General features: G+C 71.6%; 53 protein-coding genes (1 of these 53 running past the window's edge). 45 read left to right on the top strand and 8 right to left on the bottom strand.

Annotation, left to right across the window (positions count from 1 at the left end):
- The 13 genes from VT50_RS14460 to VT50_RS14400 all read left to right on the top strand — a co-directional run.
- A protein-coding gene (locus VT50_RS14460) for a glycosyltransferase family 4 protein (RefSeq protein ID WP_046087691.1) crosses the window boundary here: on the top strand, nt 1–796 show its 3' portion. 365 nt of this gene lie to the left of the window's left edge; only the last 796 of its 1,161 coding nucleotides appear in the window; its start codon lies beyond the left edge, outside the window; it ends in the stop codon at nt 794–796.
- A gap of 275 nt (nt 797–1,071) precedes the next feature.
- Complete coding sequence (locus tag VT50_RS14455; RefSeq protein ID WP_046087692.1) at nt 1,072–1,629, top strand: hypothetical protein; 558 nt, start codon at nt 1,072–1,074, stop codon at nt 1,627–1,629.
- Nucleotides 1,630–1,862: 233 nt separating this feature from the next.
- Nucleotides 1,863–2,783, top strand: a complete 921-nt coding sequence (pdxS, locus tag VT50_RS14450) for a pyridoxal 5'-phosphate synthase lyase subunit PdxS (RefSeq protein WP_075200419.1) — start codon at nt 1,863–1,865, stop codon at nt 2,781–2,783.
- 96 nt (nt 2,784–2,879) lie between these two features.
- Nucleotides 2,880–3,503 carry a pyridoxal 5'-phosphate synthase glutaminase subunit PdxT gene (pdxT, locus tag VT50_RS14445; protein ID WP_046087693.1) on the top strand — a complete coding sequence of 208 codons (624 nt, stop codon included), beginning with the start codon at nt 2,880–2,882 and terminating at the stop codon, nt 3,501–3,503.
- A gap of 62 nt (nt 3,504–3,565) precedes the next feature.
- Nucleotides 3,566–4,318 (top strand): YebC/PmpR family DNA-binding transcriptional regulator, encoded by a 753-nt coding sequence (locus VT50_RS14440; RefSeq protein WP_046087694.1) that lies wholly within the window; start codon nt 3,566–3,568, stop codon nt 4,316–4,318.
- Between the two features lie 162 nt (nt 4,319–4,480).
- Entirely contained in the window at nt 4,481–5,140 is a 660-nt protein-coding gene (ruvC, locus tag VT50_RS14435; RefSeq protein WP_046087695.1) for a crossover junction endodeoxyribonuclease RuvC, read from the top strand.
- Nucleotides 5,137–5,757: a Holliday junction branch migration protein RuvA gene (gene ruvA / locus VT50_RS14430; protein WP_046087696.1), complete on the top strand. Its 621-nt coding sequence runs from the start codon at nt 5,137–5,139 to the stop codon at nt 5,755–5,757. Before ruvC ends, ruvA begins: the two co-directional genes overlap by 4 nt.
- 67 nt (nt 5,758–5,824) lie before the next feature.
- Entirely contained in the window at nt 5,825–6,913 is a 1,089-nt protein-coding gene (gene ruvB / locus VT50_RS14425; protein WP_046087697.1) for a Holliday junction branch migration DNA helicase RuvB, read from the top strand.
- A 204-nt stretch (nt 6,914–7,117) separates the two neighbouring features.
- Nucleotides 7,118–7,702: a preprotein translocase subunit YajC gene (gene yajC / locus VT50_RS14420; RefSeq protein ID WP_046087698.1), complete on the top strand. Its 585-nt coding sequence runs from the start codon at nt 7,118–7,120 to the stop codon at nt 7,700–7,702.
- Nucleotides 7,703–7,852: 150 nt separating this feature from the next.
- Complete coding sequence (gene secD, locus VT50_RS14415; RefSeq protein ID WP_046087699.1) at nt 7,853–9,649, top strand: protein translocase subunit SecD; 1,797 nt, start codon at nt 7,853–7,855, stop codon at nt 9,647–9,649.
- A 1-nt stretch (nt 9,650) separates the two neighbouring features.
- Complete coding sequence (gene secF, locus VT50_RS14410) at nt 9,651–10,769, top strand: protein translocase subunit SecF (RefSeq protein WP_046087700.1); 1,119 nt, start codon at nt 9,651–9,653, stop codon at nt 10,767–10,769.
- Nucleotides 10,770–10,785: 16 nt separating this feature from the next.
- Nucleotides 10,786–11,382 carry an adenine phosphoribosyltransferase gene (locus VT50_RS14405; RefSeq protein ID WP_240529172.1) on the top strand — a complete coding sequence of 199 codons (597 nt, stop codon included), beginning with the start codon at nt 10,786–10,788 and terminating at the stop codon, nt 11,380–11,382.
- A 193-nt stretch (nt 11,383–11,575) separates the two neighbouring features.
- Nucleotides 11,576–14,107 carry a RelA/SpoT family protein gene (locus VT50_RS14400; RefSeq protein WP_046087701.1) on the top strand — a complete coding sequence of 844 codons (2,532 nt, stop codon included), beginning with the start codon at nt 11,576–11,578 and terminating at the stop codon, nt 14,105–14,107.
- A gap of 93 nt (nt 14,108–14,200) precedes the next feature.
- Here VT50_RS14400 and VT50_RS14395 read toward each other — a convergent pair whose 3' ends face one another.
- Both VT50_RS14395 and VT50_RS14390 read right to left on the bottom strand, forming a co-directional pair.
- Nucleotides 14,201–15,430 (bottom strand): DUF349 domain-containing protein, encoded by a 1,230-nt coding sequence (locus tag VT50_RS14395; RefSeq protein ID WP_046087702.1) that lies wholly within the window; start codon nt 15,428–15,430, stop codon nt 14,201–14,203.
- A 209-nt stretch (nt 15,431–15,639) separates the two neighbouring features.
- Nucleotides 15,640–16,506, bottom strand: a complete 867-nt coding sequence (locus VT50_RS14390) for a peptidylprolyl isomerase (RefSeq protein ID WP_046087703.1) — start codon at nt 16,504–16,506, stop codon at nt 15,640–15,642.
- Nucleotides 16,507–16,680: 174 nt separating this feature from the next.
- Here VT50_RS14390 and VT50_RS14385 point away from each other — a divergent pair, with 174 nt between their 5' ends.
- Both VT50_RS14385 and hisS read left to right on the top strand, forming a co-directional pair.
- Complete coding sequence (locus tag VT50_RS14385; RefSeq protein WP_046087704.1) at nt 16,681–17,397, top strand: MBL fold metallo-hydrolase; 717 nt, start codon at nt 16,681–16,683, stop codon at nt 17,395–17,397.
- A gap of 13 nt (nt 17,398–17,410) precedes the next feature.
- Nucleotides 17,411–18,673 carry a histidine--tRNA ligase gene (hisS, locus tag VT50_RS14380; protein WP_046087705.1) on the top strand — a complete coding sequence of 421 codons (1,263 nt, stop codon included), beginning with the start codon at nt 17,411–17,413 and terminating at the stop codon, nt 18,671–18,673.
- 76 nt (nt 18,674–18,749) lie between these two features.
- Here the strand turns inward: hisS and VT50_RS14375 are convergent, their stop codons facing one another.
- The 4 genes from VT50_RS14375 to VT50_RS14360 are packed head-to-tail and all read right to left on the bottom strand — an operon-like array spanning nt 18,750 to nt 22,373.
- Nucleotides 18,750–19,370: a response regulator gene (locus VT50_RS14375; RefSeq protein WP_046087706.1), complete on the bottom strand. Its 621-nt coding sequence runs from the start codon at nt 19,368–19,370 to the stop codon at nt 18,750–18,752.
- A complete protein-coding gene (locus tag VT50_RS14370; RefSeq protein ID WP_046087707.1) occupies nt 19,367–20,686 on the bottom strand; it encodes a sensor histidine kinase in 1,320 nt (439 codons plus the stop codon). Before VT50_RS14370 ends, VT50_RS14375 begins: the two co-directional genes overlap by 4 nt.
- Entirely contained in the window at nt 20,644–21,504 is an 861-nt protein-coding gene (locus VT50_RS14365) for an ABC transporter permease (protein ID WP_046087708.1), read from the bottom strand. The genes VT50_RS14370 and VT50_RS14365 overlap by 43 nt, the downstream gene beginning before the upstream one ends.
- Nucleotides 21,501–22,373 (bottom strand): ABC transporter ATP-binding protein, encoded by an 873-nt coding sequence (locus VT50_RS14360; protein ID WP_046087709.1) that lies wholly within the window; start codon nt 22,371–22,373, stop codon nt 21,501–21,503. The genes VT50_RS14365 and VT50_RS14360 overlap by 4 nt, the downstream gene beginning before the upstream one ends.
- 200 nt (nt 22,374–22,573) lie before the next feature.
- On the opposite strand from VT50_RS14360, the gene VT50_RS14355 reads away from it, so the two are divergent.
- The gene (locus VT50_RS14355; RefSeq protein WP_046087710.1) at nt 22,574–23,206 is read left to right on the top strand and encodes a vitamin K epoxide reductase family protein; all 633 of its coding nucleotides are present in this window, start codon (nt 22,574–22,576) and stop codon (nt 23,204–23,206) included.
- 85 nt (nt 23,207–23,291) lie between these two features.
- Nucleotides 23,292–24,680, top strand: a complete 1,389-nt coding sequence (locus tag VT50_RS14350; protein ID WP_046087711.1) for a replication-associated recombination protein A — start codon at nt 23,292–23,294, stop codon at nt 24,678–24,680.
- Nucleotides 24,681–24,712: 32 nt separating this feature from the next.
- Here VT50_RS14350 and VT50_RS14345 read toward each other — a convergent pair whose 3' ends face one another.
- The gene (locus tag VT50_RS14345; protein ID WP_046087712.1) at nt 24,713–25,477 is read right to left on the bottom strand and encodes a DUF2470 domain-containing protein; all 765 of its coding nucleotides are present in this window, start codon (nt 25,475–25,477) and stop codon (nt 24,713–24,715) included.
- Between the two features lie 193 nt (nt 25,478–25,670).
- On the opposite strand from VT50_RS14345, the gene rpsD reads away from it, so the two are divergent.
- The 14 genes from rpsD (at nt 25,671) to nusB (ending at nt 39,770) form a co-directional block, all read left to right on the top strand.
- Nucleotides 25,671–26,282, top strand: a complete 612-nt coding sequence (gene rpsD / locus VT50_RS14340; protein WP_046087713.1) for a 30S ribosomal protein S4 — start codon at nt 25,671–25,673, stop codon at nt 26,280–26,282.
- Nucleotides 26,283–26,599: 317 nt separating this feature from the next.
- Nucleotides 26,600–27,046, top strand: a complete 447-nt coding sequence (locus VT50_RS14335; RefSeq protein WP_046087714.1) for a DUF948 domain-containing protein — start codon at nt 26,600–26,602, stop codon at nt 27,044–27,046.
- Between the two features lie 8 nt (nt 27,047–27,054).
- Nucleotides 27,055–27,387, top strand: a complete 333-nt coding sequence (locus tag VT50_RS14330) for a DUF6167 family protein (protein WP_046087715.1) — start codon at nt 27,055–27,057, stop codon at nt 27,385–27,387.
- Complete coding sequence (gene alaS / locus VT50_RS14325) at nt 27,387–30,059, top strand: alanine--tRNA ligase (protein ID WP_046087716.1); 2,673 nt, start codon at nt 27,387–27,389, stop codon at nt 30,057–30,059. The genes VT50_RS14330 and alaS overlap by 1 nt, the downstream gene beginning before the upstream one ends.
- Before the next feature lie 2 nt (nt 30,060–30,061).
- Entirely contained in the window at nt 30,062–30,526 is a 465-nt protein-coding gene (gene ruvX, locus VT50_RS14320) for a Holliday junction resolvase RuvX (RefSeq protein WP_046087717.1), read from the top strand.
- A 91-nt stretch (nt 30,527–30,617) separates the two neighbouring features.
- On the top strand, nt 30,618–32,420 hold the full coding sequence (mltG, locus tag VT50_RS14315) for an endolytic transglycosylase MltG (RefSeq protein WP_046087718.1): 1,803 nt from the start codon (nt 30,618–30,620) through the stop codon (nt 32,418–32,420).
- A gap of 24 nt (nt 32,421–32,444) precedes the next feature.
- Nucleotides 32,445–33,272: a shikimate dehydrogenase gene (locus VT50_RS14310; RefSeq protein WP_075200421.1), complete on the top strand. Its 828-nt coding sequence runs from the start codon at nt 32,445–32,447 to the stop codon at nt 33,270–33,272.
- A gap of 236 nt (nt 33,273–33,508) precedes the next feature.
- Nucleotides 33,509–34,693, top strand: a complete 1,185-nt coding sequence (gene aroC / locus VT50_RS14305) for a chorismate synthase (RefSeq protein WP_046087720.1) — start codon at nt 33,509–33,511, stop codon at nt 34,691–34,693.
- A complete protein-coding gene (locus VT50_RS14300) occupies nt 34,690–35,205 on the top strand; it encodes a shikimate kinase (RefSeq protein ID WP_046087721.1) in 516 nt (171 codons plus the stop codon). The genes aroC and VT50_RS14300 overlap by 4 nt, the downstream gene beginning before the upstream one ends.
- 8 nt (nt 35,206–35,213) lie before the next feature.
- The gene (gene aroB, locus VT50_RS14295) at nt 35,214–36,305 is read left to right on the top strand and encodes a 3-dehydroquinate synthase (RefSeq protein WP_046087722.1); all 1,092 of its coding nucleotides are present in this window, start codon (nt 35,214–35,216) and stop codon (nt 36,303–36,305) included.
- A 301-nt stretch (nt 36,306–36,606) separates the two neighbouring features.
- Nucleotides 36,607–37,488 carry a Pro-rich N-terminal domain-containing protein gene (locus VT50_RS14290; RefSeq protein WP_046087743.1) on the top strand — a complete coding sequence of 294 codons (882 nt, stop codon included), beginning with the start codon at nt 36,607–36,609 and terminating at the stop codon, nt 37,486–37,488.
- A gap of 83 nt (nt 37,489–37,571) precedes the next feature.
- Nucleotides 37,572–38,684, top strand: coding sequence for an aminopeptidase P family protein (locus VT50_RS14285; RefSeq protein ID WP_046087723.1), 1,113 nt, complete (start codon nt 37,572–37,574; stop codon nt 38,682–38,684).
- Between the two features lie 64 nt (nt 38,685–38,748).
- On the top strand, nt 38,749–39,315 hold the full coding sequence (efp, locus tag VT50_RS14280) for an elongation factor P (protein ID WP_046087724.1): 567 nt from the start codon (nt 38,749–38,751) through the stop codon (nt 39,313–39,315).
- A gap of 2 nt (nt 39,316–39,317) precedes the next feature.
- On the top strand, nt 39,318–39,770 hold the full coding sequence (gene nusB, locus VT50_RS14275) for a transcription antitermination factor NusB (RefSeq protein WP_046087725.1): 453 nt from the start codon (nt 39,318–39,320) through the stop codon (nt 39,768–39,770).
- Between the two features lie 113 nt (nt 39,771–39,883).
- On the opposite strand, the gene bldD is transcribed toward nusB, so the two are convergent.
- A complete protein-coding gene (gene bldD / locus VT50_RS14270; RefSeq protein ID WP_014056259.1) occupies nt 39,884–40,384 on the bottom strand; it encodes a transcriptional regulator BldD in 501 nt (166 codons plus the stop codon).
- A gap of 222 nt (nt 40,385–40,606) precedes the next feature.
- Between bldD and pyrR the strand changes: the two genes are divergently transcribed.
- The 14 genes from pyrR to VT50_RS14200 all read left to right on the top strand — a co-directional run bounded on the left by pyrR (nt 40,607) and on the right by VT50_RS14200 (nt 57,505).
- On the top strand, nt 40,607–41,188 hold the full coding sequence (gene pyrR, locus VT50_RS14265; protein WP_046087726.1) for a bifunctional pyr operon transcriptional regulator/uracil phosphoribosyltransferase PyrR: 582 nt from the start codon (nt 40,607–40,609) through the stop codon (nt 41,186–41,188).
- Nucleotides 41,189–41,327: 139 nt separating this feature from the next.
- Nucleotides 41,328–42,305 (top strand): aspartate carbamoyltransferase catalytic subunit, encoded by a 978-nt coding sequence (locus tag VT50_RS14260; RefSeq protein WP_046087727.1) that lies wholly within the window; start codon nt 41,328–41,330, stop codon nt 42,303–42,305.
- 2 nt (nt 42,306–42,307) lie between these two features.
- Nucleotides 42,308–43,603 (top strand): dihydroorotase, encoded by a 1,296-nt coding sequence (locus VT50_RS14255; RefSeq protein ID WP_046087728.1) that lies wholly within the window; start codon nt 42,308–42,310, stop codon nt 43,601–43,603.
- Nucleotides 43,600–44,196 carry a PH-like domain-containing protein gene (locus VT50_RS14250; RefSeq protein WP_206269409.1) on the top strand — a complete coding sequence of 199 codons (597 nt, stop codon included), beginning with the start codon at nt 43,600–43,602 and terminating at the stop codon, nt 44,194–44,196. Before VT50_RS14255 ends, VT50_RS14250 begins: the two co-directional genes overlap by 4 nt.
- Entirely contained in the window at nt 44,193–45,332 is a 1,140-nt protein-coding gene (carA, locus tag VT50_RS14245; protein WP_046087730.1) for a glutamine-hydrolyzing carbamoyl-phosphate synthase small subunit, read from the top strand. Before VT50_RS14250 ends, carA begins: the two co-directional genes overlap by 4 nt.
- On the top strand, nt 45,325–48,636 hold the full coding sequence (gene carB, locus VT50_RS14240) for a carbamoyl-phosphate synthase large subunit (RefSeq protein WP_046087731.1): 3,312 nt from the start codon (nt 45,325–45,327) through the stop codon (nt 48,634–48,636). The genes carA and carB overlap by 8 nt, the downstream gene beginning before the upstream one ends.
- A gap of 127 nt (nt 48,637–48,763) precedes the next feature.
- Nucleotides 48,764–49,861 (top strand): quinone-dependent dihydroorotate dehydrogenase, encoded by a 1,098-nt coding sequence (locus VT50_RS14235; RefSeq protein WP_046087732.1) that lies wholly within the window; start codon nt 48,764–48,766, stop codon nt 49,859–49,861.
- Between the two features lie 96 nt (nt 49,862–49,957).
- Nucleotides 49,958–50,821 (top strand): orotidine-5'-phosphate decarboxylase, encoded by an 864-nt coding sequence (pyrF, locus tag VT50_RS14230; RefSeq protein WP_046087733.1) that lies wholly within the window; start codon nt 49,958–49,960, stop codon nt 50,819–50,821.
- A gap of 203 nt (nt 50,822–51,024) precedes the next feature.
- Nucleotides 51,025–51,348, top strand: coding sequence for an integration host factor (locus VT50_RS14225; RefSeq protein ID WP_009713618.1), 324 nt, complete (start codon nt 51,025–51,027; stop codon nt 51,346–51,348).
- Nucleotides 51,349–51,396: 48 nt separating this feature from the next.
- Nucleotides 51,397–51,963: a guanylate kinase gene (gene gmk / locus VT50_RS14220; protein ID WP_063893232.1), complete on the top strand. Its 567-nt coding sequence runs from the start codon at nt 51,397–51,399 to the stop codon at nt 51,961–51,963.
- A gap of 77 nt (nt 51,964–52,040) precedes the next feature.
- Entirely contained in the window at nt 52,041–52,301 is a 261-nt protein-coding gene (gene rpoZ, locus VT50_RS14215) for a DNA-directed RNA polymerase subunit omega (protein WP_020867048.1), read from the top strand.
- 184 nt (nt 52,302–52,485) lie between these two features.
- Entirely contained in the window at nt 52,486–53,694 is a 1,209-nt protein-coding gene (gene coaBC / locus VT50_RS14210; protein WP_046087735.1) for a bifunctional phosphopantothenoylcysteine decarboxylase/phosphopantothenate--cysteine ligase CoaBC, read from the top strand.
- Nucleotides 53,695–54,027: 333 nt separating this feature from the next.
- Nucleotides 54,028–55,236, top strand: coding sequence for a methionine adenosyltransferase (metK, locus tag VT50_RS14205; RefSeq protein ID WP_046087736.1), 1,209 nt, complete (start codon nt 54,028–54,030; stop codon nt 55,234–55,236).
- Nucleotides 55,237–55,339: 103 nt separating this feature from the next.
- Nucleotides 55,340–57,505: a primosomal protein N' gene (locus tag VT50_RS14200; protein ID WP_079343832.1), complete on the top strand. Its 2,166-nt coding sequence runs from the start codon at nt 55,340–55,342 to the stop codon at nt 57,503–57,505.
- The last annotated feature ends 166 nt before the right edge of the window (nt 57,506–57,671 follow it).

Genomic DNA, 57,671 nt, shown 5'->3' with positions numbered 1-57,671 from the left:
GCGCTCCCGGGCCATGATCGCCGCGTATCCGATCCTGCAGCCCGCGCTGGAGAAGATCAGCGCGCGGATCGCGGTGAGCGAGTACGCGCGCCGGACGCTGGTGGAACACCTGGGCGGCGACGCGGTGGTCATCCCCAACGGCGTCGACGTGGACTTCTTCGCGGACGCCGAGCCGAAGGAGGAGTGGCGGGGGGAGACGATCGGCTTCATCGGCCGGATCGATGAGCCCCGTAAGGGGCTGCCGGTGCTGATGCGCGCCCTGCCGAAGATCCTCGAGGCCCGCCCCGGGGCGCGGCTGCTGATCGCCGGGCGCGGTGACGAGAAGGAGGCCGTGGCCGATCTTCCCGCTCCGCTGCGGGGGCGCGTGGAGTTCCTGGGGATGGTCAGCGACGAGGACAAGGCGCGGCTGCTGCGCAGCGTCGATGTCTACGTCGCGCCCAATACGGGCGGCGAGAGCTTCGGCATCATCCTGGTCGAGGCCCTGTCGGCGGGGGCCGCGGTCCTGGCCAGCGATCTGGACGCGTTCGCCCAGGTGCTGGACGGGGGAGCGGCGGGTGAGCTGTTCGCCAACGAGGACGCCGACGCCCTGGCGGCGGCCGCGGTGCGGCTGCTGGGGGACGGGAAGCGGCTGGCCGAGCTGCGGGAGCGGGGCAGCCGGCACGTACGGCGCTTCGACTGGTCGACGGTGGGGGCGGACATCCTCGCGGTCTACGAGACGGTGACGGACGGGGCGGCGTCGGTGGCCGCCGACGACCGCGCGCGGCTGTGGGCGCGGCTGGGGCTGGCGCGGGACTAGGCGCTCCGCTGGAAGTGTCGAGACGGGGCGTCTGGAAGTGTCGAGACGCGGCGTCGGTCGGCCGCGGCGCCGTCGTGGCCGGTCGCCCACGCGGCGGAGCCGCACACTGCCACAGCCCGCGCCCCCCTTCGGGGCGCGAACCGTAGCGACCCGTAGCGGGCTTCCTCCGGCCCGCCGAGGACCCGCCCTGAGGCGCCACACACCGTTGCGCGCGGCCGCCCCGGCTGAGGGCTGCCCCCGGACCCAGGGGGCGGCAGGCGGTAGCGTGGCGGGCCGTGAGCACCTTGATCTGGATCGCGGTCGCACTGGTCGTCATCGCCGTCTATCTGAGCTGGACCGCGGGGCGCCTCGACCGGCTGCACAGCCGTCTGGACGCGGCGCGGGCCGCGCTGGACGCGCAGCTGCTGCGGCGCGCCTCCGTGGCCCAGGAGCTGGCCACCGCCGGAGTGCTCGACCCCGCCGCCTCGATCGTGCTCTACCAGGCCGCGCACGCCGCGCGGCAGTCCGAGGAGGAGCACCGCGAGGTCGCCGAGAGCGAGCTGAGCCAGGCGCTGCGGGCCGTCTTCGAGGAGAGCGCACAGGCGGAGGCGGTACGGGAGGCACCGGGCGGCGAGGACGCGCTGGGGGAGCTCACGGAGACCGTCAGGCGGGTACCGATGGCCCGGCGGTTCCACAACGACGCGGTGCGCGCGGCGCGGGCGCTGCGCCGCCATCGCACGGTGCGCTGGTTCCGGCTGGCGGGCCACGCTCCGTTCCCGCTCGCCTTCGAGATGGACGACGAGCCGCCGGCGGCGCTCGGGCGGGTGCCGGGCGCCGAGGAAGCCGAGCGCTGAGGGGCGGACTTCTCCGCCGGGCGGTCGAGCTCCCTATTGCCTACCGAGGATTCACCGGTCACTTCGAGCCACCGGCCTTTGATTGGCCCTTGCCGATCCCGGCCCCGGCGCGGTTTTGTCATTGGTGTAGCACACACGCTCATGATCTGGACCAGATGGCCGGGTCATGTACCGGTATCGAACGGCCCTACGATGGGCTCATCGGACTTTTCATTATCGAGTGAGGTCAAACCGTGTCCATCACGCCCGCCAGCACGTCCAACTCCGACGCCCCCGCGACCGGCACCGCCCGCGTCAAGCGCGGTATGGCCGAGCAGCTCAAGGGTGGCGTGATCATGGACGTCGTCACCCCGGAGCAGGCCAAGGTCGCCGAGGACGCCGGTGCCGTCGCGGTCATGGCCCTCGAGCGGGTGCCCGCCGACATCCGTAAGGACGGCGGCGTGGCCCGGATGTCCGACCCGGACATGATCGAGGGCATCATCAACGCCGTCTCCATCCCGGTGATGGCCAAGTCGCGGATCGGTCACTTCGTCGAGGCCCAGGTGCTGCAGTCGCTCGGCGTCGACTACATCGACGAGTCCGAGGTGCTGACCCCGGCCGACGAGGTCAACCACAGCGACAAGTGGTCCTTCACCACTCCGTTCGTCTGCGGAGCCACCAACCTGGGCGAGGCGCTGCGCCGGATCGCCGAGGGCGCGGCCATGATCCGCTCCAAGGGCGAGGCCGGCACCGGCAATGTCGTCGAGGCCGTGCGCCACCTGCGTCAGATCAAGGGCGAGATCGCCCGGCTGCGCGGTCTGGACAACCATGAGCTCTACGCGGCCGCCAAGGAGATCCGCGCCCCGTACGAGCTGGTCGCCGAGATCGCGCAGACCGGCAAGCTGCCGGTCGTGCTGTTCTCCGCCGGTGGCGTCGCCACCCCGGCCGACGCCGCGCTGATGCGCCAGCTCGGCGCCGAGGGCGTGTTCGTGGGCTCCGGCATCTTCAAGTCGGGCGACCCGGCCAGGCGCGCCGCCGCGATCGTGAAGGCCACCACCTTCTACGACGACCCCAAGGTCATCGCGGAGGCGTCCCGGAACCTCGGCGAGGCCATGGTCGGCATCAACTGCGACACCCTCCCCGAGTCCGAGCGCTACGCCAGCCGCGGCTGGTAACCGGCGCCCGTACGGCAGCACCACATGGCACCACGTGCCCCGGTCCACCGGCCCGGCGCACGTGGTGCCCCTGACGTTCGAGAGGTCTTCGCTTCCGTGACTACGTCGTCCCTACCGACCGCGTCCACCGCCGACGCCCCCGTGATCGGTGTGCTCGCCCTCCAGGGCGATGTCCGCGAACATCTCGCCGCGCTCACCGCGGCCGGGGCCACGCCCCGGCAGATCCGCAGGCCCGAGGAGCTTGCCGAGGTCGCGGCCCTGGTGATCCCCGGGGGCGAGTCGACCACCATGTCAAAGCTGGCGATCGTCTTCGGGCTGCTGGAGCCGCTGCGCGAGCGGGTCCGGGCCGGGATGCCGGTGTACGGTACATGCGCGGGCATGATCATGCTCGCGGACAAGATCCTCGACGGCCGGGACGACCAGGAGACCATCGGCGGTATCGACATGATCGTGCGCCGTAACGCCTTCGGCCGTCAGAACGAGTCGTTCGAGGCCGAGGTCGACATCCAGGGCATCGAGGACGGCCCGGTCGAGGGGGTCTTCATCCGTGCGCCGTGGGTCGAGTCCGTGGGCGGCGGCGCCGAGGTGCTCGCGACGTTCGACGGGCACACCGTCGCCGTCCGGCAGGGCAACGTCCTGGCGACCTCGTTCCACCCCGAGCTGACCGGTGACCACCGGGTGCACAAGCTTTTTGTGGACTCGGTCCGCGCCGCGGGCTGAGGCTATCCCGGTAGGATCGCAGGCGTTCGTACAGCAATGGGTTACGCGAAGGAGACAGGCGGATGTCCGGCCACTCTAAATGGGCTACGACGAAGCACAAGAAGGCCGTGATCGATGCCAAGCGCGGCAAGCTCTTCGCGAAGCTGATCAAGAACATCGAGGTCGCGGCCCGGATGGGCGGTGCCGACCCGGAGGGCAATCCGACGCTCTTCGACGCCATCCAGAAGGCGAAGAAGCAGTCGGTCCCGAACAAGAACATCGACAGCGCGGTCAAGCGCGGTGCCGGTCTCGAGGCCGGTGGCGCCGAGTACGAGACGATCATGTACGAGGGCTACGGCCCCAACGGCGTGGCCGTCCTCATCGAGTGTCTGACCGACAACCGCAACCGCGCGGCCTCCGACGTCCGCGTCGCCATGACGCGCAATGGCGGCTCGATGGCCGACCCGGGCTCCGTGGCGTACCTGTTCAACCGTAAGGGCGTCGTCATCGTCCCCAAGGGCGAGCTCACCGAGGACGATGTGCTGGGCGCGGTGCTGGACGCGGGCGCCGAGGAGGTCAATGACCTCGGCGAGTCCTTCGAGGTCATCAGCGAGGCCACCGACCTGGTCGCGGTCCGCACCGCCCTCCAGGAGGCGGACATCGACTACGACTCGGCCGATGCCAACTTCGTGCCCACGATGCAGGTCCAGCTCGAGGAGGACGCCGCGCGCAAGATCTTCAAGCTGATCGACGCCCTCGAGGACAGCGACGACGTGCAGAACGTCTTCGCCAACTTCGACGTCTCCGACGAGGTCATGGCCAAGGTGGACGCCTGACGGCGGATCGGCACGGCGGTCGGGGACCACGGCGGTCGAGGACAGGGACGGGCCGGCGGGGCAGCACCCCACCGGCCCGTCGGCGTTGTCCGCGGGCGTTGTCGGCGGCAGCCGCTAACCTGCAGGAACAGATGACCGAAGCGCGGTGAGGGGAGGGGCGCGGTGCGTGTGCTTGGCGTGGACCCGGGGCTGACCCGGTGTGGCGTCGGCGTGGTCGAGGGGGTCGCGGGCCGCCCGCTGCGGATGCTCGGCGTCGGCGTCATACGGACCGGGGCGGGCGCTGTGACGGCCGACCGGCTCGTCCTCATCGAGCGCGGCATCGAGGAGTGGCTGGACGCCCACCGGCCCGAATTCGTGGCCGTGGAGCGGGTGTTCAGCCAGCACAATGTGCGCACCGTCATGGGCACCGCCCAGGCCAGCGCCGTCGCCATGCTGTGCGCGGCCCGCCGCGGGCTGCCCGTCGCGCTGCACACCCCCAGCGAGGTCAAGGCGGCCGTGACCGGATCGGGACGCGCGGACAAGGCGCAGGTCGGCTCGATGGTGACCCGGCTGCTGCGGCTGGACGCACCGCCCAAACCGGCCGATGCGGCCGATGCGCTGGCGCTCGCCATCTGCCACATCTGGCGGGCCCCCGCGACCAACCGCCTCCAGCAGGCCGTCGCCGCCCACCGCGCCACAAGCCCCGCCCGTACGCAGAGCCCCGCCCCTCCGCAGAGCCCCGCCCGTGCGCAGAACCCTGTCCGTACGCCGAGCACCCCCCGCCCGTCGAGCCCCGCCTCCGCCCCGAGCAGCGCGCGCACCACGAAAGGCCGTACCTCATGATCGCGTTCGTCTCCGGTCCGGTGGCGGCCGTCGCCCCGGACACCGCGGTGATCGAGGTCGGCGGGGTCGGGATGGCGGTCCAGTGCACCCCGGCCACCCTGGCCGGGCTGCGCGTCGGCCAGCAGGCCCGGCTGGCCACCTCCCTCGTCGTCCGCGAGGACTCGCTGACCCTTTACGGCTTCGCCGACGACGACGAGCGCCAGGTCTTCGAACTGCTGCAGACCGCCAGCGGGGTCGGCCCCCGGCTGGCCCAGGCCATGCTGGCCGTGCACCCCCCGGACGCGCTGCGGCTCGCGGTGTCCACCGGGGACGAGAAGGCGCTCACCGCCGTCCCCGGCATCGGCAAGAAGGGGGCGCAGCGGCTGCTGCTTGAGCTCAAGGACCGGCTCGGCGAGCCGCTTGGCTCCGCGGTGCCCGGCGCCCGCTCGGCGACCGCCCCCGGCTGGAGCGATCAGCTGCACACCGCGCTGGTCGGCCTCGGCTACGCCACCCGGGAGGCCGACGAGGCGGTGGCCGCCGTCACCCCGCGGGCCGAAGAGGCGCTGGCCGCGGGCGGTACGCCCCAGGTGGCCCAGCTGCTGCGGGCCGCCCTGCAGACCCTGAACCGCACACGGTGAGCCACCGCGGCCGCGGCAGGCCGCGACCGGCGGCACCCCCGAAGACGACATCGCGAGGCGAAACGCAGTGAACTGGGACGAGACCCCACCGGCCACCGCCGATGACGCCCCGTCCGGCGCGGGCGGCAGGCTGGTGGGCGCCGACGCCGACGGCGACGACCAGGCGGTGGAGGCCGCGCTGCGCCCCAAGGACCTCGGCGAGTTCGTCGGGCAGGAGCGGGTCCGCGAGCAGCTGGACCTGGTGCTCAAGGCGGCCCGGCAGCGCGGCGGCACCGCCGACCATGTGCTGCTCTCCGGCGCGCCCGGGCTGGGCAAGACCACCCTCTCCATGATCATCGCCGCCGAGATGGGCGCCCCGATCCGGATCACCTCAGGCCCCGCCATCCAGCACGCCGGGGACCTGGCCGCGATCCTCTCCTCCCTCGCCGAGGGCGAGGTGCTCTTCCTCGACGAGATCCACCGGATGTCCCGGCCCGCCGAGGAGATGCTCTACATGGCGATGGAGGACTTCCGTGTCGACGTCATCGTCGGCAAGGGGCCGGGGGCCACCGCCATCCCGCTGGAGCTGCCGCCGTTCACGCTGGTCGGCGCCACCACCCGGGCCGGGCTGCTGCCGCCCCCGCTGCGTGACCGCTTCGGCTTCACCGGCCACATGGAGTTCTACGCCCCGCCCGAGCTGGAGCGGGTCATCCACCGCTCCGCGGGGCTGCTCGATGTGACCATCGAGCCCGAGGGCGCGTCCGAGATCGCGGGCCGCTCCCGCGGCACCCCCCGGATCGCCAACCGTCTGCTGCGCAGGGTGCGCGACTACGCCCAGGTCAAGGCGGACGGCCTGATCACCCGGGAGATCGCGGCCAGCGCGCTGGCCGTCTACGACGTGGACGAGCGCGGTCTGGACCGGCTGGACCGGGCGGTGCTCAGCGCCCTGCTCAAGCTGTTCGGCGGCGGCCCGGTGGGCCTGTCCACCCTGGCGGTCGCGGTGGGGGAGGAGCGTGAGACGGTGGAGGAGGTCGCCGAGCCCTTCCTGGTCCGTGAGGGGCTGCTGGCCCGCACTCCCCGGGGGCGGATCGGCACCCCGGCGGCCTGGGCGCATATGGGACTCACCCCGCCGCCGCAGACCGCCGCCGGCGGCCAGGCGGGCCTCTTCGAGGCATAAGCGCTCGCTTACCCTGCATCATGGCGTAGAGGACCAATAATGGCGGGGTCAGGAACCCCGGTGCCGCGCCGGGCGTTGTTCCATAGGCGTGGGCTCGCTTAGACTCCGCCGATGCCGTCCGTATGCCGTCCGCTAAACCGTGCGGTATACCCATCCCCGTAGACCAGGCCGCTCCCCGCGGTCGTGTGAAGGAATTTCCGTCCCGTGAATATCGTGACTCTCCTGCCGTTCATCGTGCTTATCGGGGCCATGTTCCTGATGACGCGTTCGGCCAAGAACAAGCAGCGCCAGGCCCAGTCGATGCGCAATGAGATGCAGCCGGGCTCCGGCGTGCGGACCATCGGCGGCATGTACGCGACGGTCAAGGAGGTCCACGACGACACGGTCCTCCTCGAGGTGGCCCCCGGCGTGCACGCGATCTACGCGAAGAACGCGGTGGGAGCCGTCTTGCCGGACGACGAGTACAACCGCGTCGTGCACGGCATCGACCCCGACGAGGGCGACGCCGACACCCCTGTCGTGCCTGACGACGCCTCCTCGCTGACCGAGGCCGCCGACGCCGACGCGCCCGCCGCCAACCTCGACAAGTCCGCCGCGCTCGACAAGGCCGACACGGCCGACGGCGACGTTGCCGAGAAGGTCGACGCCGACGAGGACGAGGCGGACGACAAGGCCGGGAAGACGGACGTCAAGAAGATCGACTTCGGCAAGGACGATGCCAAGGACGACGCCACCGCGGCCAGCACCTCCGAGGACGACAAGCGGGACGGCGGCACCGACGCGAAGTAAGTCCGTCATCCGGGAACCGCGGCGCGCCCTCGATCGGTGCGCCGCGGTTCCCTGGACGGTCTAGGCTCCGGCGAGGGCTCGTCCCCACAAGACTTCGTGCCGCCCCGCGCGCACCCGATGCGGGGCGGTTGGACAGGGAGATACGAGAAGGTGGCAGCACCGAAGAAGGGCCGCAGGTCCTCCGGGTCACAGGGCAGGCCAGGGCGCCCCTTGGCCGTCATCCTGATCGCCATCGCGGCACTGACCGGAGGCATGTTCATCTCCGGTCACACCACGCCGCGGCTGGGCATCGATCTCGCGGGCGGCACCAGCTTCACGCTGGAGGCCAAGAACCAACCGGGCAAGCCCAACGCGATCAACACGGACAACATGAACACCGCCGTGGGGATCATCGAGCGGCGGGTCAACGGTCTGGGCGTGACCGAGTCCGAGGTCCAGACGCAGGGTGACAAGCACATCATCGTGAACATCCCCAAGGGGACGAACGCGAAGCAGGCCCGGCAGCAGGTCGGCACCACCGCCCAGCTCTACTTCCGGCCGGTGACCACGACCACCAGCGGCCAGAAGACCCCCGACCAGCCCAGCTCCACCCCCAGCCCGTCCGCGAGCGCCAGCGGCAAGGGACAGGACAAGGGCGATGACAAGGGCGGCAAGCCGTCCGGTACGCCGTCGGCCTCGTCATCGGCCTCCTCGTCCTCCTCCGCCAGCCCCAGCACCCAGGGCCGGGCCCTCTCCAAGGGCCTGAGGGCCGACGAGAAGCCCAGCGGAAGCCCCTCGCCGTCGAAGACCCCCAAGCCCGACCCGTCCAAGAGCCCGTCGGGCTCCAGCGGCCAGGAAGAGCTGGCCAAGCAGTTCGCGAAGCTGGACTGCACCACCAAGTCCGGGCGCGCCGCCGCGGCCGAGAAGGCGGCCAACGCCAAGCCGACCGACCCGGTGCTGGCCTGCAGCGAGAAGGGCGACTCCAAGTTCGTCCTCGGCCCCTCCGAGGTCGAGGGCACCGACGTGGATGACGCCTCGGCGGTCTTCGAGAGCCAGAACGGGGCGGGCTGGATCGTCCAGCTCGACTTCAACGGCAAGGGCTCCAAGAAGTTCGCCAAGACCACCGGTGAGCTCACCACCAAGCAGTCCCCGCAGAACCGCTTCGCGATCGTCCTGGACGGCGAGGTCGTCTCCGACCCCGAGGTCACCCAGGGCGCCATCACCGGCGGCCGGGCCACCATCTCCGGCGGCTTCACCCAGCAGAGCTCCGAGGACCTGGCCAACGTGTTGTCCTACGGTGCGCTGCCGCTGTCCTTCGACATCGCCGACGAGACCACTGTCTCCGCCGCGCTCGGCGGCGAGCAGCTGGACGCCGGCATGATCGCCGGTGCCATCGGCCTCGCGCTCGTCGTGATCTACCTGGTCGTCTACTACCGCGGTCTCGCCCTCGTGGCCATGGCCAGCCTCGGCGTCTCCGCGGTTCTGACGTACACGATCATGGTGCTGCTCGGCCCGGGCATCGGCTTCGCGCTGAACCTCCCGGCGGTCTGCGGCGCGATCGTGGCCATCGGTATCACCGCCGACTCGTTCATCGTCTACTTCGAACGGATCCGCGATGAGATCCGGGAGGGCCGCTCGCTGCGCCCCGCCGTCGAGCGCGGCTGGCCGCGGGCCCGGCGCACCATCCTGGTGTCCGACTTCGTGTCGTTCCTGGCCGCCGCGGTGCTCTACATCGTCACCGTCGGCAAGGTGCAGGGCTTCGCCTTCACCCTGGGCCTGACCACGCTGCTCGACGTCGCCGTGGTGTTCCTCTTCACCAAGCCGCTGATGACGATCCTCGCCCGCCGTCCGTTCTTCGGGAACGGCCACTCGTGGTCCGGACTTGACCCCAAGCGCCTCGGGGCCACTCCACCGCTGCGCCGCCGCCGTTCCGCCGCTCCCGGCCCCGCCGACACGAAGGAGGCGTGAGATGTCGCGACTCGGCACTCTCGGCGCCAGGCTCTACCGAGGCGAGGTCGGCTACGACTTCGTCGGCAAGCGGAAGATCTGGTACGGCATCTCGATACTGATCACCATCACGGCCATCGTGGGCCTGGCGGTGCGCGGCCTGAACATGGGCATCGAGTTCTCCGGCGGCGCGGTCTTCACGACCCCCAACACCAAGGTCTCCAGCGCCGATGTGCGCCAGACGGCCGAGGAGGCCGCCGACGGCCACACCGTCGTCGTCCAGGAGCTCGGCCGCGGCGGGATGCGGATCCAGATCAGCGAGCTGGGCACCAAGGAGGCGCTGCCGGTCCAGGAGGAGCTCGCCAAGGAGCTGGGCGTCGAGACCAGCAAGATCGACACCCAGCTGGTCGGACCGAGCTGGGGCGAGCAGATCGCCAGCAAGGCCTGGCAGGGTCTGGCGATCTTCATGGTGCTGGTGGTGATCTATCTCGCCATCGCCTTCGAGTGGCGGATGGCACTGGCCGCCCTGATCGCGCTCATCCATGACCTCACCATCACCGTGGGTGTCTACGCACTGGTCGGCTTCGAGGTCACCCCGGGCACCGTGATCGGTCTGCTGACCATCCTCGGCTATTCGCTCTACGACACCGTCGTGGTCTTCGACGGTCTCAAGGAGGCGTCGAAGGACATCACCAAGCAGACCCGCTTCACCTATAGCGAGATCGCCAACCGCAGCCTCAACTCGACCCTGGTGCGGTCCATCAACACCACGGTCGTGGCGCTGCTCCCGGTCGGCGCGCTGCTGTTCATCGGCGGCGGTCTGCTCGGCGCGGGCATGCTCAACGACATCTCCCTGGCGCTCTTCGTCGGCCTCGCCGCCGGTGCGTACTCCTCGATCTTCATCGCGACCCCGCTGGTCGCCGATCTGAAGGAGCGCGACCCGAGGATGAAGTCCCTGGCCAAGCGGGTGAAGGCCAAGCGGGCCGCGGCCGCCAAGGCCGAGGCGGCCGACTCGGCCTCCGAGGAGGACGACACTCCGGCCCTGGAGGACGCCGCCGCGGCCCCCGCCGGAGTCGTCGGCCAGCGTCGCCAGCCCTCCCGCAACCGGGGCCGCGGCCGGCCGTCGGGCAAGCGGCGCTGAACGGGGGGCCTGAGAGATGACCGAGACGACGGAGACCACGGCGGACAGCCCGGACGGCTTCGGCGGAGCCTCCGCCGAGGAGCTGCGCACGCTGCTGCTCAGCCGCATCCAGGACGTGCCGGACTACCCCAAGCCCGGCGTGATGTTCAAGGACATCACTCCGCTGCTCGCCGACGCCGCGGCCTTCGGCGCGCTCACCGAGGCGCTTGCCGAGCTGTGCCTCCGGCACCGGGCGGACAAGGTGGTGGGCCTGGAGGCGCGCGGCTTCATCCTCGCCGCCCCGGCCGCCGTCCGCGCCGGAATCGGCTTCGTACCGGTCCGCAAGGCCGGCAAGCTCCCCGGGGCGACGCTCGCCCAGGCGTACGAGCTGGAGTACGGCACGGCCGAGATCGAGATACACGCCGACGCGCTGGAGCCCGGCGACCGGGTGCTGGTGATCGACGACGTGCTGGCCACCGGCGGCACCGCCGAGGCGTCCCTCCAGCTCATCCGGCGGGCCGGGGCCCGGATCGCCGGGGTCGCCGTGCTGCTGGAGCTGGGCTTCCTGGACGGCCGCGACCGGCTGCTCGGCTCGCTCGACAGCGCCCCGCTGGAGGCCCTGATCACGGTCTGAGCCGGGATGGAGCCCGTGGAACGGGCCGGGAGTACCGCCGGAGGGCGGGGACGCGCAACCGCGGGTCCCCGCCCTCCGCCGTGCCGCCCCACGCCCCCGTCACGCCCGGCTTGGCGGTCGGGAGGCAAGCGGAGTGGCGGGATCGATACCATGGCAGCCCGACCTTTTCGGGTCCGGACCGCTAGGAGTGCTCTTGCCAGACGAGGCCCAGCCGCTCTCGCCCGAAGTCCGTCCGGGCGAAACCCCCTCCGCACAGCCGGACGCGCCCACCGCCGCCGAGCCGACGGCGGCCTCTGGCGTGCCCGGGAACAGCGGTGACGGCGCGGTCCGGCGCGGCCCCGAGCAGACCAGTCCGACCCCCGCCGCGAGCCGCGGCAGCAACCTGCCCGCCACCACGCCCCCCGCGCGCCCCGTACAGAGCCCCGCGCCCCGTTCGGGCTCGTCCAACCGCGTCCGGGCCCGGCTGGCGCGCCTCGGCGTCCAGCGCTCCAGCCCGTACAACCCGGTGCTTGAGCCGCTGCTGCGCATCGTGCGCGCCAATGACCCCAAGGCGGAGGCCTCGACCCTGCGCCAGATCGAGCGCGCGTACCAGGTGGCCGAGCGCTGGCACCGCGGCCAGAAGCGCAAGAGCGGCGATCCGTACATCACCCACCCCCTCGCGGTGACCACGATCCTGGCCGAGCTGGGTATGGATCCGGCCACTTTGATGGCCGGGCTGCTGCATGACACCGTCGAGGACACCGAGTACGGCCTGGACACCCTGCGCCGTGACTTCGGCGAGCAGGTCGCCCTGCTGGTCGACGGCGTCACCAAGCTGGACAAGGTCAAGTTCGGCGAGGCGGCCCAGGCCGAGACCGTGCGCAAGATGGTCGTCGCCATGGCCCGGGACCCCCGGGTGCTGGTGATCAAGCTGGCCGACCGGCTGCACAACATGCGCACCATGCGCTACCTCAAGCGGGAGAAGCAGGAGAAGAAGGCCCGCGAGACCCTGGAGATCTACGCCCCGCTCGCCCACCGCCTGGGCATGAACACCATCAAGTGGGAGCTGGAGGACCTCGCCTTCGCGATCCTCTACCCCAAGATGTACGACGAGATCGTGCGGCTGGTCGCCGAGCGGGCCCCCAAGCGCGATGAGTACCTGGCCGTCGTCACCGACCAGGTCCAGGGCGATCTGCGGGCGGCGCGGATCAAGGCGACCGTCACCGGCCGCCCGAAGCACTACTACTCCGTCTACCAGAAGATGATCGTGCGCGGCCGCGACTTCGCCGAGATCTACGACCTGGTGGGCATCCGCGTCCTCGTGGACACCGTCCGCGACTGCTACGCGGCGCTCGGCACCATCCACGCGCGGTGGAACCCGGTGCCCGGGCGGTTCAAGGACTACATCGCGATGCCCAAGTTCAACATGTACCAGTCGCTGCACACGACGGTCATCGGGCCCAGCGGCAAGCCGGTCGAGCTGCAGATCCGCACCTTCGACATGCACCGCCGCGCGGAGTACGGCATCGCCGCGCACTGGAAGTACAAGCAGGAGGCGGTGGCCGGTGCCTCCAAGGTGCGCACCGATGTGCCCCGCAAGGCGGGCAAGGACGACGCCATCAACGACATGGCGTGGCTGCGGCAGCTGCTGGACTGGCAGAAGGAGACCGAGGACCCGGGCGAGTTCCTGGAGTCCCTGCGCTTCGACCTCTCCCGCAACGAGGTCTTCGTCTTCACGCCCAAGGGCGATGTCATAGCGCTTCCGGCCGGGGCCACCCCGGTCGACTTCGCGTACGCCGTGCACACCGAGGTCGGCCACCGTACGATCGGCGCCCGGGTCAACGGGCGGCTGGTGCCGCTGGAGTCCACCCTGGACAACGGCGACCTGGTGGAGGTCTTCACCTCCAAGGCGGCGGGCGCCGGGCCGTCCCGCGACTGGCTGGGCTTCGTCAAGTCGCCGCGGGCCCGCAACAAGATCCGCGCCTGGTTCTCCAAGGAGCGCCGCGACGAGGCCATCGAACAGGGCAAGGACGCGATCGTACGGGCGATGCGCAAGCAGAACCTGCCCATCCAGCGGATCCTGACCGGGGACTCGCTGGTCACCCTCGCCCATGAGATGCGCTACCCCGACATCTCCGCGCTCTACGCGGCGATCGGCGAGGGCCATGTCTCCGCGCAGAACGTGGTGCAGAAGCTGGTCCAGGCGCTCGGCGGCGAGGAGGCCGCCAACGAGGACATCGCCGAGACCGCCCCGCCCATCCGCCGCACCAAGCGCCGCTCCAACGCCGACCCGGGCGTGGTGGTCAAGGGCGTCGAGGACGTGTGGGTCAAGCTGGCCCGCTGCTGTACGCCGGTGCCCGGCGACCCCATCATCGGCTTCGTCACCCGCGGCAGCGGCGTCTCGGTGCACCGCGCCGACTGCGTCAACGTGGACTCGCTCTCGCAGCAGCCCGAGCGGATCCTCGACGTGGAGTGGGCGCCCACCCAGTCGTCGGTCTTCCTGGTGGCCATCCAGGTCGAGGCGCTGGACCGGTCCCGGCTGCTGTCGGACGTCACCCGTGTGCTGTCCGACCAGCACGTGAACATCCTCTCCGCGGCCGTGCAGACCTCCCGCGACCGGGTGGCCACCTCGCGCTTCACCTTCGAGATGGGCGACCCCAAACACCTGGGCCACGTCCTGAAGGCCGTACGCGGCGTGGAGGGCGTCTACGACGTCTACCGGGTCACCTCGGCCCGGGCCCGCTGAGAGCGGCCCTCCACGGGGCGCACACGACGGTGGCGGCCCCCGGCGCGAAAGACACCGGGGGCCGCCACCGTGAGTGGATGGATCAGCGCGCGCTCAGCCGCCGAACTCCTGGAGGCCCTTCAGCGCCTGGTCCAGCAGCGCCTGCCTTCCCTCGAGCTCCTTGGAGAGCTTGTCGGCCTTGGCGTTGTTCCCCGCCGCGCGGGCTGCGTCGATCTGGGACCGCAGCTTGTCGACGGCGTCCTGGAGCTGGCCGGTGAGCCCTGCAGCGCGCGCCCGCGCCTCGGGGTTGGTCCGCCGCCACTCCGTGTCCTCGGCGTCCTGGATGGCGCGCTCCACCGCGTGCATCCGGCCCTCGATACGGGCGCGGGCGTCCCTGGGCACATGGCCGATGGCCTCCCACCGCTCGTTGATCGACCGGAAGGCCGCACGGGACGCCTTCAGGTCCGAGATCGGCAGCAGCTTCTCGGCCTCGACGACAAGCTCCTCCTTACGGGTGAGATTCTCCCGCTGCTCGGCGTCACGCTCCGCGAAGACCTCGCTACGGGCCTGGAAGAAGATGTCCTGCGCACCGCGGAAGCGGTTCCACAGGTCCTCCTCGGACTCGCGCTGGGCGCGGCCCGCGGCCTTCCAGTCCGACATCAGCTCCCGGTACCGGGCCGCGGTCGGACCCCAGTCGGTGGAGCCGGAAAGCGCCTCGGCCTCGGCGACCAGCTTCTCCTTGGTCTGCCGGGCCTCCTCCCGCTGTGCGTCCAGGGCCGCGAAGTGCGCCTTGCGCCGCTTGGAGAACGCCGAGCGGGCGTGCGAGAAGCGGTGCCACAGCTCGTCGTCGGTCTTGCGGTCCAGCCGGGGCAGGCCCTTCCAGGTGTCCACCAGGGCGCGCAGCCGCTCCCCGGCCGCCCGCCACTGCTCGCTGGCGGCCAGCTGCTCGGCCTCGGCGACCAGGTCCTCCTTGGCCCTGCGGGCCTCGTCGGCCTGGACCGCCTTGGCCGCCTTGCGCTGCTCCCGGCGGACCTCGACCTCTCCGGCGAGCTTGTCGAGCCGCTTCCTCAGGGCGTCCAGATCGCCGACCACATGGTGCTCGTCGACCTGCTGGCGGATGTGCTGGATGGCCGCTGTCGCGTCCTTGGCGGACAGATCGGTGGTCTTGACCCTGCGCTCGAGGAGGCCGATCTCGACGACCAGCCCGTCGTACTTGCGCTCGAAGTAGGCGAGGGCCTCGTCCGGCGATCCCGCCTGCCACGATCCGACGACCTGCTCCCCGTCGGCCGTACGCACGTACACGGTCCCCGCCTCGTCGACGCGGCCCCAAGGCTCGCTGCTCACAGCGCCTCCTCCACATGATGCCGGGGCGGGCGCGCGGCCCGCGGGCATCGTCCACAGTTTCTTCCGGCCGGGATACGCCCTGGCCGGTCTCACATCAGGATGGCGGCCACCAGGGCAGGCACCCTATACAACGCCAACATAGGCGACCGGTGCCCCGGCTGTCCGTATCCTGCGCGACCGAAATTTCGCAGTACGCGAGCCCGGCGACCTCAGGACTTGCCGACCGTCGCCTTGTTGATCACCACGCTGGCGTTAGGGGCGGTGTTCATCGTCTGGTCCGGGGGAGCCGCCCCGGCGTTGGCGATCTTCTGCAGGACCTTCATCCCGGCCTTGTCCACGGTGCCGAAGGGCGTGTAGTCCGGCGGGAGCTGGCTCTTCTTGTAGACCAGGAAGAACTGGCTGCCGCCGGTGTCCCGGCCCTTCTTGGTCTGCGGGTTGTACTGGTTGGCCATGGCGACGGTTCCGGCCGGGTACGTGCCGCCCTTGATCGAGGCGTCCTTAAGGTTCTCGTCCGGGAGGGTGTAGCCGGGGCCGCCCGCGCCGGTGCCCTGCGGGTCACCGCACTGGAGGACGTAGATCCCCTGGTTGACCAGCCGGTGGCACTTGGTGTGGTCGAAGTAGCCCTTGCCGGCGAGGAAGCCGAAGGAGTTGACCGTGTGCGGCGCCTTGCCCGCGTCCATGGTCACGGAGATGTCCCCGCAGGTCGTCTCCATCTTCATCGTGTAGGTGGCGGACTTGTCGATCGTGACCGCCGGCTCCTTCTTCCATGACATCTTCTTCGGCTTCTCGCCCGCGACCGCCTTCGCCTCCTTGGCGCAGGGGTCCGGCGCCTTGCTGGTGGGGCTGGCCGAGGGGGTGGTGGAGGCGGCGGCGTCGTCCTTCTTCTTGTCCTTGCCGTTCCCGGACAGGGCGCCCGTGGCCGCGACGGCACCGCCACCGGCCAGGACCACGGCCAGCACGGCGGCGATCACCACATTGCGCTGGCGCGACTTGCGCCGGGCGGTTTCGCGCCGCTGCTGCTGCCGAAGGTACTTCTCCCGGGCGAGTTGCCGCCGCCGCTGCTCGTTACTGACCACCGGGTCGTCTCCTCATGGCGTGTGCCGTCGGTGTGCTGCTGTTGTGTACGAGGGCTCGGCCGTACCGTATACGGGTTCGCTGTGGCCGGGGCGCCGCCGGTAGGCTCTGAAGCTGCCGACAATCTTCCACCGGCCTCCGCCGGACGACTTCTCCGACGACTTCTAAGGACGATCGTGCTCATTGCCGGGTTCCCCGCCGGGGCCTGGGGGACCAACTGCTATCTGGTCGCCCCCGCCGCCGGTGAGGAGTGCGTGATCATCGACCCGGGCCACCAGGCGGCCCAAGGCGTCGCGGAGGCGGTCGCCAAGCACCGGCTCAAGCCCGTCGCCGTCGTCCTCACCCACGGCCACATCGACCATGTCGCCTCGGTCGTCCCGGTTTGCGGCGCGCATGACGTACCGGCGTGGATCCACCCGTCCGACCGCTTCATGATGAGCGACCCGGAGAAGGCGCTCGGGCGCTCCATCGGCATGCCGCTGATGGGTGAACTCACCGTGGGCGAGCCGGACGACGTCAAGGAGCTGGCCGACGGGGCAGAGCTGAAGCTGGCCGGTCTGGAGCTCACCGTCGCGCACGCCCCGGGCCATACCAAGGGGTCGGTGACCTTCCAGATGCCCGAGCAGGCGGACATCCCGTCCGTCTTCTTCTCGGGCGATCTGCTCTTCGCCGGCTCCATCGGACGCACCGATCTGCCCGGCGGCGACCACGCCGAGATCCTTGAGTCACTGGGCCGTGTGGTCCTGCCGCTCGACGACTCGACCGTGGTGCTGTCCGGCCATGGCCCCCAGACCAGCATCGGCCGTGAGCGCGCCACCAACCCGTATCTGCGCGAGGTGGCCGCCGGCCTGGGAGACGGCGCCGAGCGCCCGGCTCCGCGACGAGGAATGTGACGAGAGACTTCCGTTGAGCACCTTCAAGGCCCCCCGGGGCACGTATGACCTGATCCCGCCCGCCTCCGCGACCTACCTCGCGGTGCGCGAGGCGATCGCCGCACCGCTCAAGCGCTCTGGCTACGGCTATATCGAAACCCCCGGTTTCGAGAACGTGGAGCTGTTCGCGCGCGGCGTCGGCGAGTCCACCGACATCGTGACCAAGGAGATGTACACCCTCACCACCAAGGGCGGCGACGAGCTCGCGCTGCGCCCCGAGGGCACCGCCTCGGTGCTGCGCGCCGCCCTGGAGGCCAATCTCCACAAGGCCGGATCGCTGCCGGTCAAGCTCTGGTACTCGGGCTCGTACTACCGCTACGAGCGCCCGCAGAAGGGCCGCTACCGCCACTTCTCGCAGGTCGGCGCGGAGGCGATCGGCGCCGAGGACCCGGCACTTGACGCCGAGCTGATCGTCCTGGCCCACGACGCCTACCGCTCGCTCGGGCTGCGGAACTTCCGCATCCTGCTGAACTCCCTGGGCGACGCCACCTGCCGCCCCGTCTACCGGGCCGCCCTCCAGGACTTCCTGCGCGCCCTGGACCTGGACGAGGACACCCGGCGGCGCGTCGAGATCAACCCGCTGCGGGTGCTGGACGACAAGCGCGAGGCGGTGCGCGCGCAGCTCGCCGACGCCCCGCTGCTGCGCGACTACCTGTGCGAGGGGTGCAAGGCGTACCACGCGGAGGTCCGCGAGCTGATCACCGCGCGGGGCGTGCGCTTCGAGGACGACGTGAGGCTGGTGCGCGGCCTGGACTACTACACCCGCACCACCTTCGAGTTCGTCCACGACGGCCTGGGCTCCCAGTCCGCGGTCGGCGGCGGCGGCCGCTACGACGGGCTGTCCGAGATGATCGGCGGCCCGGCCCTGCCCTCGGTGGGCTGGGCGCTCGGTGTGGACCGTACGGTGCTCGCGCTGGAGGCAGAGGGTGTCGAGCTGGACCTCCCCGCCGCGGTCAGCGTCTTCGCGGTGCCGCTGGGGGAGGAGGCCCGCAAGGTCCTCTTCGGGCTGGTCGGCGAGCTCCGTACGGCGGGCGTCGCCACGGACTTCGCCTATGGCGGCAAGGGCCTCAAAGCCGCCATGAAGGCCGCCAACCGCAGCGGCGCACGCTACGCGATCGTGGCGGGCGAGCGTGACCTCGCGGAGAGCGTGGTCCAGCTGAAGGACATGGACTCCGGCCAGCAGGCGCCGGTGCCGCTGGCCGAGGTGGTCGAGGCGGTCCGCTCGCGCCTCGGCTGAGCGAGACGCCGCCGCAAGGGGCGCGGGGAGGTTCCCGGGCCCCTTGCGCCGCCGTACCGCGGGCCGGGCCCGCGCCCTACAGCAGCCCCAGCCGCATCGCGCTGGTGACCGCCGCGGTGCGGTCGTCCACGCCCAGCTTGCCGAAGGCCCGCAGCAGATGGGTCTTCACCGTCGACTCGCCGATGAAGAGACGGCGGCCGATCTCCGCGTTGGTGCACCCCTCCGCGACCAGCCGCAGTACGGCCGTCTCGCGCTCGGAGAGGCGGGGCCGCTCGGGCCGGTCGCGCAGCTGGTCCATGAGCCGGGCGGCGACCGAAGGGGCCAGCACCGTCTCACCGCGGGCGGCGGAGCGTACGGCCTCGGCCAGTTCGGCGCGGGGCATGTCCTTGAGCAGATAGCCGGCCGCACCAGCCTCCACCGCGCGCAGGATGTCCCCGTCCGTCTCGTACGTGGTCAGCACGATCACCCGGCAGGGCAGCCCGGCGGCGGTCATCCGGGCGATCGACTCCACCCCGTCGCCGTCCGGCATCCGCAGGTCCATCAGCACCACATCGGGCCGCAGTGAGGCACACAGCGCCTCCGCCCGCGGCCCGCTCGCCGCCTCGCCGACGACCGTCAGATCGGGTTCGGCGCCGAGCATGCCGCGCAGCCCCTCCCGCACCACCGGATGGTCGTCCGCGATCAGGATCCGGATCACCGCGCGCTCCTCGTTCGTACCGTCGGCCGGGAGGGATTCCGTCCCGTCGGCCGGGAGGGATGGGGCGACGGGACGGGCGGCCGGACGGGCAGTTCGAGCGCGACCGCCGTGCCCTCGCCCGGGGCGCCGGTCACCTCCGCCGTACCGCCCACCTCGGCCGCCCGTGCGCGCAGCCCGGCCAGGCCGTAGCCCTCGTGCGGGGCGCCCGGGTCGAAGCCGCGGCCGGTGTCCCCGACCCGCAGCCGCAGCGCGTCCTCGCCGTAGCCGAGCGCGATGGCCACCGCCGCGCCCGGCCCCGCGTGCCTGCGGACGTTGGCCAGCGCCTCCTGGCAGCCGCGCAGCGCCACCACCTCCACGGCGGCGGGCAGCGGCCGTACCGCCCCCGCGACCTCTACGCGGGCGGGGGAGCCGGTCTGCTCACCGTGGCGCGCGGCCAGCCGCCGCAGCGCGTCCGGGAGCGAACTGCCGGCCAGGTCGGCCGGGCCCGCCCCGGCGACCAGGGCGCGGGCCTCCGCGAGGTTCTCCCGGGCCGTACGGGCCATGAGGCCCAAGTGGCGGCGGGCCAGCGGCATATCGTGGTCCAGCTCCGATTCCAGTGCCTGAACGAGCATCAGCAGGCTGGTGAAGCCCTGGGCGAGGGTGTCATGGATCTCCCGGGTCAGCCGGTCCCGCTCCGCGAGGGCGCCGTGCGCGGCCGACAGCCGGGCCACCTCCTCGCGGCTGGCGTCCAGTTCGGCGATCAGCCGGGCGCGCTCGGCGCTCTGCTGGAGGATCATGATGATCCAGCTGCCGACGAGCAGGGAGAAGGCCCATGAGACGGCCGCGAAGAGCGAGTTGGAGAACAGGTCCCCGGAATCCGGCCGCTCCACGAGTGCCCAGACCACCACCGGGGCGATGTTGATCACGGTGACGGCGATCAGCGCCCTGCGCATCCGCAGCAGCATGAAGCACTGGGGCGTCAGCGCGAAGATCGCGATCCGGGTCTCGCCGACCAGCGCGGAGGGCACCACGAACAGCAGGAAGAGCCCCACCAGATAGACCACCGCGCGGGGGCTGTCCTCGTCTTCGGTGAGCAGCACCGGCCGCCCGACCAGCACGTACCACGGCGCGGTCGCGGCGAAGACGGCCGCCGCGACCGCGCGCGGTCCGGTCCCGAGGTCCGATCCGCTCAGCACGAACAGGAAGGTGGCCGCGAACACGATCGCGAAATAGGCGTCCCAGCGGCGGTAGGTGCGGTTGTACACGTCGGGATCGCGAGGGCCGGCCGGTTCGCTCAGCCGTCCCGGCGGTTCTTCCAACGGAAGGTCAGCAGACACAGTGCCAATCCTCCGACGCACCAGGCGCCCAGCACCAGGGCGATCCGGCCGTATTCCCATGCGCCCGCCTGCTCCAGCACGGCCGCCGACTCCGGCAGGAACACCCCGCGGAACCCCTGGCACATCCACTTCAGCGGAAACAGGGCGCCCACGGTCAGCATCCAGTCCGGCAGCGTGTCGATCGAGATGAAGACACCGGAGATGAACTGGAGCACCAGGAACGGCAGGACCACCACCGAGGTGGCGCTCTTACCGGAGCGCGGCACACTGCTGATCGCGATGCCCAGCAGCGCACAGCCGGTCAGCCCGAGGGCGAAGACCCAGGCGAAGGTGAACCAGGTGGCCGCGCCCGTGGGCAGCTCGAGATCGAAGCAGGCCGTGCCGACGGCCAGCAGCAGCGCCGTCTCGGCGATCCCGGAGACCAGGACCAGCCACAGCTTGCCGAGGAAGTACGCGGCCGGGGGCATCGGCGTACCGCGCAGCCGCCGCAGCACCTTCTCGTCCCGTTCGAGCGCGATGGAGACGCCCAGCGACTGGAAGCTGGTCGACATCACCCCCGCCGCGATCATCGCCGCGGCGTAGAGCTGGGAGGCGGTCACGCCCGCGCCCCGCACGTCGTCCCGGAAGATCGAGGCGAACAGGGCCAGGAAGACGACGGGGAAGGCGAAGGTGAAGACCACCTGTTCGCGCTGACGGAAGAACTGCCTGAGCTCGAGGGCGCCCCGGTGCAGCCCGAGCGTCCAGGCGCCGGGCAGCCGCGCGGTGTCGGGCCCGTCGGCCCGACGGGCGCCGGAAGGGGTGGTGGTCGTGGTGGTCATCGCGCGGCCTCCCCGGGCTGCTCGTCGAGTTGGCCGGTGAGCCGCAGATAGACGTCCTCCAGGGTGGGGCGGGAGATCCGCAGCCCGGGGATCTCCCCGTCGAAGCGGCGCATCAGCTCCGCGACGGTACGGGTCGGGGTCTCCGTCTCCTCGTGGCGCGCCCCGCCGCCCGTCCCGCTCCAGTGGACCGTCGCCCGGCCGCCGTGCCGCTCGCGCAGCTCGGCGGGCGCCCCCTCGGCCACGACCTTGCCCGTGGCGATGACCGCGAGCCGGTCGGACAGCGCCTCGGCCTCGTCCAGATAGTGGGTGGTGAGCACGATCGTGGTGCCCTCGTCGGCCAGCCGCCGGATCAGCTCCCAGAACCGCCGCCGCGCCGCCGGGTCGAAGCCCGTCGTCGGCTCGTCCAGAAGCAGCAGCTCCGGATCGCCGATCACCCCGAGGGCCACATCCAGCCGGCGCCGCTGCCCGCCCGACAGCGCCTTGATCCGGCTGCCCGCCTTGTCCTGGAGACCGACCAGCCCGACGACCTCCTCCGGGTCGCGCGAGCGCGGGTAGTAGCGGGCGAAATGCCGCACCGTCTCACCGACCGTCAACTCGGCCGGGGCGGATTCATCCTGCCAAACGATGCCGATCCGGGAACGCCACCGCCGTCCCCCGGAGGCGGGGTCCCGGCCCAGCACCGTGACCTCGCCCGCGTCCCGGTTCCGATGGCCCTGGAGGATCTCCACCGTCGTGCTCTTGCCCGCTCCGTTGGGCCCCAGGATGCCGAACACCTCACCCCGCCGGATGCCCAGGTCAACGCCGTCCAGCGCGGTCACCGCGCCGTAGCGCTTGCACAGCCCGCGCACCCGTACCGCTTCATCTGCCATACCCATGAGGCTGACGGTGCCGCGCCGGTCCCCGGGACGACCGGGAAGCCCGTCTTATGTCCTCCGAATGGGGGACAGGGCACCATGGCACGGCCGGGCTGAACGCGACATACGGCGGCAGGGGGTGCGGCACAATGGCCGTGCCCGACGGGGCTGGAGACGGCGGAGAGCGACGGACGGCGAGTATGGCGACGACAGTGATGGACGACGTGGAGTCCGGCGAGGCGCGGGAGGGCGCACGGGCCGGGACGGGGGGCAGTCGTGCCTTCGCCCTGCTGCTCGTGATCACCGGAGCGCTGGGACTGCTGGCCGCCTGGGTCATCACGATCGACAAGAACAAGATCCTCGAGTACAAGGCCGACGGCAAGGTCTTCACGCCCGGCTGCAGCCTCAATCCGGTCGTCTCCTGCGGCAACATCATGGAGAGCGACCAGGCGCAGGCGTTCGGCTTCCCGAACCCGATGCTCGGCCTCGCCGCCTACGCCATCGTGATCTGCGTGGGCATGTCCCTGCTGACCGGGGCGCGCTTCCCGCGCTGGTACTGGCTGACCTTCAACGCGGGCACCCTCTTCGGCGTCGGCTTCGTGACCTGGCTGCAGTACGAGTCGCTGTACGTCATCGGCTCGCTGTGCCTGTGGTGCTGCCTGGCCTGGGCCGCCACCATCGTGATGTTCTGCTACGTCACCGGCCACAACCTCAAGCACGGCTACCTCCCCGCGCCGGACGGGCTGCGGCGCGGGCTCATGGAGTTCCACTGGGTGGTCCCGGTGATGTGGATCGGCGTCATCGGCATGCTGATCCTGACCCGCTGGTGGGACTTCTGGACCGCTTGACTTGGGGCTCGGTTCGCCTGAGGACCCGAGCATCCGGAGTTGAAGGCACCCCGGCGCTGTCAGTGCGGTGTCATAGGCTTTCCGGGTGGAGCCAGACCTGTTCACCGCCGCCGCTGAGGACCGCCAGGAGAAGGACCCGGCCAGCAGTCCGCTGGCCGTGCGGATGCGTCCGCGCACCCTCGACGAGGTCGTGGGCCAGCAGCATCTGCTGCGCCCCGGATCGCCGCTGCGGCGGCTCGTGGGCGAGGGCGGCGGCGGTCCGGCCGGGCCGTCGTCGGTGCTCCTCTGGGGCCCGCCGGGCATCGGCAAGACGACGCTGGCGTATGTGGTCAGCCAGGCCACCCAGAAGCGCTTCGTGGAGCTGTCGGCCATCACCGCGGGGGTCAAGGAGGTCCGGGCCGTCATCGACGGCGCACGCCGCTCCTCCGGGGCGTACGGGCGGGACACCGTGCTCTTCCTGGACGAGATCCACCGCTTCAGCAAGGCCCAGCAGGACTCGCTGCTGCCCGCCGTGGAGAACCGCTGGGTGACGCTGATCGCGGCCACCACCGAGAATCCGTACTTCTCCGTGATCTCCCCGCTGCTCTCCCGCTCGCTGCTGCTCACCCTGGAGCCGCTGACCGACGACGATCTGCGCGGGCTGCTGCGGCGCGCGCTCACCGACGAGCGCGGGCTCGGCGGGGCGGTCACCCTCCCCGAGGACGCCGAGGCGCATCTGCTGCGGATAGCGGGCGGCGACGCCCGGCGGGCGCTCACCGCGCTGGAGGCGGGTGCCGGGGCGGCCCTGGACAAGGGCGAGCCCGAGGTCACGCTCACCTCGCTGGAGGAGGCGGTCGACCGGGCCGCGGTGAAGTACGACCGCGCCGGGGACCAGCACTACGACGTGGCCAGCGCCCTCATCAAGTCCATCCGCGGCTCGGACGTGGACGCGGCGCTGCACTATCTGGCGCGGATGATCGAGGCGGGGGAGGACCCGCGGTTCATCGCCCGCCGGTTGATGATCTCCGCAAGTGAGGACATCGGCCTGGCCGACCCCACCGCCCTGTCCACCGCCGTGGCGGCGGCGCAGGCGGTCGCCCTGATCGGCTTCCCGGAGGCCGCGCTCACCCTGAGCCACGCCACCATCGCCCTGGCGCTCGCGCCCAAGTCCAACGCCGCCACGACCGCGATCGGCGCGGCGCTCGCCGATGTGCGGGCGGGCCTGGCCGGGCCGGTGCCGCCGCATCTGCGCGACGGCCACTACCAGGGCGCCAAGAAGCTCGGCCACGCACAGGGCTATCTCTATCCGCACGACCTGCCGGGCGGCATCGCGGCGCAGCAGTACGCCCCGGACAAGATCCACGGGAAGCGGTACTACGAGCCCACGCGGTACGGGGCCGAGGCGCGGTACGCGGATGTGGTGGAGCGGGTGCGGGCGCGGCTGCGCGGCGACCCGCCGCCGCCCGCCGACGGCCCTGCCGCCCCCTCGTCGTAGCCCCCCGCCGACGGCCCGGTCCGCGGATGCCCTCAGTCCGCCGCCGCGTCGAACAGGGCGTGCATCGCGTACCGCAGCTCGGACACGTTCCGCACCGGCTCGGGAAAGTCGAAGCGCGCGTCGAACGGCCGGTCCGCCTCGTCCGTGAAGCGCACCCGCAGACCGAAGCGGTCCAGCGCCACCGGGGTGGCCGCGCCCCGGGTGCAGACGAGTCCCGAGCGGTCGCCGAGCAGCGCGCACAGCCCGCGCACCTGCTCGCTGTGGGCGGCGTGCAGATGCTGGAGCAGATCGGCCTCATGGCGGATGAGCGGATCCGGGTCGGCGGTCGTGAAGTCGTCAGGCTCGACGCCCTCCTCGCCCCACAGGTCGTCCACCCGCGCCTCGCCGACCTCCAGCCGCAGCAGCGCCCAGGCGGCTCTTCCGGCGGGCCCCACCCCGGTGGCCGGTCCACCGCGCCGCGGTGGCCGCGGCACCTGGTCGAGGCCGAGCAGCTCGCCCACCGGATGCCGCTCGGCCAGCAGCGCCGCCGCGGTGCGCGTGCGCTCACCGCAGGGGACGGGGGTGAGCCAGCCCGCCACCCAGGCCCGGCCGCGGATCCGGTGGGGCATCGCGACGGGGGCGACGTCGGTGATCTCCATCACGCAGGTGAGCTCGTCGTCCTGGGCGTGGGCGGCGGCGCGGGCGGCGGGGGAGGCGGCGGGCACCAGCAACAGCACGTCCCCGTCCGGGGCGACCGTACGGGCGGTGGGACCGTCGGCCCCCAGGTCGTCCAGGGCCTCGATTCCGGGAATCGTCAACGAAGCCGTAGCCTTGGATTCAACGAGAGTACGTACGCGCTCTGCCGGTGTGGGCCGCAGGGTGCTTTCCATGGGACGCGGCTGACCCTCCTCGGGGCTCTGACCAGTTCTGGGCAGGGGGATCCCAGGTCGAAACATGCGTTCTCCTCGGCTAAGGTAAGGCTCACCTAACTTACATGGAGGTTCGTTCCCCGTGAACCAGTCGCGTCCCAAGGTCAAGAAGTCGCGGGCGCTCGGCATCGCTCTGACCCCGAAGGCCGTCAAGTACTTCGAGGCCCGCCCCTACCCGCCGGGGGAGCATGGCCGTGGCCGCAAGCAGACCAGTGACTACAAGGTCCGGCTGCTGGAGAAGCAGCGGCTGCGCGCCCAGTACGACATCAGCGAGCGCCAGATGGTCCGTGCCTACGACCGCGCCCGGAAGGCCGAGGGCAAGACGGGCGAGGCCCTGGTCGTCGAGCTCGAGCGCCGTCTGGACGCGCTCGTCCTGCGGTCCGGCATCGCCCGCACCATCTACCAGGCCCGCCAGATGGTCACCCACGGCCACATCGAGGTCAACGGCCGTAAGGTCGACAAGCCGTCCTTCCGGGTCCGCCCGGACGACGTGGTGATGGTCCGCGAGCGCAGCCGCGAGAAGGTCCCCTTCCAGGTGGCGCGCGAGGGTGGTTACGCCCCCGACGGCGAGACCCCGCGCTACCTCCAGGTCAACCTGAAGGCGCTCGCCTTCCGCCTGGACCGGGACCCCAACCGCAAGGAGATCCCGGTGATCTGCGACGAGCAGCTCGTCGTCGAGTACTACGCCCGCTGATCCGGCGGCGCGGACCGTACGCACCCAAGCCCGCGGGTTCCCCCTCGACACCGGTCGACGGGGAACCCGCGGGCTTCTTGGATGGCGGGCCCGGACCGGCCGGTGGCGGCTCCTGACCGGGCGCCCGGCGCCCGTTATCCGTTTCGGGTGCGCGTCCGCGGCGCGATAAGGTCGATACCTGCCGCCCGCACCCGGATACCGCCCGAGAGCGGCGGGCGGCGGACGACGCCGAACGACGCGTCATCACGACACGTCAGCGCGCCGAGCACGACCAACACGACACAACGACGACGAGCGGCGACAGGGAGCGGTGCGACGTGTCCGGTGGAGAGGTGGCCGGGATCCTCGTGGCCGTCTTCTGGGCGATCCTGGTGTCCTTCCTGGCGCTGGCGCTGGTGAGGCTGGCCCAGACGCTCAAGGCGGCCACCCGGCTGGTGGCGGAGGTCACCGACCAGGCGGTGCCGCTGCTGAGCGAGGCGTCCGCGACCGTGCGCGAGGCCAACAGCCAGCTCGCCCGGGTGGACTCGATCGCCTCCGACGTCCAGGAGGTCACCTCCAACGCCTCCGCGCTCTCCTCGACCGTCTCCACCGCCTTCGGCGGACCGCTGGTCAAGGTGGCCGCGTTCGGCTACGGCGTCCGGCGGGCGATCGGCCGCAAGGGGCGGGCGGAGGACGAGCCCGCGCCCGCGCGCTCCGTCGTCATCGGCAAGACCCTGCCGTCCGCCCGCCGGGGCGGCCGCCGCAACCGTGGATCGAAGGGCTGACAGACCGGATGTTCCGCCGCACATTCTGGTTCACCACCGGCGTCGCCGCCGGGGTGTGGGCCACCACCAAGGTCAACCGCAAGCTCAACCAGCTCACCCCGGAGAGCCTGGCGGCGCGGGCCGCCGACCGCGCGGTGCTGGCGGGCCGGCGGATCAGGGTCTTCGCCCTCGACGTACGGGACGGCATGGCCGACCGCGAGGCCGCGCTCAAGGACGCGCTCGGGCTCTCCGCGCCACCGCCGGACGACGACCGCAGGCGGCTCCCGGCCCAGCGGAGCCGGACCGAGCTGTCCAGCACCACCCCCTACAAGCTCCACAAAGCCGGAAATGAGGACCACTGATGGAGTCGGCTGAAATCCGCCGCCGCTGGCTGCGCTTCTTCGAGGAGCGCGGGCACACCGTCGTGCCGTCGGCGTCGCTCATCGCGGACGACCCGACGCTGCTGCTGGTCCCCGCGGGCATGGTGCCCTTCAAGCCGTACTTCCTCGGCGAGGTCAAGCCGCCCTTCGACCGCGCCGTCAGCGTGCAGAAGTGCGTACGCACCCCGGACATCGAAGAGGTCGGCAAGACCACCCGCCACGGCACCTTCTTCCAGATGTGCGGGAACTTCTCGTTCGGCGACTACTTCAAGGAAGGCGCCATCACCTACGCCTGGGAGCTGCTGACCAGCTCCCAGGAGGAGGGTGGCTACGGGCTCGACCCCGAGCGGCTGTGGATCACCGTCTACGAGCAGGACGACGAGGCCGAGCGCATCTGGCGCGAGGTGATCGGCGTCCCCTCGACACGCATCCAGCGCCTGGGCATGGGCCCCAACTACTGGTCCATGGGCGTCCCCGGCCCCTGCGGCCCCTGCTCCGAGATCAACTACGACCGTGGTCCGGAGTTCGGCGAGGAGGGCGGCCCGGCCGTCAACGACGAGCGCTACGTGGAGATCTGGAACCTGGTCTTCATGCAGTACGAGCGGGGGCCGGGCGAGGGCAAGGAGAACTTCCCGATCCTCGGCGAGCTCCCCAGCAAGAACATCGACACCGGTCTCGGCCTCGAGCGCCTGGCGATGATCCTGCAGGGCGTGCGGAACATGTACGAGACCGACACCCTGCGCGTCGTCATGGACAAGGCCACCGAGCTGACCGGGGTCTCCTACGGCGCCGCCCATGACAGCGACGTCTCGCTGCGCGTGGTCGCCGACCACATGCGCACCTCCGTCATGCTCATCGGCGACGGTGTCACCCCCGGCAACGAGGGCCGCGGCTATGTGCTGCGCCGCATCATGCGCCGCGCCATCCGCAATATGCGCATCCTCGGCGCCACCGAGCCGGTCGTCGGCGAGCTGGTCGACGTCGTCCTGAAGACGATGGGCCAGCAGTACCCGGAGCTGCTGACCGACCGCAAGCGCATCGAGACGGTCGCCCTCGCCGAGGAGTCGGCCTTCCTCAAGACGCTCAAGGCCGGCACCAACATCCTCGACACCGCCGTCACCGACACCAAGACCGCCGGCGGCAGCGTGCTCCCCGGCGACAAGGCGTTCCTGCTCCATGACACCTGGGGCTTCCCGATCGACCTCACCCTCGAGATGGCCGCGGAGCAGGGCCTCTCGGTGGACGAGGAGGGCTTCCGCCGCCTGATGAAGGAGCAGCGGGAGCGCGCCAAGGCCGACGCCAAGGCCAAGAAGACGGGCCACGCCGACCTGTCCGCCTACCGCGAGGTGGCCGACAGCTCCGGCCGGACCGAATTCACCGGCTACACCCACACCGAGGGCGAGTCCACCGTCGTCGGCCTGCTGGTCGACGGGGTGTCCTCGCCCGCCGCCACCGAGGGCGACGAGGTCGAGGTCGTCCTGGACCGCACCCCCTTCTACGCCGAGGGCGGCGGCCAGCTCGCCGACACCGGCCGGATCAAGCTGGACACCGGCGCCGTGGTGGAGGTCAGGGACGTCCAGCAGCCGGTGCCCGGGGTCAGCGTGCACAAGGGCGTCGTCCAGGTCGGCGAGGTGACGGTCGGCGCCGGGGCCCACGCCCGGATCGACCTCAAGCGCCGCCGGGCCATCGCCCGCGCCCACAGCGCCACCCACCTCACCCACCAGGCGCTGCGCGACGCCCTGGGCCCGACCGCCGCCCAGGCCGGTTCGGAGAACTCGCCCGGCCGCTTCCGCTTCGACTTCGGCTCGCCGACCGCCGTGCCCGGCGCGGTCCTCACGGACGTCGAGCAGAAGATCAACGAGGTGCTTTCGCGTGAACTCGACGTCACCGCCGAGGTGATGAGCATGGACGACGCCAAGAAGCAGGGCGCCATCGCCGAGTTCGGCGAGAAGTACGGTGACCGGGTGCGCGTGGTGACCATCGGTGACTTCTCCAAGGAGCTGTGCGGCGGCACCCATGTGCACAACACCGCCCAGCTGGGCCTGGTGAAGCTGCTCGGCGAGTCCTCCATCGGCTCCGGGGTGCGCCGGGTCGAGGCCCTGGTGGGCGTGGACGCCTATAACTTCCTGGCCCGGGAGCACACGGTCGTCTCCCAGCTCACCGACCTGGTCAAGGGCCGCCCCGAGGAGCTTCCCGAGAAGATCTCCGGGATGCTGGGCAAGCTCAAGGAGGCCGAGAAGGAGATCGAGCGGTTCCGCGCCGAGAAGGTGCTGCAGGCCGCTGCCGGTCTCGCCCAGGGCGCCAAGGACGTCCGGGGCGTGGCCCTGGCCGCCGCCAGGGTGCCGGACTCCACCTCCGCCGACGATCTGCGCAAGCTGGTCCTGGACGTACGCGGCAGGATCCCGGGCGACCGCCCGGCCGTCGTCGCCCTCTTCACCGTCGCGAACGGCCGTCCGCTGACCGTCATCGCCACCAACGAGGCCGCGCGTGAGCGCGGGCTCAAGGCCGGTGACCTGGTCCGCACCGCCGCCAAGACGCTCGGTGGCGGAGGCGGTGGCAAGCCGGACGTGGCCCAGGGCGGCGGCCAGAACCCGGAGGCCGTCGGCGAGGCCATCGAGGCCGTCGAGCGGCTTGTCGCGGAATCGGACCGGTAGCCGTGCGACGCGGCAGGCGGATCGCCGTCGACGTCGGGGACGCCCGGATCGGGGTCGCCTCGTGCGACCCCGACGGGATCCTCGCCACCCCCGTGGAGACCGTGCCGGGACGCGATGTCCCGGCCGCCCACAAGCGGCTGGTGGCGATCGTCGAGGAGTACGAACCGATCGAGGTGGTGGTCGGTCTGCCGCGCTCGCTCAACGGGCGCGAGGGGCCGGCCGCGGCCAAAGTGCGCACCTTCGCACGGGAGTTGGCGCGGCGGGTCGCCCCGGTGCCGGTACGGCTCGTCGACGAGCGTATGACCACTGTCACAGCGTCCCAGGGGCTGCGCGCCTCCGGGAGGACGGCCAAGAAGGGCCGTTCGGTCGTTGACCAGGCAGCGGCCGTGGTGATCCTGCAGAGCGCGCTGGAGACCGAGCGGGTCTCGGGGAGGGCTCCGGGGGAAGCCGTCGAAGTGGTCATCTGATCGCGATACGGTAACGTTCCGCGCGGCATGGCCGCCGCCGCCCGTGCCATGACCACGCCGAGCGGTGACCACCTCCGTCGCTAGGGGATCGATGACTGAGTACGGCCGGGGACCCGGCTCCCAACCGTGGCACCCCGAGGATCCGTTGTACGGGGACCAAGAGTGGAGCGGGCAGCGCACGGCGCCCGGCCAGGATCCCTACACCCAGGATCCGTACGCCCAGCAGGACCCCTTCGCCCAGCAGGACCCGTACGGACAGCGGGACACCTACGCGCAGGATCCTTACGCCCAGGGCGCCTACGCCCAGGCCCCTTACGGCCAGGGCGGCTACGGCCAGGGTCAGGGCCCGTACGGCCAGGACCCTTACGGGCACCAGCAGTATCCGCACGGCTATCCGCAGGACCTCCAGCAGCACCAGCAGCCCCAGTGGGACGGCCAGGACCCCGGCTACCCGCACCAGCGGCACCCGCAGGAGTACGCCGGCCAGGGCGGCCCCTACCCGGCCCAGGACGGCACGTACGGCGGGATGGACCCGCAGGACCCCTACGGCGGCCAGGGCGCCTCCTACCCGGGCCAGGATCCCTACCCGGGCCAGGACCCCTACCAGGGACAACAGGGCACCCAGCAGATGCCCACGGTGCCCGCCGCGCACCAGGTGCCGCGCCAGCGCGCGGCCCCCGAGGAGCCGCCCCTCCGGGCGGACGAGGAGGACGACCACCCGTTCTTCACCGGTGGCGGCCGGGACGACCTCGACGACGCGGATGACACGGACGATGACGGCGAGGACGGCGGGCGCTCCGCCAAGAAGGGCAAGCCCAAGAAGCGCCGCAGCGGCGTGGCCTGCCTCTTCGTGACGGTCGTCATAGTGGGCGTCGTCGGCGGAGGAGGCTACTACGCCTACGACTTCTGGCAGACCCGCTTCGGCCCCGCGCCCGACTACTCCGGCGGTGGCAGCGGCCGGATCGAGGTGGAGGTTCCCTCCGGCTCCGGCAACGCCGAGATCGGCTCGATCCTCGCCGACAAGGGCGTGGTCAAGAGCAGCGGCGCCTTCGTCGATGCGGTGGAGGACAGCGGCAAGTTCGTCCAGCCGGGCACCTACACCCTGCGCAAGGAGATGTCCGGCGCTGCGGCGGTCAAGCTGATGCTCGACCCCAGCAGCAGCAATGCCCTGATCGTCACCGAGGGCATGCGCGACGCCACGATCTACGCGGCGATCGACAAGAAGATCGGCCTCAAGGCGGGGACCACCGCGGGCGTCGCCAAGAAGGAGGCCAAGAAGCTCGGGCTGCCCTCCTGGGCCGACGACAACAGCAAGATCAAGGACCCGCTGGAAGGTTTCCTCTACCCGTCCCGCTACAGCGTGGGCGAGGGCGCCAAACCCGCGGACGTGCTGCGGAAGATGGTCGCCGAGGCCAATCGGAATTACTCGGCTCTGGACCTGGAGGGCAAGGCCAAGGAATTGGGCCTGAAGTCCCCGCTCCAGCTGATCAGCGTGGCCAGCCTGGTCCAGGCGGAGGGCGTCACCCACGACGACTTCCGGAAGATGGCCGAGGTCGTCTACAACCGGCTCAAGCCCGGGAACCCGGAGACCTACGGCAAGGTGGAATTCGACTCCACGTACAACTACATCAAGAACCAGAGCAAGATCGATATCCCGATCAGCGAGATCAAGCAGTACGACAACCCGTACAACACGTACTTCTACAAGGGACTTCCGCCCGGTCCGATCGGAAATCCGGGACATGACGCGCTGAAGGCGGCGATGAACCCGACCAGCGACGGCTGGTATTACTTCATCTCGCTCGACGGCAATACGAGCCAGTTCTCCAAGACCTACGCGGAACACCGGAAGTGGGTCGAAAAGTTCAATAAGCAGCGCTCGAACAACGGCTAGCGCACGAACAACGGCTGAGGAATGATGTCGGAAAACCGCAGGGCAGCGGTGCTCGGTTCGCCGATCGCCCACTCCCTGTCACCGGTGCTGCACCGCGCCGCCTACCGCGAACTGGGCCTGACCGGCTGGACGTACGGCCGCTTCGAGGTGAACGAGACCGGGCTGCCGGACTTCTTCAAGCACCTCGGCGAGGACGCGGGACCGGCCTGGGCCGGGCTCTCCCTGACCATGCCGCTCAAGCGCGCCGTCATCCCGCTGCTGGACGAGATCAGTGACACGGCGGCCTCGGTGGAGGCCGTCAACACGGTGGTCTTCGGCGACGACGGCCGCAGGCGCGGCGACAACACCGACATCCCCGGCATGCTGGCGGCACTGCGGGAGCGCGGCGTCGGGCGCGTGGAGCGCGCCGCCGTGCTGGGCGCGGGCGCCACTGCCTCCTCCGCGCTGGCCGCGCTCTCCCGGATCTGCGACGGCGAGGTCACCGCGTACGTCCGCAGCCAGGCCCGCGCCGCAGAGATGCGGCAGTGGGGCGAGCGGCTGGGCGTCGCGGTGCGCACCGCGGACTGGGGCGACGCGGCCGGGGCGCTGGGTGCGCCGCTGGTGATCGCCACCACCCCCGCGGGCACCACCGACGCCCTCGCCGCGGCCGTACCGGACCGCCCCGGCGCGCTCTTCGACGTGCTCTACGAGCCCTGGCCCACCCCGCTGGCCGCCGCCTGGGCGGCGCGCGGCGGCTCGGTGGTCGGCGGCCTGGACCTCCTGGTGCACCAGGCGGTGCTCCAGGTCGAGCAGATGACGGGCCGCGCACCCGCGCCGCTGGCCGCGATGCGCGAGGCGCTGGCGGCCCACTGACGCGAGGCGCTGGCGGCCCACTGACGCGAGGCGCTGGCAGCCCACTGCGCCGCCCACGGCCCCCATCGGCCCGGTCCCGCCCGGCCCGGCCGCTCCCCGGGGCGCCGCGAACGTCCACCTCATGGACCGCGAACCGAGCGGACGCCCCCGTCGTGGGAGGATCGGAGGTGCGGGCCGGAGTCGCGCGGACCGGGCCGCGCCGCAGGACGCCGAGGCACGCGCATGAGGGAGCACCGTTGAGCAGGTTGCGCTGGCTGACCGCGGGGGAGTCACACGGCCCCGCACTCGTGGCGACGCTGGAGGGGCTGCCCGCCGGGGTGCCGATCACCACCGACATGGTGGCCGACGCCCTGGCCCGACGGCGGCTCGGCTATGGCCGCGGCGCCCGGATGAAGTTCGAGCGCGACGAGGTCACCTTCCTCGGCGGCGTACGCCACGGGCTGACCCTCGGCTCCCCGGTCGCGATCATGGTCGGCAACACGGAGTGGCCCAAGTGGGAGCAGGTCATGGCCGCCGACCCGGTGGACCCTGAAATCCTCGCGGGAGTCGCCCGTAACGCCCCGCTCACCCGCCCCCGCCCGGGCCACGCCGACCTGGCGGGGATGCAGAAGTACGGCTTTGACGAGGCCCGGCCGGTCCTGGAGCGCGCCAGCGCTCGCGAGACCGCCGCCCGGGTGGCGCTGGGCACCGTCGCCCGCTCCTACCTCAAGGAGACGGCCGGGATCGAGATCGTCTCGCATGTCGTGGAGCTGGCCGCGGCGAAGGCGCCGTACGGCGTCTACCCCGAGCCCTCCGACGTCGAGAGGCTGGACGCCGACCCGGTGCGCTGCCTGGACGGGGGCGCGAGCGAGGCGATGGTGGCCGAGATCGACCAGGCCCACAAGGACGGCGACACGCTCGGCGGCGTCGTCGAGGTGCTCGCCTACGGCGTGCCGGTGGGCCTCGGCTCGCATGTGCACTGGGACCGCAGGCTCGACGCACGGCTGGCCGGCGCGCTGATGGGCATCCAGGCCATCAAGGGCGTCGAGGTCGGCGACGGCTTCGACCTCGCACGGGTGCCCGGCTCCAAGGCCCATGACGAGATCGTCTCCACGGACGAGGGCATCCGGCGCTCCTCGGGCCGCTCCGGCGGCACCGAGGGCGGGCTGACCACCGGCGAACTGCTGCGGGTCCGGGCCGCGATGAAGCCGATCGCGACCGTGCCGCGGGCGCTGGCCACGGTCGATGTGACCACCGGCGAGGCCACCAAGGCCCACCACCAGCGCTCCGATGTATGCGCCGTCCCGGCGGCCGGGATCGTCGCCGAGGCGATGGTCGCGCTGGTGCTGGCGGACGCGGTCGCGGAGAAGTTCGGCGGCGACTCGGTCAACGAGACCCACCGCAATGTCCGGGGCTTCCTCGAGAACCTGGCCATCCGGTGAGCGGCCCGACGGTCGTGCTGGTCGGGCCCATGGGGGTCGGGAAGACCACCGTCGGGCAGGTGCTCGCGGAGCGGCTTGGCACCACCTTCCGCGACACCGACACCGACATCGTGGCGACGGCGGGCAAGGAGATCTCGGAGATCTTCATCGACGAGGGCGAGCCGCACTTCCGCGAGTTGGAGCGGCAGGCGGTGCGGGCCGCCGTCGCCGGACACCGGGGTGTGCTCGCGCTGGGCGGCGGCGCCGTCCTGGACGAGGGCACCCGGGCGCTGCTCACCGGCCTCCCCGTCGTCTTCCTGGAGATGGGCGTCGCCGAGGCCGTCAAGCGCACCGGCCTCGACGCCCCGCGCCCGCTGCTCGCGGTCAATCCCCGCCAGCGCTGGCGCGAGCTGATGGAGCAGCGCCGCCCGCTGTACGCCGAGGTCGCCCGCGCCGTGGTGTCGACCGAGGACCGCACCCCCGAGGACGTGGCCGAGGCCGTCCTGGACGTACTGGAGCTGAAGAACGCATGACACCCCCTGTGGCCGAAACCCCCACGCGCATCCAGGTCGGAGGCACCGCGGGCACCGCGCCGTACGAGGTGCTGATCGGGCGGCAGCTGCTCGGCGAGCTCGGCGGGCTGATCGGCGCGTCGGCGAAGCGCGTCGCCGTGCTGCACCCCGAGGCACTGGCCGAGACCGGTGAGGCGATCCGCCAGGACCTCGCCGAGCAGGGCTACGACGCCATCGCGATCCAGCTGCCCAACGCGGAGGAGGCCAAGACCGCCGAGGTCGCCGCGTACTGCTGGAAGGCGCTCGGCCAGACCGGCTTCACCCGCACCGATGTGATCGTCGGTGTCGGCGGCGGCGCCACCACGGACCTCGCCGGGTTCGTGGCCGCCACCTGGCTGCGCGGTGTGCGCTGGATCGCCGTCCCCACGACCGTGCTCGGCATGGTCGACGCCGCCGTCGGCGGCAAGACCGGGATCAACACTGCCGAGGGCAAGAACCTCGTCGGCGCCTTCCACCCCCCGGCCGGGGTGCTGTGCGATCTGGCCGCGCTGGACTCGCTGCCGGTCAACGACTACGTCAGCGGGCTCGCCGAGGTCATCAAGGCGGGCTTCATCGCCGACCCGGAGATCCTGGAGCTGGTCGAGCGGAACCCGGTCGCCGCCCGTACGCCCGCCGGCCCGCACACCGCCGAGCTCATCGAGCGCTCCATCCGGGTCAAGGCCGAGGTCGTCTCCAGCGACCTCAGGGAGTCGGGACTGCGGGAGATCCTCAACTACGGGCATACGCTGGCCCACGCCATCGAGAAGAACGAGCGCTACAACTGGCGCCATGGCGCGGCCGTCTCCGTGGGCATGGTCTTCGCCGCCGAACTGGGCCGTCTCGCGGGCCGTCTGGACGACGCCACGGCCGACCGGCACCGTACCGTCCTGGAGGCCGTGGGCCTGCCGCTCACCTACCGCGGCGACCAGTGGCCCAAGCTGCTGGAGACCATGAAGGTCGACAAGAAGTCCCGCGGTGACCTGCTGCGCTTCATCGTCCTGGACGGGATCGCCAAGCCCACCGTGCTGGAGGGCCCGGACCCGGCGGTGCTGCTCGCGGCGTACGCCGAGGTCTCCGGCTGACCCGGGCCGCGGCCGTCCTCCGGCGTCACAACCCCGTCATCGCTCTGTCGTCGTGCTGTCGTCGCCTCTGAGGCCCGCGGCCCCGCCTCGGGTGTTCGAACGGCCCCAAGCCCTCCCAGTTGCTGCCCTTGAGGGACGAAATGCCTGGCCGGTGAGGGGCGGCACGGACACGGCGGGTTTGCGGTCCGTTCACACGGCGGAGCTTTGGGCAGGTACCGTTCGGTAGGAGCGGCCTCACCGCCGTATCAGCACCTGACAGTTGTCGGACGAGAACTGCCTGTACGAGACGGAGTGCCACCGGATGCAGCATGCGGGAGCTCCGCTGCCACCGCCCCATCAGCCGGGGCCGGTTCCCGGACCGCAGGGCGCGGGCTGGGCCCAGGGCGCGAGTGCGAGCCATCACCCGGGACCCCACGCCAATCCCCCCGGCCCGCCCTCCCCTCCCGCGGCCGGGCACCCGGTGCCGCCCGCACCGCCTCCGGCGTCCTCCCCACCGGCCCCGCCGCCCGCGCCCCCCGGGGCGCCGCTGGAGACGGTGAACACCACCGGCCATATCCAGCTGCCGCCCGGCGGCCCGGTGCCGCTGCCGCACCCCCCTTCGGACCCCTCGCTCGCCGATGTCTCGCAGGCGGCGGTGGCGGTGCTGCTGATCGGACCGGCCGGGGCGGGCAAGACGACGGTCGCGCGCTACTGGGCGGACCGCCGCCGGGTGCCGACCGCCCACATCAGCCTGGACGACGTGCGGGAGTGGGTCCGGTCCGGCTTCGCCAACCCCCAGTCGGGGTGGAACGAGCACTCCGAGGCGCAGTACCGTCTCGCCCGCCGCACCTGCGGCTTCGCCGCCCGTAACTTCCTGGCCAACGGGATCTCCTGCATCCTCGACGACGCCGTCTTCCCCGACCGCCCGGTCGTCGGGCTCGGCGGCTGGAAGCGCCATGTGGGCCCCGGGCTGCTGCCGGTGGTGGTCCTTCCGGGCCTGGAGATCGTCCTGGAGCGGAACGCGGCCCGCAGCGGCAACCGCCGCCTCAGCGACGAGGAGGTGGCGCGGATCCACGGCCGGATGGCGGGGTGGTACGGCTCCGGCCTGCCCATCATCGACAACTCCACGTATGACGTGGAGACCACGGCCCGCATGCTCGACGAGGTCGTCACCCGCTCCATCGCCTCCCCACCCAGCTGGTAGAACGCACTCGCCACCCGGCTGCTGACCCCCGTCCGGACCCGCTCGACCGGCCGTGCCCGACGGGGCTGCGTACGCTCGGGGACATGTCCGAGGTGTACGCGGCCCGACGTGCCCGACTGCACGATCAGTGCACCGCGGCCGGGAGCGCGGCGGCGCTGGTGTCCCGGCCCGCCAATGTGCGCTATCTGTGCGGCACCGTGCCGTCCGGGGCGGTGCTGCTGCTCGGCCCCGTCCAGGACGTGCTGGTGGCCGCCGAGGTGCCCGCCACGCCGCCGCTCTCCCCGGGCCCGCCGCGCGCCGACGAGCCGCGGCTGCTGGTCCTGCCCGGCGCGGACGGTGACCCTGCGGTGGCCGCCGCCGATCTGGCCGCCGTGGACGGCGCCGAGTCGCTGGCCGTCGAGGAGCACGATCTGACCGTCGCCCGCCATCGGGCGCTCGGTGCCGCCGCCCCCCGCGTCCGCCTCGCCGATCTGGGCCGCGCCGTCGAGCAGTTGAGGCTCATCAAGGACGACGAGGAGATCTCCTGCATGCGGATCGCCGGGGAGCTCGCCGACCAGGCGCTCGGCGAGCTGCTGGAGTCGATCCTGGTGGGCCGCACCGAGCGGCATCTGGCGCTGGAGCTGGAGCGCCGGCTGGTGGACCACGGCGCGGACGGCCCGGCCTTCCCCACCGTGGTCGCGGCGGGGCCCAACGCGGGGCGCCCCGGCCATCTGCCCACCGACCGGAGGGTGGAGGAGGGCGATTTCCTCACCATCTGTCTGGGCGCCGACTACCGCGGCTACCGCTGCCAGGTGGGCCGTACGTTCGTCATCGGGCCCTCGCCCGCGGACTGGCAGGTCGAGCTGTACGATGCCGTCTTCGCCGCTCAGCGGGCCGGGCGGGAGGCGCTGTCGCCGGGCCGGGCGTACCGGGACGTGGACCGGGTGACCCGTCAGGTGCTGGCCGCCGCGGGCTTCGGAGACGGGCTGGAACCGTGCACCGGACACGGTGTGGGCCTGGAAATCGACGAGGACCCTCGGCTCACCCCGTCCGCCATGGGTAAACTGGACGCTTGTGTGCCGGTCACCGTCGAGCCGGGGGTCCACCTCCCGGGCCGGGGCGGTGTCCGGATCGATGACACGCTCGTCGTCCGCCCCGAGGCGGACGGCGGACCCGAGCTACTCACCATCACGACCAAAGAGCTGCTCGCGCTCTAGCGGAACCGGGCGCGCCGGCGGTTCTCTGGTCTCCACCAGCTGCAGTCCAGGAGAACCCGCAACCGTGGCATCCACGAACGACCTCAAGAACGGCATGGTGCTCAAGCTCGACGGCGGCCAGCTGTGGTCCATCGTCGAGTTCCAGCACGTCAAGCCCGGCAAGGGCCCCGCTTTCGTGCGCACCAAGCTCAAGAACGTGCTGTCCGGCAAGGTGGTCGACAAGACCTTCAACGCCGGTGTGAAGGTCGAGACGGCCAATGTCGACAAGCGCGGCATGCAGTTCTCGTACAAGGACGGCGAGAGCTTTGTGTTCATGGACATGGACACCTTTGACCAGATCTACATCACCCCCGAGGTCGTCGGCGACAACGCCCGCTACCTGCTCGAGGGCTTCGAGGCCGTCGTGGCGATGTACGAGGGCAACCCGCTCTACGTCGAGCTGCCCGCCGCCGTCGAGCTGGTGATCGAGTACACCGAGCCGGGCGTCCAGGGTGACCGCTCCACCGGTGGTACCAAGCCCGCCAAGCTGGAGACCGGCTACGAGATCGGCGTGCCCCTCTTCATCACCACCGGTGAGAAGATCAAGGTCGACACCCGCTCCGGTGAGTACCTCGGTCGGGTGAACAACTAACCGTGGCTGCCCGCAACAAGGCCCGTAAGCGTGCCTTCCAGATCCTCTTCGAGGCAGATCAGCGCGGCAGCACCGTGCAGACCGTGCTGGCGGACTGGATCCGGCTCGCCCGGACCGACGACAGGCAGCCGCCGGTCAGCGAATACACGATGCAGCTCGTCGAGGGATACGCCCAGCACATCGACCGGATCGACGAGCTGATCGCCACCTACGCGGTGGGCTGGACGCTGGACCGGATGCCGGTCGTCGACCGGAACATCCTGCGGCTGGGCGCGTATGAGCTGGTGTGGGAGGACGCGACCCCGGACGCGGTGGTGATTGACGAGGCGGTGCAGCTCGCCAAGGAGTTCTCCACCGATGACTCGCCCGCCTTCGTCAACGGCCTGCTGGGCCGGATCAAGGAGCTGAAGCCGAGTCTGCGTCGTGAGCAGGAGCCCCGGGAGCACCAGGCATAGCCGCGTTCATCACCCGACAAAGCCGCCGGGGGCGGTGGAGGACCCTGCTGGGCTCCACTGCCCCCGGCGGCACGTTTCTGCTGGGTTCTGCTGGTGAACGGGGAAAAAGGGACTCAGACGTCTTCGTGCTGGACCGCGCGGCGGGCGTCGGCGCCCAACACGCCCCAGCTGATCAGCTGTTCGGTCAGCACGGACGGCGACTGGTCATAGATGACGGCGAGGGTGCGCAGATCGTCCTGACGGATCGAGAGCACCTTGCCGTTGTAGTCACCACGCTGGCTCTGGATCGTGGCGGCGTACCGCTGGAGCGGGCCCGCCTTCTCGACCGGCACATGGGCCAGTCGCTCCAGGTCCAGTACCAGCTTCGGCGGCGGCTCGGCGGCCCCGGCCGGGCTTGTGCCCGGAAGCAGCTCCTGCACCGGGACGCCGTAGAAGTCGGCCAGCTCGGCGAGACGCTGCACGGTCACGGCGCGGTCGCCGCGCTCGTACGATCCCACCACCACGGCCTTCCAGCGGCCCTGGGACTTCTCCTCGACACCGTGGAGGGAGAGGCCCTGCTGGGTGCGGATGGCGCGGAGCTTGGCCCCGAGCTGTTTGGCGTATTCGCTGGACATAAAGCTCCCCGGACGCTGTATCGACGTGCGGCTGTGCCGCGCGGCTGGTCACTCACTGTGAGGTTACGCAGCGTAATTTCCATTCGTCAAGCCGAATGGAGCGTAGGGGCTCCGGCCAGGGGTGTTGACGGGGCCGGTCCGAACCCCTGCTAGTGTGAATGGCGCAAATCCGACCGTCCTTTAAGGTCCGTCCCGTGAGGCGGAGAAGGAGGTCCGTTTCGTATGGACGCCCGTACCACGGACGCCGCGCGCCCCGTGCTGGAAGCACCGGACATCGCGCGCGTTCTCACCCGCATCGCCCATGAGATCGTCGAGCGCGCCAAGGGCGCCGATGACGTGGTGCTGCTCGGCATTCCCACCCGTGGTGTCTTTCTCGCCCGGCGGCTGGCCGCCCGGCTCGAAGAGATCACCGGCAAGCCAGGCCGGATCCCGGTCGGCTCACTCGACATCACGATGTACCGCGACGACCTGAGGCTGCGCCCGGCCCGCGCACTCGCCCGCACCGAGATCCCCGACGACGGCGTCGACGGCCGCCTGGTGGTCCTCGTGGACGATGTGCTCTTCTCCGGCCGCACCATCCGCGCCGCCCTCGACGCCCTCGGGGACATCGGGCGGCCGCGCGCGGTCCAGCTCGCGGTCCTCGTCGACCGGGGCCACCGGGAACTGCCGATCCGCGCCGACTACGTCGGCAAGAACCTCCCCACGTCGCTGCGGGAGACGGTCAAGGTCCAGCTCACCGAGGAGGACGGCCGCGACAGCGTGCTCCTCGGGCTGCGCGAGACCACCCCCGCGGACGGGAAGTAGCGCCCCTCACCGACGGCGGGTGCCGCCCCGGCGACCCCGGGGGAACCCGCCCGACGGACCACCGGTGCCGCCCGGCCACCGGCCCCCGCGCCTGCCCGCCCGCACGCCCGCACACCTCCTTCACCCACGGAGCAACCGGATGAAGCGCCACCTCATCTCGGCCGCCGATCTCTCGCGCGACGACGCCGTCCTGATCCTCGACACCGCCGAGGAGCTGGCCCGGCTCGCCGACCGGCCGATCAAGAAACTGCCGACCCTGCGCGGCCGTACCGTCGTCAACCTCTTCTTCGAGGACTCCACCCGCACCCGCATCTCGTTCGAGGCCGCCGCCAAGCGGCTCTCCGCCGACGTGATCAACTTCTCCGCCAAGGGGTCCTCGGTCTCCAAGGGCGAGTCCCTCAAGGACACCGCGCTCACCCTGGAGGCGATGGGCGCCGACGCCGTGGTGATCCGCCACCACGCCTCCGGCGCCCCGCACCGGCTGGCCACCTCCGGCTGGATCAACGGCGCCGTGGTGAACGCGGGCGACGGCACCCATGAGCACCCCACCCAGGCCCTGCTCGACGCCTTCACCGTCCGCCGCCATCTGAGCCCGGAGGCCTCCGGCGTCGGACAGGACCTGGCCGGGCGCCGGATCACCATCGTCGGCGACGTCCTGCACAGCCGGGTGGCCCGGTCCAACGTCCACCTGCTGTCCACCCTCGGCGCCGAGGTCACCCTGGTCGCCCCGCCGACGCTGGTCCCCTTCGGCGTGGAGAGCTGGCCCTGCGAGGTCTCCTACGACCTGGACGCGGTGGTCGGCAAGAGCGACGCGGTGATGATGCTGCGCGTCCAGCGCGAGCGCATGAACGCCGCGTTCTTCCCCACCGAGCGCGAGTACGCCCGCCGCTACGGCCTCGACGGCGACCGCATGGCGCGGATGCCCGAGCACGCCATCGTGATGCACCCCGGCCCCATGAACCGCGGCATGGAGATCACCGCTGATGTCGCGGACTCCGACCGCTGCACCGCCGTCGAGCAGGTCGCCAACGGTGTGTCGATCCGCATGGCCGTCCTGTATCTGCTGCTCGGCGGGAACGAGTCCGCCGTCGCCGCCCGCCCCGAGGAGAGCAAGTGACCATGAGCGACACCCACAAGACGCTGCTGCGCGGGGCGAAGCCGCTCGGCGGTGAGCCGCACGACGTGCTGATCGAGGGCGAGCGCATCGCGGCGGTCGGCACCGGCCTCGGCGCGGACGGCGCCACCGTGATCGACGCCACCGGGCAGATCCTGCTGCCGGGCCTGGTCGACCTCCACACCCATCTGCGCGAGCCCGGCCGGGAGGACTCCGAGACGGTCCTCACCGGCACCCGGGCCGCCGCGACCGGCGGCTTCACCGCCGTCCACGCCATGGCCAACACCTTCCCCGTGGCCGACACCGCGGGCGTCGTCGAGCAGGTGTGGCGGCTGGGCAAGGAGTCCGGCTACTGCGACGTCCAGCCCATCGGGGCGGTGACCGTGGGCCTGGAGGGCAAGAAGCTCGCCGAGCTTGGCGCGATGCACGACTCCGCGGCCGGGGTGCGGGTCTTCTCCGACGACGGCAAGTGCGTGGACGACGCCGTGATCATGCGCCGGGCCCTGGAGTACGTGAAGGCGTTCGACGGCGTCATCGCCCAGCACGCCCAGGAGCCCCGCCTCACCGAGGGCGCCCAGATGAACGAGGGCGTCGTCTCCGCCGAGCTGGGCCTGGGCGGCTGGCCGGCCGTCGCCGAAGAGTCGATCATCGCCCGCGATGTACTGCTCGCCGCCCACGTCGGTTCCCGGGTGCACATCTGCCACCTGTCCACCGCGGGCTCGGTCGAGATCGTCCGCTGGGCCAAGTCCAAGGGCTGGCAGGTCACCGCCGAGGTCACCCCGCACCACCTGCTGCTCACCGACGAGCTCGTACGCTCCTACGACCCCGTCTACAAGGTGAACCCGCCGCTGCGCACCGAGGCCGATGTGATGGCGCTCCGCGAGGCGCTGGCCGACGGCACCATCGACTGTGTGGCCACCGACCACGCCCCCCACCCCCACGAGGACAAGGACTGCGAGTGGGGCGCGGCGGCCATGGGCATGGTGGGCCTGGAGACGGCGCTGTCCGTGGTCCAGCACACCATGGTGGACACCGGGCTGCTGGACTGGACGGGCGTCGCCGACCGGATGTCGGTACGCCCCTCGGCCATCGGCCGCCTGACCGGCCACGGCCGTCCCCTAGCCGCCGGAGAGCCCGCCAACCTCACCCTGCTCGACTCCGCCTACCGTGGTGTGGTGAACCCCGCGGGCTTCGCCTCCCGCAGCCGCAACACCCCCTACAAGGGCCGTGAACTGCCGGGCCGCGTGACGCACACCTTCCTGCGGGGCAGGGCGACGGTTGTGGACGGGAAGCTGGCGTGAGGACTCCGAGTCATCCGGTGGCGGGCCTCGCGGAATTCGCGGGCCTCGCGGCCGAGCAGAAATCGCAGGACGTGACGGACTGGGCCGCCCGGGTCGGCTGGGTCGTCGGACTGCTGCTGGTCATCGCGCTGGTCTACTGGCTGATGCGCGAGGGCTGGAAGTGGCGCGGCACCCTCCAGGGCGACCTCCCCGAGCTGCCCCAGGCCCCGGCCGAGCCCGGCGAGCCCAAGCTCTCGATGAGCGGCCGCTACCACGGCTCCACCACCGCCGGGCAGTGGCTGGACCGGATCGTCGCCCATGGCCTCGGCACCCGCAGCAGGGCGGAGCTCACCCTCACCGACCGGGGTGTCAGCGTCGTACGGCCGGGCGCGCGGGACTTCTTCATCCCCGCCACCGAGCTGCGCGGCGCCCGGCTCGACAAGGGCATCGCGGGCAAGGTCCTCGCCGAGGGCGGACTGCTGGTGGTCACCTGGAGCCACGGTGACCGGCTGATCGACTCCGGCTTCCGCTCCGACCGCGCGGCCGAGCACCCGGCCTGGGTCGAGGCCCTGGCCGTCAAGAACACCGAGCACAACCAGGAAGGCGCACGATGACGACCTCCACCCGGGGCTCCGGCGCCCCCGCAGTCCTCGTCCTGGAGGACGGCCGCACCTTCCGCGGCCGGGCCTACGGGGCCGTGGGGGAGACCTTCGGCGAGGCCGTGTTCTCCACCGGGATGACCGGTTACCAGGAGACCCTGACCGACCCCTCCTACCACCGCCAGGTCGTCGTGATGACCGCCCCGCACATCGGGAACACCGGCGTCAACGACGAGGACCCGGAGTCCAAGCGGATCTGGGTCTCCGGCTATGTGGTGCGCGACCCGGCCCGTACGCCCTCCAACTGGCGCTCCCGCCGCTCGCTCGACGAGGAGCTCAGCGCCCAGGGCGTCGTCGGCATCAGCGGGATCGACACCCGCGCCCTCACCCGCCACCTGCGCGAGCGCGGCGCCATGCGCGTGGGCATCTTCTCCGGCGCGGCGCTCGCCGACGAGGCCGCGCTGCTGGCCAAGGTGCGGGCGGCCCCCCAGATGAAGGGCGCCGACCTCAGCGGCGAGGTGGCCACCGGGGAGGCGTACGTCGTCCCGGCGGTCGGCACCAGGAGGTTCACCGTCGCCGCGATCGACCTGGGCATCAAGGGCATGACCCCGCAGCGGATGGCCGAGCGCGGCATCGAGGTGCACGTCCTGCCCGCGACCGCCACCGCCGAGGACGTCTACGCGGTGAACCCGGACGGGGTCTTCTTCTCCAACGGGCCCGGCGACCCGGCCGCCGCCGACCACCCCGTCTCCCTGATGCGGGCCGTCCTCGAGCGCTCCACGCCGCTGTTCGGCATCTGCTTCGGCAACCAGATCCTCGGCCGTGCGCTCGGCTTCGGCACCTTCAAGCTGAAGTACGGCCACCGCGGGATCAACCAGCCGGTGCAGGACCGCACCACCGGCAAGGTGGAGGTCACCGCCCACAACCACGGCTTCGCCGTGGACGCCCCGCTCGACGCGCCGTCCGACACCCCCTTCGGCCGCGCCGAGGTCTCCCACGTCTGCCTCAACGACAACGTGGTCGAGGGGCTGCGGCTGCTCGACCGCCCCGCGTTCAGCGTCCAGTACCACCCCGAAGCCGCCGCCGGTCCGCATGACGCCGCGTACCTGTTCGACCGCTTCGTGTCCCTGATGGAGGGCCAGCGTGCCTAAGCGCACCGACATCCAGTCCGTTCTGGTCATCGGCTCCGGCCCGATCGTCATCGGCCAGGCCGCCGAGTTCGACTACTCCGGCACCCAGGCGTGCCGGGTGCTGAAGGCCGAGGGCCTGCGGGTCATCCTGGTCAACTCCAACCCGGCCACGATCATGACGGACCCGGAGATCGCCGACGCCACCTATGTCGAGCCGATCACCCCGGAGTACGTCGAGAAGATCATCGCCAAGGAGCGGCCCGACGCGCTGCTGCCCACCCTCGGCGGCCAGACCGCGCTCAACACCGCCATCTCGCTGCACGAGGCGGGCACCCTCGACGAGTACGGCGTCGAGCTGATCGGCGCCAATGTCCAGGCGATCCACAAGGGCGAGGACCGCGACCAGTTCAAGGAGGTCGTGGAGGCCGTCCGGGCCAAGATCGGCCACGGAGAGTCCGCCCGCTCGGTCATCTGCCACTCCATGGACGACGTCCTCGCGGGCGTCCAGCAGCTCGGCGGCTACCCCGTGGTGGTCCGCCCCTCCTTCACCATGGGCGGCGCGGGCTCCGGCTTCGCCCACGACGAGGACGAGCTGCGCCGTATCGCGGGCCAGGGCCTGACCCTCTCGCCGACCACCGAGGTGCTGCTGGAGGAGTCCATCCTCGGCTGGAAGGAGTACGAGCTGGAGCTGATGCGCGACCGCAACGACAATGTCGTGGTCGTCTGCTCCATCGAGAACTTCGACCCCATGGGCGTGCACACCGGTGACTCGATCACCGTGGCCCCGGCGATGACGCTCACCGACCGCGAGTACCAGATCCTGCGGGACATCGGCATCGCCGTCATCCGCGAGGTCGGCGTCGACACCGGCGGCTGCAACATCCAGTTCGCGGTCAACCCCGAGGACGGCCGGGTCATCGTCATCGAGATGAACCCGCGCGTCTCCCGCTCCTCGGCGCTCGCCTCCAAGGCCACCGGCTTCCCCATCGCCAAGATCGCCGCGAAGCTGGCCGTCGGCCACACCCTGGACGAGATCCCCAACGACATCACCCAGGAGACCCCGGCGTCCTTCGAGCCCACGCTCGACTACGTCGTGGTCAAGGTGCCGCGCTTCGCCTTCGAGAAGTTCCCGGCCGCCGACGCCCGGCTCACCACCACCATGAAGTCGGTCGGCGAGGCCATGGCCATCGGCCGCAACTTCACCGAGGCCCTGCAGAAGGCGCTGCGCTCGCTGGAGAAGAAGGGCAGCCAGTTCGACTTCACCGGGGACCCCGGGAAGAAGTCCGAGCTGCTTCAGGCGGCCGTCGTCCCCACCGACGGGCGGATCAACACCGTGATGCGGGCCATCCGCGCCGGGGCCACCCCCGAGGAGGTCTTCGACGCCACGAAGATCGACCCGTGGTTCGTGGACCAGCTCTTCCTGATCAAGGAGATCGCGGACGAGATCGCCGCCGCCGACAAGCTCGGCCCCGAACTGCTCGCCGAGGCCAAGCGGCACGGCTTCTCCGACGCCCAGATCGCCGGGATCCGCTCGCTGCGCGAGGACGTGGTCCGCGAGGTGCGGCACGCGCTGGGCATCCGGCCGGTCTACAAGACGGTCGACACCTGCGCGGCCGAGTTCGCCGCCAGGACCCCGTACTTCTACTCCTCCTACGACGAGGAGTCCGAGGTCGCCCCGCGCCAGACCCCCGCGGTGATCATCCTCGGCTCGGGCCCCAACCGCATCGGCCAGGGTATCGAGTTCGACTACTCCTGCGTCCACGCCTCCTTCGCGCTGCATGACGCCGGCTACGAGACCGTCATGGTCAACTGCAACCCGGAGACCGTCTCCACCGACTACGACACCTCCGACCGGCTCTACTTCGAGCCGCTGACCCTGGAGGACGTACTGGAGATCGTCCACGCCGAACAGCAGGCGGGCCCGGTCGCCGGAGTGATCGTCCAGCTCGGCGGCCAGACCCCGCTGGGCCTGGCCCAGGCGCTCAAGGACAACGGTGTGCCGATCGTCGGCACCTCGCCCGAGGCGATCAACCTCGCCGAGGAGCGCGGTGCCTTCGGCCGGGTGCTGCGCGATGCCGGGCTGCCCGCGCCCAAGTACGGCACCGCCTTCTCCTTCGAGCAGGCCAAGGGCATCGCCGCCGAGATCGGCTATCCGGTCATGGTCCGCCCCTCCTACGTACTCGGCGGCCGCGGCATGGAGATCGTCTACGACGAGCCCTCGCTCGCCGCGTACCTGGAGCGGCACGCCGGGCTGATCTCCGAGCACCCCGTGCTGATCGACCGCTTCCTCGACGACGCCATAGAAATCGACGTGGACGCGCTCTACGACGGCGAGGAGCTTTACCTCGGCGGCGTCATGGAGCACATCGAGGAGGCCGGGATCCACTCCGGCGACTCGGCCTGCGCCCTGCCCCCGATCACCCTCGGCGGCTTCGACATCAAGCGGCTGCGCGCCTCGACCGAGGCCATCGCGCGCGGGGTGGGCGTTCGCGGGCTGATCAACATCCAGTTCGCGATGGCCGGGGACATCCTCTACGTACTGGAGGCCAACCCGCGCGCCTCCCGTACCGTCCCCTTCACCTCCAAGGCCACCGCCGTCCCCCTGGCCAAGGCCGCCGCCCGGATCTCGCTGGGCGCCACCATCGCCGAGCTGCGCGCCGAGGGGCTGCTGCCCTCCGGCGGCGACGGCGGCACACTGCCGATGGACGCGCCGATCTCCGTCAAGGAGGCCGTGATGCCGTGGAGCCGGTTCCGGGACGCCTCCGGGCGCGGGGTGGACACCATCCTCGGCCCGGAGATGCGCTCCACCGGCGAGGTCATGGGCATCGACTCGGTCTTCGGCTCGGCCTACGCCAAGTCGCAGGCCGGGGCGTACGGCGCGCTGCCGACCAAGGGGCGCGCGTTCGTCTCCGTCGCCAACCGCGACAAGCGCTCGATGATCTTCCCGGCCCGGGAGCTGGTCGGCCTCGGCTTCGAGCTGCTGGCCACCTCGGGCACCGCGGAGGTGCTCAAGCGCAACGGGATCAACGCGACCGTGGTGCGCAAGCACAGCGAGGGCGAGGGCCCGAACGGCGAGAAGACCATCGTCCAGCTCATCCACCAGGGCGAGGTCGACCTGATCGTCAACACCCCGTACGGCACCGGCGGCCGGCTCGACGGCTACGACATCCGTACGGCGTCCGTCGCCCGCGGCGTCCCGTGCCTGACCACCGTCCAGGCGCTCGCCGCCGCAGTCCAGGGCATCGAGGCGCTGGGCCGGGGCGCGGTCGGTGTCCGATCGCTCCAGGAACACGCGGAACATCTGACCGCCGCCCGCGAGGAGTGAGGCGAGGGAGGGGGACACCGGCCGGTGTCCCCCTCTTCCTTCTCTTCCTTCATGAACCGACCGTTCTCCTCATGAACCCACCGCTCTTCATGAGCCCATGTCCTCGCCCTCCGGCAGAAAGCCCCTCATGTACGCCCTCCTCTTCCGTCTGATCTTCCGGCGCATGGACCCCGAGAAGGCCCATCACCTGGCCTTCTCCTGGATCCGGCTGGCCGCCCGCGTCCCCGTCCTGCGGACCTTCGCCGCCGCCGTCCTCGCCCCCCGCCACCCGGCGTTGCGCACCGAGGCGCTGGGCCTGCGGATGCACGGGCCCTTCGGGCTCGCCGCCGGATTCGACAAGAACGCCGCCGGGATCGACGGCATGGCGATGCTGGGCTTCGACCACGTCGAGATCGGCACCGTCACCGCCCAGCCGCAGCCCGGCAACCCCAAGCGGCGGCTCTTCCGGCTGGTCGCCGACCGCGCCCTGATCAACCGGATGGGCTTCAACAACGAGGGCTCGGCGGCGGTCGCGGCCCGGCTCGCGGCCCGGCGCCCGGCCTTCCGCACGACGGTCGGCGTCAACATCGGCAAGTCCAAGGTCGTCCCGGAGGCGGAGGCCGTCGCCGACTATGTGACGTCCACCGAGCGGCTGGCCGCCCACGCCGACTACCTCGTCGTCAACGTCTCCTCGCCCAATACCCCCGGACTGCGGAACCTCCAGGCCGTGGATCATCTGCGGCCGCTGCTGACCGCGGTCCGCGAGGCCGCGGACCGTACGGTCACCGATCGCAAGGTGCCACTTCTGGTCAAAATCGCGCCGGATCTCGCCGACGAGGACGTGGACGCGGTCGCCGATCTGGCGGTCGAGCTCGGCCTGGACGGCATCATCGCCACGAACACCACCATCGCGCGCGACGGCCTCGGCCTCACCTCCCCCGCCCGGCTCACCGCCGAGACCGGCGGCCTGTCCGGCGCCCCCCTGAAGGCGCGCTCCCTGGAGGTGCTGCGCCGCCTGTACGCCCGGGTGGGGGACCGGCTGACCCTGGTCGGCGTGGGCGGGATCGAGACCGCTGACGACGCCTGGGAGCGCGTCCTCGCGGGGGCGACGCTGGTCCAGGGCTACAGCGCGCTCATCTACCGCGGGCCGTTCTGGGCCCGCGAGATCCACCGCGGTCTCGCCGCCCGGCTGGCCGCGAGCCCGTACGCCACGCTGGCCGATGCGGTCGGTGCGGAAGCCGCCTAGCCGGGTGGGGGCTCCGCCCCCACGCCCCCGCCGGGGCTCCGCCCCCGACCCCGCTCCTCAATCGCCGGAGGGGCTGAATTTCCTGAGGAGAGACCGATGACGACACCCGCACCCACCCCCTTCGGCACCCGCTTGCGCGCCGCCATGGACGCCCGCGGCCCGCTGTGCGTCGGCATCGACCCGCACGCCTCCCTGCTCGCCGACTGGGGCCTGGGGGACGATGTGGCCGGTCTGGAGCGGTTCACCCGGACCGTCGTGGACGCCCTCGCCGGGCGGGTGGCCGTCCTCAAGCCGCAGTCGGCCTTCTTCGAGCGGTTCGGCTCCCGCGGCATCGCGGTGCTGGAGCGGGCCGTCGCCGACGCCCGCGCCGCCGGGGCGCTGGTGCTGATGGACGCCAAGCGCGGCGACATCGGCTCGACCATGGCCGCGTACGCCTCCGCCTATCTGGATCCGGCCGGGCCGCTCTTCTCTGACGCGGTCACCGTCAGCCCCTACCTCGGCTTCGGCTCGCTGCGCCCGGCGCTGGACGCGGCGCGGGCGGCGGGGGCGGGCGTCTTCGCGCTGGCGCTGACCTCCAACCCGGAGGGCGCCGAGGTGCAGCACGCGGTACGGCCCGACGGGACGACCGTGGCGGCCACCGTGCTGGCCGCGCTCAAGGCCGAGAACGCGGCTGAGGCCGCCGAGGGGCGTCTCGGCTCGTACGGGGCCGTCGTGGGGGCCACGCTCGGCGGCACCGCGCGGCGGCTGGGCGCCGATCTGGCGATCGACGGGCCGCTGCTCGCCCCCGGCATCGGGGCCCAGGGCGCGACCCCCGCCGACCTTCCGGCGGTCTTCGGCGCGGCGGTGCGAAATGTCGTTCCGAGCGTCAGCCGGGGGGTGCTCCGGCACGGTCCGAACGCCGCGTCGCTGGTCGCGGCGGCCTCCCGAATGGCTGACGAAGTGGGTGCCGTGGCCGAATAACCCGGCCTCTTTGTCCGTAAATGTCCAAGTCGAGCGAGTCTGACCAGGACTTTTCGTCTGTTCTCGCTGACTGGAGCGGGATCGGCCGCTAGTCTCCGACGAGAGCGAACGCGCGCTGCGTTGCGCGTTGCTCCCCAGGTGAGGGGCGACTAGGTTCCTCACCGGTCCATATCCGACAGTTCGACATCCGAGGTGACGTAGGCGTGGCTCTTCCGCCCCTTACCCCTGAACAGCGCGCAGCCGCGCTAGAAAAGGCCGCCGCGGCTCGCCGGGAGCGCGCCGAGGTCAAGAATCGACTCAAGCACTCCGGCGCCTCCCTGCACGAGGTCATCAAGCAGGGCCAGGAGAACGATGTCATCGGCAAGATGAAGGTGTCCGCTCTCCTCGAGTCCCTGCCCGGCGTCGGCAAGGTCCGCGCCAAGCAGATCATGGAGCGGCTCGGCATCTCCGAGAGCCGCCGGGTGCGGGGTCTGGGCTCCAACCAGATCGCGTCGCTCGAGCGCGAGTTCGGCGGCGCCGCCGGCTGATCCGGCCCGGCGTTTCCAGGCACTCCCGGGAACCTGGATAATCGCTCCATGGCAGCACACTCCGCACGACCGCGTCTGACCGTGCTCTCCGGCCCCTCAGGGGTCGGCAAGAGCACGGTCGTCGCTCATATGCGCAAGGAACACCCCGAGGTCTGGCTCTCGGTCTCGGCCACGACCCGGCGACCGCGCCCCGGCGAGCGGGACGGCGTCCACTACTTCTTCGTGGACGACGGGGAGTTCGACAAGCTCATAGCCAATGGTGAGCTGCTGGAGTGGGCCGAATTCGCGGGCAATCGCTACGGCACCCCGCGCGAGGCGGTCATGGACCGCCTCGACGCGGGCGAGCCGGTGCTGCTGGAGATCGATCTGCAGGGCGCACGGCAGATCCGCGAGTCCATGCCGGAGGCGCAGCTGGTCTTCCTCGCGCCGCCGAGCTGGGAGGAGCTGGTGCGCCGGCTCACCGGCCGGGGCACCGAGGCGCCCGCGGTGATCGAGCGGCGGCTGGAGGCCGCGCGGACCGAGCTGGCCGCCGAGTCAGAGTTCGATGTGACCTTGGTCAATACCTCCGTCCAGGAGGTCGCCAACGAGCTGCTAGCCTTGATGCGAGTGGCTTGATCTTCGATTCATGCTTGATCTTCGATTCACTCTTGCCATCAGGCGACACTAAGGAAGGCTAGAGAGTGTCCTCTCCCATGACCGCGCCCGAGGGGATCATCAACCCTCCGATTGATGAGCTGCTCGAGGCCACCGACTCCAAGTACAGCCTGGTGATCTACGCGGCCAAGCGCGCGCGGCAGATCAACGCGTACTACTCCCAGCTCGGTGAGGGCCTGCTCGAGTACGTCGGCCCCCTCGTGGACACCCACGTCCACGAGAAGCCCCTCTCGATCGCGCTCCGCGAGATCAACGCGGGCCTGCTGACCTCCGAGGCCATCGAGGGCCCGGCCCAGTAGGTTTCCCGGCGGGTTCCCGGATCGAGCAGGTCTTCGGATCGAGCGGGTTTCGGATCGCTTCACCACCGGCCCGGCAGCACTGCCGGGCCCGTGGTGTGTCATGGGTACGTGAGCCGACCCGGCGTACCGTGACTGGACGTAACGCCCGACGCGGCATACGACGTACCCGGTGGGGAGCCGAGCGATGGACAAGCCCGAGGTGGTCCTGGGCGTCAGTGGCGGGATCGCCGCCTACAAGGCGTGTGAGCTGCTGCGCCGCCTCACCGAGTCCGGCCATGACGTACGGGTCGTGCCGACCGCCTCGGCGCTGCACTTCATCGGCGAGGCGACCTGGTCGGCGCTGTCCGGACATCCGGCGACGACCGAGGTCTGGGAGTCCGTCCACGAGGTGCCCCACGTCCGCATCGGCCAGTCCGCCGATCTGGTCGTGATCGCCCCCGCCACCGCCGATCTGCTCGCCAAGGCCGCCCACGGCCTGGCGGACGACCTGCTCACCAATACGCTGCTCACCGCGCGCTGTCCGGTCGTCTTCGCGCCCGCGATGCACACCGAGATGTGGGAGCACCCCGCCACCCAGGAGAACGTGGCGACGCTGCGCCGCCGCGGCGCCGTCGTCATCGAACCCGCCGTGGGGCGGCTCACCGGTGTGGACACCGGCAAGGGGCGACTGCCGGACCCCGGGGAGATCTTCGAGGTCTGCCGCCGGGTGCTGGCCCGCGGCACCGCGGCGCTCACCGCCGATCTGGCCGGCCGCCATGTCGTGGTCAGCGCCGGGGGCACCCGCGAGCCGCTGGACCCGGTGCGCTTCCTCGGCAACCGCTCCACCGGCCGCCAGGGGTACGCCCTGGCCCGTGCCGCCGTCGCCCGGGGCGCCCGGGTGACGCTCGTCTCGGCCAACAGCGAGCTGCCCGACCCGGCCGGGGCCGATGTGGTGCGCGCGGGCACCACCGCACAGTTGCGGGAGGCCGTGCTCAAGGCCGCCGCGGACGCCGACGCAGTGGTGATGGCCGCCGCCGTCGCCGATTTCCGCCCCGCGCGGTACGCCGAGGGGAAGATCAAGAAACGTGAGGGCCAGGAGCCCGAACCGCTTGACCTGGTGCGGAATCCGGACATCCTCGCCGAGATCTCCGCGGAGCGCGCCCGCTCCGGCCAGATCGTGGTCGGCTTCGCCGCCGAGACCGACGATGTGCTCGCCAACGGCCGCGCGAAGCTGGCCCGCAAGGGCTGCGATCTGCTGGTGGTGAACGAGGTCGGCGAGCACAAGACCTTCGGCGCCGAGACCAACGAGGCCGTGGTGCTCGGCGCCGACGGCACCGAGACGCCCGTGCCGTACGGCCCCAAGGGCGCGCTCGCGGACACGGTCTGGGACCTGGTGGTCCGCCGCCTGGGGTGAGCGCGGATCCGGAGCCGCGCCGGGACCGCTCTGGTTTCTCCGTCGCGTCTTGTCGCTTCTCGTCGCGTCTTGTCGCGGCGACCTCTCGCCGTGCTCAACTGGGGCGGGACGCGGCCGATCGGGCTCATGACACATCCCTGTCACGGCGGGGTGGGGCTGTATTTCGGCTTGAGGCAAGGTATGTTCCCGGTCACGGGCCTGCCCGTTCTGTGGGACGGGGATGCTTGACCGGCGGATGTGCCGGATAAACTGGCCCAGGAACCGCGACGGGCGCAGCCCCCGGGCGGTCCCGACCATGATCAGCCAGCAGCCGCTGCAACCCCAGGGAGCGATGTGTCCCGCCGCCTGTTCACCTCGGAATCTGTGACCGAGGGCCACCCTGACAAGATCGCTGACCAGATCAGCGACACCATTCTCGACGCCCTTCTGCGGGAGGACCCGCACTCCCGGGTCGCGGTCGAGACCTTGATCACTACCGGACTGGTCCATGTGGCCGGTGAGGTGACGACCAAGGCGTACGCCCCGATCGCGACGCTCGTGCGGAACAAGATCCTCGACATCGGCTACGACTCGTCGAAGAAGGGCTTCGACGGCGCCTCCTGCGGTGTCTCGGTGTCGATCGGCTCACAGTCCCCGGACATCGCCCAGGGTGTGGACTCCGCCTATGAGCTCCGGGTCGAGGGCGACGAGGACGAGCTGGACAAGCAGGGCGCGGGCGACCAGGGCCTGATGTTCGGGTACGCCTGCGACGAGACGCCCGAGCTGATGCCGCTGCCGATCAACCTGGCGCACCGGCTCTCCCGCCGGCTGTCCGACGTCCGCAAGAACGGGACCATCCCCTATCTGCGCCCGGACGGCAAGACCCAGGTCACCATCGAGTACGACGGCCACAAGGCGGTCCGCCTGGACACCGTCGTCGTCTCCTCCCAGCACGCCTCCGACATCGACCTGGACTCGCTGCTGGCGCCCGACATCCGGGAATTCGTCGTCGAGCACGTGCTGAACGAGCTGGTCGAGGACGGCATCAAGCTCGACACCGAGGGCTACCGCCTGCTGGTCAACCCGACCGGCCGCTTCGAGATCGGCGGCCCGATGGGCGACGCGGGGCTCACCGGCCGCAAGATCATCATCGACACCTACGGCGGCATGTCCCGCCACGGCGGCGGCGCCTTCTCCGGCAAGGACCCCTCCAAGGTCGACCGCTCCGCCGCCTACGCCATGCGCTGGGTCGCCAAGAACGTGGTGGCCGCGGGCCTCGCCCAGCGCTGCGAGGTGCAGGTCGCGTACGCCATCGGCAAGGCCGAGCCGGTCGGCCTCTTCGTCGAGACCTTCGGCACGGCGGCGGTCGACGCCGAGAAGATCGAGAAGGCCATCTCCGAGGTCTTCGACCTCCGCCCGGCCGCGATCATCCGCGACCTCGACCTGCTCCGCCCGATCTACGCCCAGACCGCGGCGTACGGCCACTTCGGCCGTGAGCACGCCGACTTCACCTGGGAGCGCACCGACCGCGTCGACGCCCTCCGCGCGGCGGCGGGCCTGTAGGCTCCGGCTCGATCCACGGACCTGGACGAAGGCCCGGACGCCCCTTGCGGGGTCCGGGCCTTCGCCAGCGTCCGTGTCCGTGCGGTCTGCTAAGACTTGAGCTGTGAGCGGGGACAACGAGCGGCCGAAGGATCCGGCGGAGGCGTCGGAGGGGGAGCAGCTCGCGTTCATTCGGGAGACGGTGCGCAAGGCCAAGGTGCCCAAGGCCAAGCCGCGGACCTGGCGGGGGGCGGCGCTGGCGGCGGAGCGGCCGGTGGCGCGGGTGCTGGTCGACAAGGGGCCGGTCCACCTCGACAAGCTGTGGGACTACGCGGTGCCGGCCGAGATGGACGCCGAGGCCCGGCCCGGGGTGCGGGTGCGGGTGCGGTTCGGGGCCGGGGCGGGGAAGGTGCGGGAGGGGCGGCGCGAGGGGGGCGGGCTGCTCGACGGGTACATCATCGAGCGCGTCGCCGAGTCCGACTACCGGGGCCCGCTGGCCGCCGTCGCGCAGGTGGTCTCCACGGAGCAGGTGCTGGGGCCGGGGCTGCTGGCGCTGTGCCGGGCGGTCGCCGACCGGTACGCAGGGTCGCTCGCCGATGTGCTCCAACTGGCGCTGCCCAAGCGCAACGTCCGGGCCGAGGGCGAGCCGTCGCCGCCGCCGCTGCCCCCGCCGGAGCCGCCCGCGCCCGGGAGCTGGGCGCGCTATCCGGCCGGGCCCGGGTTCCTGGAGGCGCTGGCGCGCGGGGACCGGCCGCGTGCCGTGTGGACCGCGCTGCCCGGGCCGCACTGGCCCCGGGAGTGGGCCACCGCCGTGGCCGCCACGCTCGCGTCCGGGCGCGGGGCGCTCGTCGTCGTGCCCGACGGGCGGACCGCCGAGCGGGTGGACGCGGCGCTCAAGGAGGCGCTCGGCGGCCCGGGGCGGCATGTGCTGCTCACCGCCGACCTCGGGCCCGAGGAGCGCTACCGCCGCTGGCTGGCGGTCAGCCGGGGCTCGGTGCGGGCGGTGGTGGGCACCCGGGCGGCGATGTTCGCACCGGTCAGGGACCTCGGGCTGGTGGGGATCTGGGACGACGGGGACCGCAGCCACAGCGACGACCGGCTGCCGCAGCCGCACGCCCGCGATGTGCTGCTGCTGCGCGCCGTCCAGGAGAAGACCGGCTTTCTGCTGGGCGACCTGGGCCGCACCGTCGAGGCCGCCCAGCTGGTGGAGAACGGCTGGGCCCGCCCGCTCGAGGCCGACCGCGAGCGGGTCCGCGCGGCCGCCCCGCTGATCCGTACGGTCGACGAGGGCGAGGTCGCCCGGGACGCGGAGGCCCGCGCCGCCCGGCTGCCCACGCTCGCCTGGCAGACCGTACGGGAGGCGCTGACCCGGGGCCCGGTGCTGGTGCAGGTGCCGCGCCGCGGCTATGTGCCGAGGCTCGCCTGTGAGCGCTGCCGGGAGCCCGCGCGCTGTGCGCACTGCTCGGGCCCCCTGGAGGCGCGGGACGCGGACCATCTGGTGTGTGGATGGTGCGGGCGGGACGAGCCCGCCTGGCACTGCCGCGAATGCGGGGGCGTCCGGCTGCGCGCGTCCGTCGTCGGTGCCCGGCGCACCGCCGAGGAACTGGGCCGCGCCTTTCCGTCCGTGCCCGTCCGCACCTCGGGTCGTGACCATGTGCTGATGTCCGTACCCGACCGTCCGGCGCTCATCGTGAGCACACCGGGCGCCGAACCGGTCGCGGAGGGCGGCTACGCCGCGGCGCTGCTGCTCGACGGCTGGGCGCTGCTCGGCCGCCCCGATCTGCGCGCGGGCGAGGACGCGCTGCGCCACTGGCTGGAGGCGGCCTCACTGGTCCGCGGCCACGGGGAGGAGGGGGACGACGGCGGGGGCGGCCTGGTGGTGATCATGGCCGAGCCGACGCTGCGGCCCGTCCAGGCGCTGGTGCGCTGGGACCCGGCCGGTTACGCGGCGCGCGAGCTGGCCGAGCGGTCCGATCTGGGCTTTCCGCCGATCTCCCGGATGGCGGCCGTGACCGGCCCCGCGGAGGCGGTGGCCGAGCTGATCGCCTCGACCCGGCTCCCCGAGGGTGCCGAGACCCTGGGGCCGGTCCCGCTGCCCCCGCCGCCTCCCGGTCGCCCGCGCCGCCCCGGGGACCCGCCCGCGGGGGAGGTCTGGGAGCGCGCCCTGCTACGGGTCCGGCCCGGCCAGGGCAGCGCCCTCGCGGCGGCCCTCAAGGAGGCGAAGGCCCGCCGGCTGGCCCGGGGGGACAGGGATCCCGCGGTGCGGGTGGATCCCCTGGACATTGGGTGAGCCCGGAGGCGTGGCGCATGCGGTGGCTCGGGTCCTCCGGCCGGTGGCGCTTTCCAGCAGCGGCGGTTGGGGGAGGACCGGGTCCCTAAACCGGGTAATTCGGGTGGATCGGGCCCCTAGAGGGACGGCCGGGGGCTCGGGAAGGCGCTGGGGCGGGGGTCCTCGC

The sequence above is a fragment of the Streptomyces antioxidans genome (genome assembly GCF_000968685.2).
Lineage (GTDB): Bacteria > Actinomycetota > Actinomycetes > Streptomycetales > Streptomycetaceae > Streptomyces > Streptomyces antioxidans.
This window is presented reverse-complemented; position numbering and strand designations above follow the sequence as displayed.

Excerpts from the sequence above, each read along its gene's own strand:
- VT50_RS14405 (WP_240529172.1), top strand. The coding sequence starts at position 10,786 with ATGACCGAGACGACGGAGACCACGGCGGACAGCCCGGACGGCTTCGGC.
- bldD (WP_014056259.1), bottom strand. The coding sequence starts at position 40,384 with ATGTCCAGCGAATACGCCAAACAGCTCGGGGCCAAGCTCCGCGCCATC.
- ruvA (WP_046087696.1), top strand. The coding sequence starts at position 5,137 with ATGATCGCGTTCGTCTCCGGTCCGGTGGCGGCCGTCGCCCCGGACACC.
- mltG (WP_046087718.1), top strand. The coding sequence starts at position 30,618 with ATGACTGAGTACGGCCGGGGACCCGGCTCCCAACCGTGGCACCCCGAG.
- VT50_RS14355 (WP_046087710.1), top strand. The coding sequence starts at position 22,574 with ATGGACGACGTGGAGTCCGGCGAGGCGCGGGAGGGCGCACGGGCCGGG.
- VT50_RS14330 (WP_046087715.1), top strand. The coding sequence starts at position 27,055 with ATGTTCCGCCGCACATTCTGGTTCACCACCGGCGTCGCCGCCGGGGTG.
- VT50_RS14440 (WP_046087694.1), top strand. The coding sequence starts at position 3,566 with ATGTCCGGCCACTCTAAATGGGCTACGACGAAGCACAAGAAGGCCGTG.
- coaBC (WP_046087735.1), top strand. The coding sequence starts at position 52,486 with ATGGACAAGCCCGAGGTGGTCCTGGGCGTCAGTGGCGGGATCGCCGCC.
- pyrF (WP_046087733.1), top strand. The coding sequence starts at position 49,958 with ATGACGACACCCGCACCCACCCCCTTCGGCACCCGCTTGCGCGCCGCC.
- pyrR (WP_046087726.1), top strand. The coding sequence starts at position 40,607 with ATGGACGCCCGTACCACGGACGCCGCGCGCCCCGTGCTGGAAGCACCG.
- VT50_RS14290 (WP_046087743.1), top strand. The coding sequence starts at position 36,607 with ATGCAGCATGCGGGAGCTCCGCTGCCACCGCCCCATCAGCCGGGGCCG.
- gmk (WP_063893232.1), top strand. The coding sequence starts at position 51,397 with ATGGCAGCACACTCCGCACGACCGCGTCTGACCGTGCTCTCCGGCCCC.
- carA (WP_046087730.1), top strand. The coding sequence starts at position 44,193 with ATGACGACCTCCACCCGGGGCTCCGGCGCCCCCGCAGTCCTCGTCCTG.
- rpoZ (WP_020867048.1), top strand. The coding sequence starts at position 52,041 with ATGACCGCGCCCGAGGGGATCATCAACCCTCCGATTGATGAGCTGCTC.
- VT50_RS14365 (WP_046087708.1), bottom strand. The coding sequence starts at position 21,504 with ATGACCACCACGACCACCACCCCTTCCGGCGCCCGTCGGGCCGACGGG.
- VT50_RS14310 (WP_075200421.1), top strand. The coding sequence starts at position 32,445 with ATGTCGGAAAACCGCAGGGCAGCGGTGCTCGGTTCGCCGATCGCCCAC.
- VT50_RS14260 (WP_046087727.1), top strand. The coding sequence starts at position 41,328 with ATGAAGCGCCACCTCATCTCGGCCGCCGATCTCTCGCGCGACGACGCC.
- VT50_RS14360 (WP_046087709.1), bottom strand. The coding sequence starts at position 22,373 with ATGGCAGATGAAGCGGTACGGGTGCGCGGGCTGTGCAAGCGCTACGGC.
- VT50_RS14235 (WP_046087732.1), top strand. The coding sequence starts at position 48,764 with ATGTACGCCCTCCTCTTCCGTCTGATCTTCCGGCGCATGGACCCCGAG.
- VT50_RS14285 (WP_046087723.1), top strand. The coding sequence starts at position 37,572 with ATGTCCGAGGTGTACGCGGCCCGACGTGCCCGACTGCACGATCAGTGC.
- secF (WP_046087700.1), top strand. The coding sequence starts at position 9,651 with ATGTCGCGACTCGGCACTCTCGGCGCCAGGCTCTACCGAGGCGAGGTC.
- alaS (WP_046087716.1), top strand. The coding sequence starts at position 27,387 with ATGGAGTCGGCTGAAATCCGCCGCCGCTGGCTGCGCTTCTTCGAGGAG.
- VT50_RS14255 (WP_046087728.1), top strand. The coding sequence starts at position 42,308 with ATGAGCGACACCCACAAGACGCTGCTGCGCGGGGCGAAGCCGCTCGGC.